Origin of the sequence: Streptomyces sp. NPDC058665 (assembly GCF_042714995.1) — a bacterium.
Classification (GTDB): domain Bacteria; phylum Actinomycetota; class Actinomycetes; order Streptomycetales; family Streptomycetaceae; genus Streptomyces.
The window spans coordinates 1-57269 of record NZ_JBHXRX010000008.1; the positions used below are offsets into that span (position 1 = coordinate 1).

Annotated in this window: 50 protein-coding genes (1 of these 50 running past the window's edge); 33 read left to right on the top strand and 17 right to left on the bottom strand. The window is 70.6% G+C overall.

All coding sequences use genetic code 11. The features are described 5' to 3' along the window. Window positions 1-45: 45 nt before the first annotated feature. The gene (locus ACFWV8_RS06910; RefSeq protein WP_384198677.1) at window positions 46-966 is read right to left on the bottom strand and encodes an SDR family NAD(P)-dependent oxidoreductase; all 921 of its coding nucleotides are present in this window, start codon (window positions 964-966) and stop codon (window positions 46-48) included. A gap of 210 nt (window positions 967-1176) precedes the next feature. Here ACFWV8_RS06910 and ACFWV8_RS06915 point away from each other — a divergent pair, with 210 nt between their 5' ends. From ACFWV8_RS06915 to ACFWV8_RS06935, 5 genes are read left to right on the top strand one after another with little or no spacing between them, the layout of a single operon-like run. Continuing rightward, window positions 1177-2793 (top strand): class I adenylate-forming enzyme family protein, encoded by a 1617-nt coding sequence (locus ACFWV8_RS06915; protein WP_384198679.1) that lies wholly within the window; start codon window positions 1177-1179, stop codon window positions 2791-2793. Between the two features lie 3 nt (window positions 2794-2796). Next, window positions 2797-3966: an acetyl-CoA acetyltransferase gene (locus ACFWV8_RS06920; RefSeq protein ID WP_384198681.1), complete on the top strand. Its 1170-nt coding sequence runs from the start codon at window positions 2797-2799 to the stop codon at window positions 3964-3966. Further along, window positions 3963-4442: a Zn-ribbon domain-containing OB-fold protein gene (locus ACFWV8_RS06925; RefSeq protein WP_384198682.1), complete on the top strand. Its 480-nt coding sequence runs from the start codon at window positions 3963-3965 to the stop codon at window positions 4440-4442. Before ACFWV8_RS06920 ends, ACFWV8_RS06925 begins: the two co-directional genes overlap by 4 nt. Before the next feature lie 28 nt (window positions 4443-4470). Then, a complete protein-coding gene (locus ACFWV8_RS06930; RefSeq protein WP_384198684.1) occupies window positions 4471-5673 on the top strand; it encodes an ABC transporter substrate-binding protein in 1203 nt (400 codons plus the stop codon). 11 nt (window positions 5674-5684) lie between these two features. Then, a complete protein-coding gene (locus tag ACFWV8_RS06935; RefSeq protein ID WP_384198685.1) occupies window positions 5685-6137 on the top strand; it encodes a MaoC family dehydratase in 453 nt (150 codons plus the stop codon). Here ACFWV8_RS06935 and ACFWV8_RS06940 read toward each other — a convergent pair. Further along, window positions 6125-6355, bottom strand: a complete 231-nt coding sequence (locus tag ACFWV8_RS06940) for a hypothetical protein (RefSeq protein WP_384198686.1) — start codon at window positions 6353-6355, stop codon at window positions 6125-6127. The two genes, ACFWV8_RS06935 and ACFWV8_RS06940, sit on opposite strands and share 13 nt — an antisense overlap. Between ACFWV8_RS06940 and ACFWV8_RS06945 the strand changes: the two genes are divergently transcribed. Continuing rightward, window positions 6329-6799 (top strand): SDR family NAD(P)-dependent oxidoreductase, encoded by a 471-nt coding sequence (locus ACFWV8_RS06945; protein WP_384198688.1) that lies wholly within the window; start codon window positions 6329-6331, stop codon window positions 6797-6799. The two genes, ACFWV8_RS06940 and ACFWV8_RS06945, sit on opposite strands and share 27 nt — an antisense overlap. Before the next feature lie 38 nt (window positions 6800-6837). On the opposite strand, the gene ACFWV8_RS06950 is transcribed toward ACFWV8_RS06945, so the two are convergent. After that, window positions 6838-8247, bottom strand: coding sequence for a choice-of-anchor Q domain-containing protein (locus ACFWV8_RS06950; RefSeq protein WP_384198690.1), 1410 nt, complete (start codon window positions 8245-8247; stop codon window positions 6838-6840). 244 nt (window positions 8248-8491) lie between these two features. On the opposite strand from ACFWV8_RS06950, the gene ACFWV8_RS06955 reads away from it, so the two are divergent. Beyond that, entirely contained in the window at window positions 8492-9628 is a 1137-nt protein-coding gene (locus tag ACFWV8_RS06955; RefSeq protein ID WP_384198692.1) for a GntR family transcriptional regulator, read from the top strand. A gap of 34 nt (window positions 9629-9662) precedes the next feature. On the opposite strand, the gene ACFWV8_RS06960 is transcribed toward ACFWV8_RS06955, so the two are convergent. Then, on the bottom strand, window positions 9663-10406 hold the full coding sequence (locus ACFWV8_RS06960; protein ID WP_384198693.1) for a flavodoxin family protein: 744 nt from the start codon (window positions 10404-10406) through the stop codon (window positions 9663-9665). A 276-nt stretch (window positions 10407-10682) separates the two neighbouring features. Here ACFWV8_RS06960 and ACFWV8_RS06965 point away from each other — a divergent pair, with 276 nt between their 5' ends. The 3 genes from ACFWV8_RS06965 (at window position 10683) to ACFWV8_RS06975 (ending at window position 13446) form a co-directional block, all read left to right on the top strand. Beyond that, a complete protein-coding gene (locus ACFWV8_RS06965; protein ID WP_384198860.1) occupies window positions 10683-11645 on the top strand; it encodes a DUF5996 family protein in 963 nt (320 codons plus the stop codon). 42 nt (window positions 11646-11687) lie between these two features. Further along, window positions 11688-12338 carry an RraA family protein gene (locus ACFWV8_RS06970; protein ID WP_384198695.1) on the top strand — a complete coding sequence of 217 codons (651 nt, stop codon included), beginning with the start codon at window positions 11688-11690 and terminating at the stop codon, window positions 12336-12338. Between the two features lie 73 nt (window positions 12339-12411). Beyond that, entirely contained in the window at window positions 12412-13446 is a 1035-nt protein-coding gene (locus ACFWV8_RS06975; RefSeq protein WP_384198697.1) for an MBL fold metallo-hydrolase, read from the top strand. Window positions 13447-13583: 137 nt separating this feature from the next. Here the strand turns inward: ACFWV8_RS06975 and ACFWV8_RS06980 are convergent, their stop codons facing one another. The 11 genes from ACFWV8_RS06980 to ACFWV8_RS07030 all read right to left on the bottom strand — a co-directional run bounded on the left by ACFWV8_RS06980 (window position 13584) and on the right by ACFWV8_RS07030 (window position 27130). After that, entirely contained in the window at window positions 13584-15614 is a 2031-nt protein-coding gene (locus ACFWV8_RS06980; RefSeq protein ID WP_384198699.1) for a peptidase M6, read from the bottom strand. A 13-nt stretch (window positions 15615-15627) separates the two neighbouring features. After that, window positions 15628-16629 carry a proline racemase family protein gene (locus ACFWV8_RS06985; RefSeq protein ID WP_329378751.1) on the bottom strand — a complete coding sequence of 334 codons (1002 nt, stop codon included), beginning with the start codon at window positions 16627-16629 and terminating at the stop codon, window positions 15628-15630. Continuing rightward, window positions 16629-17639, bottom strand: a complete 1011-nt coding sequence (locus ACFWV8_RS06990) for a dihydrodipicolinate synthase family protein (protein ID WP_384198701.1) — start codon at window positions 17637-17639, stop codon at window positions 16629-16631. Before ACFWV8_RS06990 ends, ACFWV8_RS06985 begins: the two co-directional genes overlap by 1 nt. Further along, a complete protein-coding gene (locus ACFWV8_RS06995; RefSeq protein ID WP_384198703.1) occupies window positions 17636-19102 on the bottom strand; it encodes an NAD(P)/FAD-dependent oxidoreductase in 1467 nt (488 codons plus the stop codon). The genes ACFWV8_RS06990 and ACFWV8_RS06995 overlap by 4 nt, the downstream gene beginning before the upstream one ends. Window positions 19103-19122: 20 nt before the next feature. Then, a complete protein-coding gene (locus ACFWV8_RS07000) occupies window positions 19123-19455 on the bottom strand; it encodes a (2Fe-2S)-binding protein (RefSeq protein ID WP_384198705.1) in 333 nt (110 codons plus the stop codon). Next, complete coding sequence (locus ACFWV8_RS07005) at window positions 19452-20669, bottom strand: NAD(P)/FAD-dependent oxidoreductase (protein WP_384198706.1); 1218 nt, start codon at window positions 20667-20669, stop codon at window positions 19452-19454. The genes ACFWV8_RS07000 and ACFWV8_RS07005 overlap by 4 nt, the downstream gene beginning before the upstream one ends. A gap of 139 nt (window positions 20670-20808) precedes the next feature. Next, window positions 20809-21402 carry a helix-turn-helix domain-containing protein gene (locus tag ACFWV8_RS07010; protein WP_384198708.1) on the bottom strand — a complete coding sequence of 198 codons (594 nt, stop codon included), beginning with the start codon at window positions 21400-21402 and terminating at the stop codon, window positions 20809-20811. Window positions 21403-21581: 179 nt separating this feature from the next. Next, the gene (locus ACFWV8_RS07015; protein WP_384198710.1) at window positions 21582-22835 is read right to left on the bottom strand and encodes a DUF1266 domain-containing protein; all 1254 of its coding nucleotides are present in this window, start codon (window positions 22833-22835) and stop codon (window positions 21582-21584) included. Between the two features lie 138 nt (window positions 22836-22973). Next, window positions 22974-23714 (bottom strand): class I SAM-dependent DNA methyltransferase, encoded by a 741-nt coding sequence (locus ACFWV8_RS07020; RefSeq protein WP_384198861.1) that lies wholly within the window; start codon window positions 23712-23714, stop codon window positions 22974-22976. A 101-nt stretch (window positions 23715-23815) separates the two neighbouring features. Then, the gene (locus tag ACFWV8_RS07025) at window positions 23816-24796 is read right to left on the bottom strand and encodes an acetylxylan esterase (RefSeq protein ID WP_384198712.1); all 981 of its coding nucleotides are present in this window, start codon (window positions 24794-24796) and stop codon (window positions 23816-23818) included. A 210-nt stretch (window positions 24797-25006) separates the two neighbouring features. Next, a complete protein-coding gene (locus ACFWV8_RS07030; RefSeq protein ID WP_384198714.1) occupies window positions 25007-27130 on the bottom strand; it encodes a glycogen debranching N-terminal domain-containing protein in 2124 nt (707 codons plus the stop codon). Window positions 27131-27271: 141 nt separating this feature from the next. Between ACFWV8_RS07030 and ACFWV8_RS07035 the strand changes: the two genes are divergently transcribed. From ACFWV8_RS07035 to ACFWV8_RS07070, 8 genes are all read left to right on the top strand, one after another. Beyond that, complete coding sequence (locus ACFWV8_RS07035; protein ID WP_384198716.1) at window positions 27272-28321, top strand: LacI family DNA-binding transcriptional regulator; 1050 nt, start codon at window positions 27272-27274, stop codon at window positions 28319-28321. 106 nt (window positions 28322-28427) lie between these two features. Further along, window positions 28428-29669, top strand: a complete 1242-nt coding sequence (locus ACFWV8_RS07040; RefSeq protein ID WP_384198718.1) for an extracellular solute-binding protein — start codon at window positions 28428-28430, stop codon at window positions 29667-29669. Between the two features lie 74 nt (window positions 29670-29743). Further along, window positions 29744-30919: a carbohydrate ABC transporter permease gene (locus ACFWV8_RS07045; RefSeq protein ID WP_384198720.1), complete on the top strand. Its 1176-nt coding sequence runs from the start codon at window positions 29744-29746 to the stop codon at window positions 30917-30919. Further along, complete coding sequence (locus tag ACFWV8_RS07050; RefSeq protein ID WP_384198722.1) at window positions 30916-31881, top strand: carbohydrate ABC transporter permease; 966 nt, start codon at window positions 30916-30918, stop codon at window positions 31879-31881. The genes ACFWV8_RS07045 and ACFWV8_RS07050 overlap by 4 nt, the downstream gene beginning before the upstream one ends. Before the next feature lie 73 nt (window positions 31882-31954). After that, window positions 31955-34597 carry a GTPase-associated protein 1-related protein gene (locus tag ACFWV8_RS07055; RefSeq protein WP_384198724.1) on the top strand — a complete coding sequence of 881 codons (2643 nt, stop codon included), beginning with the start codon at window positions 31955-31957 and terminating at the stop codon, window positions 34595-34597. Window positions 34598-34809: 212 nt separating this feature from the next. Further along, window positions 34810-35466, top strand: coding sequence for a tellurium resistance protein (locus ACFWV8_RS07060; RefSeq protein WP_384198862.1), 657 nt, complete (start codon window positions 34810-34812; stop codon window positions 35464-35466). Continuing rightward, entirely contained in the window at window positions 35463-36389 is a 927-nt protein-coding gene (locus ACFWV8_RS07065; RefSeq protein WP_384198726.1) for a protein phosphatase 2C domain-containing protein, read from the top strand. Before ACFWV8_RS07060 ends, ACFWV8_RS07065 begins: the two co-directional genes overlap by 4 nt. A gap of 16 nt (window positions 36390-36405) precedes the next feature. Next, window positions 36406-37755 (top strand): protein kinase, encoded by a 1350-nt coding sequence (locus ACFWV8_RS07070; protein WP_384198728.1) that lies wholly within the window; start codon window positions 36406-36408, stop codon window positions 37753-37755. A 27-nt stretch (window positions 37756-37782) separates the two neighbouring features. On the opposite strand, the gene eutC is transcribed toward ACFWV8_RS07070, so the two are convergent. Next, window positions 37783-38607, bottom strand: a complete 825-nt coding sequence (gene eutC / locus ACFWV8_RS07075) for an ethanolamine ammonia-lyase subunit EutC (RefSeq protein ID WP_384198730.1) — start codon at window positions 38605-38607, stop codon at window positions 37783-37785. Then, a complete protein-coding gene (locus ACFWV8_RS07080) occupies window positions 38604-40013 on the bottom strand; it encodes an ethanolamine ammonia-lyase subunit EutB (protein ID WP_384198732.1) in 1410 nt (469 codons plus the stop codon). Before ACFWV8_RS07080 ends, eutC begins: the two co-directional genes overlap by 4 nt. A gap of 384 nt (window positions 40014-40397) precedes the next feature. On the opposite strand from ACFWV8_RS07080, the gene ACFWV8_RS07085 reads away from it, so the two are divergent. The 15 genes from ACFWV8_RS07085 to ACFWV8_RS07155 form a co-directional block, all read left to right on the top strand. Then, entirely contained in the window at window positions 40398-41165 is a 768-nt protein-coding gene (locus ACFWV8_RS07085) for an SDR family NAD(P)-dependent oxidoreductase (protein WP_384198733.1), read from the top strand. A 102-nt stretch (window positions 41166-41267) separates the two neighbouring features. Further along, entirely contained in the window at window positions 41268-41987 is a 720-nt protein-coding gene (locus ACFWV8_RS07090; protein ID WP_384198735.1) for an SDR family NAD(P)-dependent oxidoreductase, read from the top strand. A gap of 55 nt (window positions 41988-42042) precedes the next feature. Then, window positions 42043-42930: a nitrilase-related carbon-nitrogen hydrolase gene (locus ACFWV8_RS07095; protein WP_384198737.1), complete on the top strand. Its 888-nt coding sequence runs from the start codon at window positions 42043-42045 to the stop codon at window positions 42928-42930. Between the two features lie 122 nt (window positions 42931-43052). Further along, on the top strand, window positions 43053-43901 hold the full coding sequence (locus tag ACFWV8_RS07100) for a polysaccharide deacetylase (RefSeq protein WP_329378711.1): 849 nt from the start codon (window positions 43053-43055) through the stop codon (window positions 43899-43901). 58 nt (window positions 43902-43959) lie between these two features. Further along, a complete protein-coding gene (locus tag ACFWV8_RS07105) occupies window positions 43960-45060 on the top strand; it encodes a sugar ABC transporter substrate-binding protein (protein WP_384198739.1) in 1101 nt (366 codons plus the stop codon). A gap of 34 nt (window positions 45061-45094) precedes the next feature. Beyond that, window positions 45095-46651: a sugar ABC transporter ATP-binding protein gene (locus tag ACFWV8_RS07110; protein WP_384198741.1), complete on the top strand. Its 1557-nt coding sequence runs from the start codon at window positions 45095-45097 to the stop codon at window positions 46649-46651. Between the two features lie 126 nt (window positions 46652-46777). Next, a complete protein-coding gene (locus ACFWV8_RS07115; RefSeq protein ID WP_384198743.1) occupies window positions 46778-47809 on the top strand; it encodes an ABC transporter permease in 1032 nt (343 codons plus the stop codon). Between the two features lie 249 nt (window positions 47810-48058). Then, window positions 48059-49948 (top strand): ABC transporter substrate-binding protein, encoded by a 1890-nt coding sequence (locus ACFWV8_RS07120; protein WP_384198745.1) that lies wholly within the window; start codon window positions 48059-48061, stop codon window positions 49946-49948. 475 nt (window positions 49949-50423) lie between these two features. Further along, window positions 50424-52457 (top strand): FAD-dependent oxidoreductase, encoded by a 2034-nt coding sequence (locus ACFWV8_RS07125; RefSeq protein ID WP_384198747.1) that lies wholly within the window; start codon window positions 50424-50426, stop codon window positions 52455-52457. 101 nt (window positions 52458-52558) lie between these two features. Continuing rightward, on the top strand, window positions 52559-53641 hold the full coding sequence (locus ACFWV8_RS07130; RefSeq protein WP_384198749.1) for a class I SAM-dependent methyltransferase: 1083 nt from the start codon (window positions 52559-52561) through the stop codon (window positions 53639-53641). After that, the gene (locus ACFWV8_RS07135) at window positions 53638-53949 is read left to right on the top strand and encodes a hypothetical protein (RefSeq protein WP_384198751.1); all 312 of its coding nucleotides are present in this window, start codon (window positions 53638-53640) and stop codon (window positions 53947-53949) included. Before ACFWV8_RS07130 ends, ACFWV8_RS07135 begins: the two co-directional genes overlap by 4 nt. Beyond that, window positions 53949-54398, top strand: a complete 450-nt coding sequence (locus ACFWV8_RS07140; RefSeq protein ID WP_384198753.1) for a nuclear transport factor 2 family protein — start codon at window positions 53949-53951, stop codon at window positions 54396-54398. Before ACFWV8_RS07135 ends, ACFWV8_RS07140 begins: the two co-directional genes overlap by 1 nt. Then, the gene (locus ACFWV8_RS07145) at window positions 54395-55516 is read left to right on the top strand and encodes an ABC transporter substrate-binding protein (RefSeq protein ID WP_384198755.1); all 1122 of its coding nucleotides are present in this window, start codon (window positions 54395-54397) and stop codon (window positions 55514-55516) included. Before ACFWV8_RS07140 ends, ACFWV8_RS07145 begins: the two co-directional genes overlap by 4 nt. A 48-nt stretch (window positions 55517-55564) precedes the next feature. Continuing rightward, a complete protein-coding gene (locus ACFWV8_RS07150; RefSeq protein ID WP_384198757.1) occupies window positions 55565-56395 on the top strand; it encodes an ABC transporter ATP-binding protein in 831 nt (276 codons plus the stop codon). 12 nt (window positions 56396-56407) lie between these two features. Then, window positions 56408-57269: the 5' portion of an ABC transporter permease gene (locus ACFWV8_RS07155; RefSeq protein WP_384198759.1), read on the top strand. 8 nt of this gene lie beyond the right edge of the window; the window shows 862 of its 870 coding nt (coding positions 1-862); its start codon is at window positions 56408-56410; its stop codon lies off the right edge, out of view.

A 57269-nucleotide genomic window follows, 5' to 3' on the forward strand; every position in this document is an offset into this window, starting at 1 on the left:
CCACTGGGGGTCCGGCCACCGTCTCGACCAGCAGCTGACGCCCGCTCAGGTCCGGGCCACACGCCCCGACTTCGCGGAAGCCTCGGCGAAGTCCACGATCATCGTGTCCTCGGCCGAGCCGAGAAGCTCGCGCCGGCTGATGAGGTCCTCCAGCCGAAGACTGCTGTCCCCCGTGATCTCGTCCGCGGGTGTCCACTCCCGCATACGGGACACGGTCGGGCCATGGACGACGAAGACCTGGCCGGTGATCCCCCGGGAGTGCCGCGAGCCGAGGAAGGTCGTGAGCGCGGCGACGCTCTCGGGGTCCCACTCGTCGGCCGCCCCCTCGACGGGCTCCATCCCCTCGACGACTCCTTCGGTCATACCTGTCCGGGCCCGGGGGCAGATCGAGTTGGCGCGTACGCCGTACCGTGCCAGCTCGCGCGCCGCGACCTGGGTCAGGGCGACGATGCCGGCCTTGGCAGCCGAGTAGTTGACCTGCCCGAAGTTGCCGTAGAGCCCGGCCTCCGACGAGGTCGTCACCACCGTCGCGTCGACCTGCTCACCGGACTTCTGGTACAGCGACTTCCAGTGGGCCGCCGCGAAGTGGAGCGGACCCGCGTGGCCCTTGAGATGGACGGCCATCACCGCGTCCCACTCGGCCTCGGAGATGTTGACGATGGTCCGGTCACGGATGATCCCGGCATTGCAGACGAGGAGATCGAGCTTGCCCCTGACGCCGACCGCCTGGCCGATCAGCCGCTCGGCGCCGTCCCAGGTGGAGATGTCGTCCCCGTTGGCCTCGGCGCTCCCACCGGCCCCACGGATCTCCTCCACGGCCTCTTCGGCGGCCGGGCGGCCCGATGCGCGGCCCACGTCATTCACGATCACATGGGCGCCCGCCCGCGCGAGTGCCTTCGCCTCGGCTCGTCCGATGCCCTGGCCGGCGCCGGTGACGACGGCGACCTTCCCCTTCAGTTCGTCCATTTCTCGCCCTTCTTCTGCGTGCTCGTGCGGCCCGGCCCGCGAGATCCCGCAGGTGATCGGCCGGTTCCGAAACAGGCTTGCTTAGCCAGGTAAAGAGATCGGCGCGATCCGTTGCGCCTGGATAAAGTCAATGTTACACATGGCTAACCACTTCACGTGAACGACGGCCTCGCACCGCCGTCCGCACAGTTCGCGACGAGAGGAATGGGCATGTCTGCTCCCGCGCCGACGACGAAGACCGACCGCGAGGCCTACTACCGCGAGCACGGATACTGGACCGCCGAACGCCTCGGATGGTGGGTGTTCGACGTCGCCGAGCGCACACCGGACCGGGAGTTCCTGGTGATCGGCGGCCTCCGGCTGACATACGGCGAGTTCGCCGCGTGGGCCGATGTACTGGCCGCGAACCTGGTCGAGGCGGGAGTCGTACGCGGCGACCGCGTCCTCATCCAGCTGCCGAACCTGGCCGAGGCGCTGCTGGGCCAGGTCGCGGCCTTCCGTATCGGTGCGGTCAACGTCCCCGTCGTGCCCATCTACCGCGAGCACGAGATGGCGCACATCGTGAACGACTGCAAGCCGCGAGCGGTGATCTCGATCGCCGAGAACCGCGGCCGGCGCCCCGCCGACGAGCTCGACGGCATACTCGACGGCGCGTCATGGGGACCGGTCGCCCGCTTCTGCGTCGACATGGACGGACCACGACCCGGTTGGCTCCCCTTCCCCCGGCGGGACGACCCACGCCCGTCCGTCTCCCTGCCGGACCCACTCGAACCCGAGAAGTGCTGCCTGATGCTGTACACGTCGGGGACCACATCGGCGCCGAAAGGGGTCGAACTCACCGGTCAGGGCTTCGTGTCGAACGCGCGCAGCATCCGCCACACCATGTCGCTCGGCGCGAGGGACGTCTTCTTCTGCGCGTCGCCCCTCTCGCATCTGGCGGGCTTCAACGCCGGCGTCGTCTGGCCCGCGTCCATGGGCGCCAAGATCGTCGTGATGCCGGCCTGGAACGGGGCGGAGGCCGCGCGGATCATCGAGCGCGAACGGTGCACCTTCACCACCGCCGCCTCGGTGTTCCTCCATGACCTGGTCGCCGCCCATCGCGCGGGCATCGGCACCGGGCACCCCATCACCGTCTTCATGTCCGGGGGCGCCTCGACCGCGCCCGACCTGATCCGAGAGGCCGGCGAGGTCGGGATCACGGCGCTGCGCGGTTACGGCATGACCGAGACCGGCGGGGGAGTCTCCTGGGTCGCCCCCACCGAACGGCTCGACATCAGGGCCGAGTACGACGGTGCCGTCGTTCCCGGCAGCGAGATCCAGGCGGTCGACCCCGAACGCCGCCCGCTCCCGCCGGGAGAGGAAGGCGAGCTGCGGATCCGGGGCCCGCAGGCCCTCATCGGCTACACCGATCCGGCCCTCACCCGGGAGCAGTTGGACGAGGAGGGCTGGTTCTACACCGGCGACCTCGGCCGGGTCGACGGACGGGGCCTCGTACGCATCACCGGCCGCACCAAGGACATCATCAATCGCGCGGGCGAGAAGTTCTCCGCGCGCGACATCGAGGAGCTCGTCCAGCGCCACCCCGCTGTCGGGATGGCGGCCGTCGTCGGACTGCCCGACGAACGGCTCGGCGAGGTCGTCGGCGCCTTCGTCACCCTGTCCGCCGGCCACGAGTGGCCGGGCGACGCCGAGATGGCGGCGTACCTGGACGAGGCCAAGCTCGCCAGACAGAAGATCCCCGCCTCGTGGCAGGTGCTCCCGGAGCTGCCCATGACCGCCTCCGGCAAGATCCAGAAGCATGAACTCCGTAACCGCAAGAGGAGTTGACCCGTGACACGTCCCGACCGGACTCCGGTCATCGCCGCCATCGGACTGTCCGACGGCCCCAAGGCACCCCACCTCGACGCACTCGGGCATCAGGCCCAGGCCATGCGACGCGCGCTGGCCGACTCGGGAATCAGCAAGGACGACATCGACGGATTCGGCTGCGCCGAGGCATGGATCCCCGGCGTCCCGGGCGTCGACCTCCCGGAGACGGCGGAGTACCTCGGCCTCGATCCGCGCTGGATCGAGGGCACCTACACGGGCGGATCGGCCTACGAGTTCCAGATGCAGCACGCCGAGGCCGCGATCCGGTCCGGCATGGCCCACACGATCCTCCTGACCTACGGCAGCGACCTGCTGACCCGGATGGGGCGAAGCCTCGGCACGGCGTACGGCAGGAAACCGGTGGGCGGTGCGGCGTACGAGGAGCCGTACGGCAAAACCACGGTCGCGGCCTACGCGATGGCCGCTCAGCGCCATATGTACGAGTACGGCACCACTCCGGAGCAGCTCGCGAGTGTCGCCGTCGCCGTCCGTGAGTACGCCGCCCACAATCCCCGGGCCATCTACCGCAAGCCGCTGACGGTCGACGACGTCCTCGGCTCACGCGTGATCGCCGATCCCCTGCGTCTGCTCGACTGCTGTGCGATCACCGACGGCGGCGGGGCGGTCATCGTGACCACCGAGGAACGCGCCCGCGACCTCAAGCAGCCGTACGTCTCGATCCTGGGGACAGCCGCCCGCCAGAACCACTGGAACATCTCGCAGGCGCCGGACGTGACCACGACGGCGGGGGCCCGGTCGGGGCCGGACGCGTTCGCGCGAGCGGGGCTGACCCCGGACGACGTGGACATGGCCATGCTCTACGACAGTTTCACCATCACGGTCATCCTGCTGCTGGAGAGCCTCGGCTTCTGCAAGCCGGGCGAGGGAGGTCCGTTCGCCGAGGAGGGCAACCTCCGCCTGGGCGGCAGGCTGCCCGTCAACACCGACGGCGGCGGCCTGTCGGCCTGCCATCCCGGGCTGCGCGGCATCTTCCTGCTGATCGAGGCTGTCCGGCAACTCCGCGGCCAGGCCGGCGAGGTGCAGGTCCCGGACTGCGACGTGGCGCTCGCCGCCGGATCCGGCGGCTGGTTCTCCACGATCGGCGTCACCATCCTCGGGAAGGGCCGATGAGTCAGATGACATCCCAGAACATCCGTGGCCGGCAGGGGACCCTGGAGATCGTCGACGTCACCGACACCTGGGTGAAGCCGGTCCCGGAGCTCGACCCCGTCAGCGCGACCTACTTCCGGGCGGCCCATGACGGGACGCTGTTGATCCAGCGCTGCCCTTCCTGCGGCGCCACGCAGCACTACCCCCGGCTCGTCTGCCGCACCTGTGCGGCGACACCCGAGTGGGAGGCGGCCTGCGGGCGCGGCACCATCTACACCTTCACCGTCGTCCGGCAGGCCGGCATGCCCGGGTTCGACGAGGACGCGCCGTACGTGATCGCGCTCGTCGACCTCGACGAGGGGCCCCGGATGATGGGGAACGTCACCGACTGCCCCGTGGACGAGGTCCATATCGGCCAGCGCGTCCAGGCCTACCAGTTGCGGATCGCCGACGGCATCGGCCTGCCCCAGTGGCGGCCCGAGGCCACTTCCGACTGAGCCCTTCATCACAGCCAAGGAGTCTCTCGTGCACTACAGATCTCTCATCGGCGTCGGCGCCTGCGCGCTCGCCGCCTCGATATCGCTCACCGCCTGCGGCTCCGACGGCGTCGGCAACGCCTCGAACGGCGGCGGCAAGACTCTGGTCATCGGCTTCGCCGCCCCGCTCACCAGCGGCAACGCGGCCGTGGCCAAGGAGATGGTCAACACGGCCAAGCTGGCCGTGAAGACGATCAACGCCGACGGCGGCGCGGGCGGCCGGAAGCTCTCGCTGAAGGTGTACGACGACAAGCTCACCGCCGACGAGTCGGCCAAGGTCGCCCAGCGGGCCATCACGGTCGACCGGGCCGGAGTCATGATGGGCGGCTACACCAGCATCGAAGGGCTGACGATCCGTCAGATCGTCGAGCCGCGGAAGATCGTCTTCATCAACTCCTCCACGATCTCGCCCGCCCTGATGGACGGCGCGAAGTTCACGTTCCGCACCACGGTCGACCAGAGCGACTACCCGGTTCAGATGATCGACCTGCTCAAGTCACTCGGCTACAAGCACCCCGTGGTGACCGCGGACGACGGTCCGACCGGGGCGACCCTGTGGCGGCCGATCACCGACCAGGCGAAGGAAGCGGGCATGGATCCGGGTGAGACCGTGCACTACACGCTCGGTGCCACGGATCTGACCTCGGCCGTGTCCAAGCTGAAGAAGGAGCGCCCGGACGCTGTGGTCCACATCGGGTCCGCGGCGGCCGATGCCGGCCTCATGCTCAAGACGATGGCCGAGGCCGGGGTCAACGTGCCGGTCGTCGGCTTCGGTTCGCTCATCGCCCCCGACGCCCTGAAGATCGGCGGCGACGCCTACACCAGCCTTCCGGCGATCTACACGCTGGCCAACCAGCAGCCGTCCAAGCCGGAGTACGAGGACTTCATCAAGGCCTACGCCGACGAGTACGGCGGGAGCGTGGACGAGCTCTCCCTCGGTCTGGCGGAGCAGGCGGGCGCCACCTGGGACGCCTTCACCGTCCTGAGGAAGGGACTTGAGGCCACCAACGGCGACACCGGGGGAGACAAGCTCGCCAAGGCGATCGACGAGATCACGCCCTTCGCCGGCGCCGCGGGCAAGGAGAAGTCACTGATCGACTTCGGGGACGGCCGCGACGGCTTCAGCAAGTCGCTGGTGGCCTTCCAGTTCGTCAACGGCAAGCCCAAGGAACTGGCCCGACAGCCCTCATGACGGAGTGTCACATGCGGATCTTCGACGGTCTGACCGACCTGGCCGGCTCCGAGGGAGAAGATCTCGGAGCCAGTGACTGGATCCTGGTGGACCAGAGGCGCATCGACGGATTCGCCGACGTGACCGGAGACCATCAGTGGATCCACGTCGACCCGGCCCGCGCCGCCTCGGGCCCCTTCGGGCGGACGATCGCACCCGGCTATCTGACCCTGTCGTTGCTCGCCGAACTCACGACCCGGCTGTACCGCGTCGACAACGTGTCCTTCGCGGTGAACTACGGACTGGACCGGGTGCGGTTCATCACCCCCGTCATCGAGGGCTCCCGCGTCCGCGCCACCGCGCGGCTCGCGGAGGTCGGCCGGGTCGACAGCGCCGTCCAGCTGAAGCTGGAGAGCGTGATCGAGATCGAGGGCTCGGCGCGTCCGGCCGCGGTCGTCACCTCACTCGCCCGCTACTTCGCCTGATCCTCGGGGGAGGTGATACCGGCGGCCCGGATCAGGGTGTCGGCCGTCGTGACGGCCAGGCCCCGCAGGTCGTCCGCGCCGATGCCCGCGCGGGTGCTCGCTCCGTCGTAGAGCGCCGTGAGCTGGCGGGTGAGGAAGCCGGGGTCCGTCGCGTTTCCGCGCTCTGCCTCGGTGCGGAAGAAGCCCTCCAGGTGCTGCCGTTTGAGGCGGGCCGCCACGCCCTCGACGCCTACCGCCGCGAGTACGAGACCAATGTGCTGGGGACCCTCGATGTGACCCGCGCGTTCGTACCGGCGCTCGCCCGCGACGGAGGCGGCGCGATCCTCAACGTCCTGTCCGTCCTTTCCTGGGCGTCGCTTCCGTCCGAGGCGGCGTACGGCGCTGCCAAGGCCGCCGAGTGGTCCGTGACCAACTCCCTGCGTCTGGAGCTGGCCGAGCAGAACATCCAGGTGACCGCGCTGCATGTCGGCCGCATGGACACCGACCTGATCGCCGGCAGGGGCATCGAGGGCGCGGCCGATCCGGCGGACATCGCCAGGATCGCTCTCGACGGCGTCGAGAGGGGGCAGCTGGAAGTGGTCGCCGACGACTTCACCCGGCAGGTCAAGGCGGGACTGTCGCTCGGCATCAAGGACCTCTACCCGCAGCTCGCCCAGGCCTGAGCCCGCGAAGCCGAGTCCTCGGCGACCGACGCTCCCGCTCAGAACTCGTACGCGCCCACGTCGAACGGCGCCGACCGTTGCCTGCGGTCGGCGTCGACAGTGGGCGCGTTCCTGTCGGTCCCGCCGTTCACCGCCGGGGACCCCTGCTTCAAGTGGAGGTCGCCGGCCTGGTGGTTGAGGAAGTACGTCGCGTACTCCGTGCCCACCGTGATGTTGTTGGAGTGCTGGGTGTTGACCGCGGCGCCGGTGTTGAAGGTGCGCGCCAGGTTGTTGCGGATGATGTCACCGCTCGACGGCGTCCCGTCCTTCTGGTTGGTGAGCCGGATCTCGCTGTCCGTGGCCGGGTGGCGGGGGACGACGGTGTTGTTGACGATCCTGCTGTCGTTCATGCCGTACAGGCCCATCGCGAGGCCGACTTCGACCTGGACGACATTGTTCTCGATGGTCCAGTTCCGGTACGGGCCGTCGAAGGCGCCGATGCCCTGGATCGTGTACTTGCTGTTGTGCTGGAAGGGGATCTTGGCGTAACGCGTGCCCTTGCGGCTGGTGAAGACGTTCCCGCGCAGAACGACGTCGTTGACCGGGGTGAAGCTGCCGTCGCCGCGGAAGCTCTGGAACATGTCGCGGTGCGGCGGGTCGTTCTCCGTGCCCGCCGGGACGACCGCGTAGCTGTTGACCGCCGAGTTGTACTCCAGCAGGCAGCCGCTGACCTTGCAGCGGTAGGCGTCCTCCCAGAAGTGGTCGACGCTGTTCCCCCGGACCACGGCTCCGGTGGCGCCCGCGCCGGCCTGTGAGGTGCGCTCAAGCATCACCCCGTTGCGGACGTTACGGATGCGGTTGTCGAGCACCTGGTTGTTCGCGCCGACGACCATGACGGCGGTACCGCTGCGGGCCACCCAGTCGTTGTTGTACCAGGTGTCGGCGGCGGCGTCGCCCGCCGCCCGGACCTGCGAGTTCTGGAGAACGTCATGGGTGGCGCCGGCGTCGAACTGCACCAGGTTGCCCGTGGTGTGGGTGCCGTCGGCCTCCTGGGGTGAGACGAGCACCCCGTCGACGGTCCAGCGTGTCGCGCCCGAAGCGAACCTCAGCGTCTTCATCCGCGGTGTCGCGCCGGGCGCCGCCTTGACGGTCCTGACGCCGGACGCGATGCCCCCGCTGATGACGGGGCTTCCGTGGTTGCCGTTACGGAGGTGGATGACGTCACCAGCCTCGAAGGTCCGCCCCGAGGCGAAGACCTCCTGAAGTGTCCGCCAAGGACGGTCCGCCGTACCCGGGTTGGCCGACGAACCGGTGGCCGGGTCCACGTAGTAGACGGCGGCCGCGGCTGCGGCGGGTGTCGCTTCCACTCCGAAGGCGCTCTGGTTGATCGGGAGCCCGACGGCGGAGAGGGAGACGACGAAGGCCAGGGCGTGTCTGCCCGTTCGACGCGCGGATGGGGTGGCGGCCATGGCTGAACCTCGGCTTCTTGTGGGGGAGGAGGCACCGACGGGAGCGGCGTCGGGTGAGGAGTGTGGGTGAAGTTATGCCATGCGTCAACGGATTCATTGGAATGAATAGGGAGTTGACGGTACGTCAGGGAGGTTGAGCCCGCGCGCCGTTCGCGTGCCGGGCGGGCGCGTAAGCTCGTCGTTCCGGGACCGGTGCCTGCCGGTGCCCGCCACTGCCTGGCCGTATGCGACGGAGGGGACCGCGATGAACGCCTCGTCATACCCTTCCCGGGCGGACCCTTCCCCGGCACCCGCGACCCCCGCGACCCCCGCGGCCACCGCCGCGCGCGGACAGAAAACACGGCATCTCGCGGACGAACTGCGCCGGGCCGTCGCCGAGTTGCGCTGGCCCGGCGGCCGACTGCCGACCGAGCAGCGGCTCGCCCGTGACCAGGGTGTGAGCGTCAACACCGTACGGCGCGCCGTCGACCTCCTGGTCCAGGAGGGGCTCGTCTACCGCAGACAGGGCTCCGGTACGTACGTCGCCACGCCTCCCGCCGCCGCCACCGGATACGCCGTGGGCGTCGTCGTACCCTCGCTGACCTACTACTATCCGCGCACCGTCGCGGGCATCGAGCGCGAACTCTCCCGCCACGGCTGCCGGATGCTGCTCCGCTGCACCGAGTGGGACTCCGCCCTGGAGCGAGAGGCCGTCGAGGAACTGGTCCGGTCGGGAACCGAGGGGCTGATACTCGTCCCCACCCTCGGCGAGGACGGGGCGGGGCACTGGCTCGGGGAGGCGGCGGAACTCGCCTTCCCCACCGTGCTTGTCGAGCGCGGCGCGGAACTGCCCGCCACCTCACACGAGTTCGTCTGCTCCCACCACGCGGCCGGTGCCCGTACGGCCGCCGAACACTTGCTCCGCCTTGGGCACACCCGGATCGCGTACGCCGAGAGAAGCAGCACACACACCGCCCCCCAGGTCCGGTCCGGCCTCGCCGCCGGACTGGAACGCGCCGGGCTCGATCCGGCCCCCGTCGTCGCCACCTCGCTGGACCGCTGGACCGCCGAGGACGCGGACCGCTTCCTCGGCGACCTGATACGGCACGGCGCGACGGCCGCGCTCTGTTTCGCGGACCACGAGGCCTCACTGCTGGTCGGCGCCGCCCGACGACAGGGGCTACGCGTGCCCACGGACCTCTCCGTCGTCGGATACGACGACGAGGTGGCCGACCTGTGCGAGGTGCCGCTGACCACGGTGTCCCCGGCCAAGACCGACATCGGACGGCGCGCCGCCGACATGATCAGGAACCGCATCGCCGACCCGGCGTCCCCGCGCCGCCAGGAGGCATTCGTGCCGCACCTCGTCGTACGGGACTCCACCGGGCCCGCCCCGCGCTGACACCCAGGACGGCCGACGGCCGCCCGGTCGGCGCTCAGCGGTAGTCGGGATTGGGGTACGCGCGGTCGCAGCCGGCGTCCCACTCCGTGCGCTGGTTGCCGTACGCGGGAATGCCGCCCCCGCGTTTGAGCATGGCCGCGACGTGCATCAGGTTCCAGGTCATGAAGGCCGTGTTGCGGTTGGTGAAGTCGTTCTCGGGGCCGCCCGAGCTGGGGTCCAGATACGACGGGCCCGGCCCCGCCGCGCCGATCCAGCCCGCGTCGGCCTGGGGCGGGATGGTGTAGCCGAGGTGTTGCAGGCTGTAGAGAACGTTCATCGCGCAGTGCTTCACGCCGTCCTCGTTGCCGGTGATGAGGCAGCCGCCGACGCGTCCGTAGTAGGCGTACTGGCCCTGGTCGTTGAGCAGGCTCGAACACCCGTAGAGGCGCTCGATCACCCGCTTGGTCACCGAGCTGTTGTCGCCGAGCCAGATCGGCCCGGCGAGCACCAGGATGTCCGCGGCCATCACCCGCTCGTACAGGGTCGGCCACTCGTCGGTGGCGAAGCCGTGCTCCGTCATGTCCGGGTAGATGCCCGTCGCGATGTCGTGGTCGACGGCCCGGAGCACGTCCGTGGAGCCGCCGCGCCCCTCCACGATCGCGCGGCTCCTGTCGATCAGCCCCTGGGTGTGGCTCTGCAGCGGAGACGGTTTGAGTGTGCAGTTGATGTAGAGGGCGGTCAGGTCGTCGAAGCGGTACGCGTCATCGGTCCGGTCGGCGGTGGGCGGCGGCGCTCCCATGATGGGCTCCTCGGACGAGACTCCTGGGCCGGCGGGCAGGCGGGGCCGGCCGGTCTCGGCGCAGCGTCTCCCACGGGCCGCGGTTTACGGCCGCGCAACGCCCCTTCCGCGCCCTTATTCACTTCTGTGGGCCAAGTCCCGGCCCCGCCCGAGGCCCCGCGCCGGCGTCGCGAGTGGCCGTAGTCGTCCTCCCGTTCCACGATGGAGAGTGCGACCTTGTCTCAACCCGGTGGGGGGCCTCTGGGAGGCGGAACAATGACACCGACCGATGTAGAAATGCAGCTGGGGTGGCCGCGGCTCCGTGTGGGCGAATGGGCCGAGACGCGCGACACCCTCCATATGTGGATGCAGATTGTGGGAAAGGTCAGGCTCGCGCACACACCCCTGATCAATCACTGGTGGGCGGTTGCCCTGTATCCCACGCCGCGCGGTCTCTCCACATCGGGAATTCCTTACGGACGGGGAATGTTCGACATCGAATTCGACTTTGTCGACCACCGACTTCTCATGCGCGAAAGCGGCGGTGGTGCGCGCGAATTCGCTCTCCGGTCCATGCCGGTGGCGGAGTTCTACGACCGGGTCATGGGCGGCCTGCGTGAGCTCGGTGTGACCAGCACCATCCAGAATCATCCGAACGAAGTCGAGGTGGCCGTCGATTTCACGGAGGACTTCGGGCACCGTGCCTACGATCCGAGCCCGGTCCACCGCTTCTGGCTTCAATTGCTTCAGGCGCATCGAGGGTTCACGGAATTCCGCTCCTATTTCGGCGGGAAAGTCAGCCCCGTGCACTTCTTCTGGGGTGCGATGGATCTCGCCTGCACCAGGTATTCGGGCCGTGCGGCGCCGACGCATCCCGGAGGCGCCCCCAACTGCGGGGACTGGGTGATGGTCGAGGGGTACTCCGGTGAGCTGAGCAGCTGCGGATTCTGGCCCGGGGGCGGCGAGGAGGGGGCGTTCTACTCGTACGCCTACCCGGAGCCGCTCGGCTACGCCGACGCGCCGGTGAGCCCGGAGGCCGCGTACTACAGCCACGAGGAGCACGAGTTCCTGCTGCCGTACGAGTCGGTACGGCGCTCCGCCGACCCCGACAGCACCCTGGCGGCCTTCCTGCACAGCACCTACGAGGCTGCGGCGGAACTCGGCGAATGGGACCGGGCTGCCCTGGAGGTCGATCCCCGGCGATGGGAGGCCCAACAGGACCGCGCCTGGCGGCACGCCCGCGGGCAGGGATCGCGGTAGGTGCCGCGGTCGCCACCGCCGGCGCATGAGAGGAAGGGAGCCATGATGGGGAACGATCCGGGGCCTCTGGACGACGGGCGGCTCGACCGCGTGGCGTGCGCGTCGCTGGTCGACGCCATGGGCCGTATCCATGGGCACCGCGCGCACATCCTCAGCCTGGTCAGCCCCGCGCCACGAAGACTGTTCGGCCCGGTCGCCACGATGGCCTATCTCCCTTACCGCGACGACGTGCCGCACCCCGAGTTCGGCGATCTCTATGCCCAGGCGATGAGCAACCGCCCGGCGGGCACGGTGCTCGTGCTGTCCAGCGGGGGATACCCCGACGCCTCCCACGGCGGTGGCACGAAGCTCTCCCGGCTCGAACACACCGGCGCGGCCGGGATCCTGACGGACGGCCGGCTGCGGGACTTCGACCAGCTGGCCGACTACAGGTTCGCGACCTGGTGCCGCGGAGAGGCGACGCGAGCGGGCGGCGAGACCGCGATGCCGCTCGCCGCGAACGTCCCCGTGGAGGTCGGTGGTGTGGGCGTGGTCCCCGGGGACTATGTGTACGCCGACGCCAGCGGAGCGGTCGTGATCCCGAACGGAAGCCTGGAGCGGGTCCTCGCCGAGGCCCTGAAGGTGGAGGCGGAGGACGCCGGTTTCGCCGCGGAGATCGCGGCCGAGGAGCGGGCGTCCACCCCGAAACCCTGATCCCCTGGGTCGCCGGTGCCGCCCGCGAGGATCCGCATATCGAGGATGTGCATATCGGGATAAAATAGAGCGCATGTGTACGGGTGGAGTACCCAGCGATCACGCGCCTCGGGTCCTGCACGACTTCGAGCCGCGCACCCACATGCCTCTGGAGCCGGTCGACTCGGTGACCGTGACCACGCTCATGGACAACGTCACCGATCAGATCCTGGCCGACCAGGGACCCGCACGGCGACTGAGACCGGGCAGCGGGATTCCGGCGTCGACCATGACGGAGGAGTCCGTTCCCGACCCTCTGGTCGCCGAGCACGGATTCTCCGCCCTCGTCACCGTCGTCAAGAACGGCCATGAGCACCGGTTCCTGTTCGACGCCGGCACCAGCCCCGACGGGGTCGTGGAGAACATGCGCCGGCTGCGCATCGATCCGGCCTCCATCGAGGCGATCATCTGCAGTCACGGGCACTTCGACCACACCACCGGGCTCGACGGGCTGATCCGCGCACTGGGCGGCCGGGTCAATCTGCCGGTGCTGATCCACCCGCACTTCTGGCGCAGCCGCCGGATGCTCCTGCCGGGTGCCGAACCCATGGACCTGCCCACGACGAGCCGTAGGGCTCTCGAAGGCGCCGGATTCACGGTGATCGAGGAGCAGCAGCCGAGCTTCCTCTTCGAGGGATCGGTCCTGGTCACCGGCGAAGTGCCACGGACCACCGGCTACGAGCCCGGCTTCCCGCCGCAGCAGGCGTGGCTGGGCGGGAAGTGGGAGCCCGATCCGCTCGTCCTCGACGACCAGGCGCTGATCATCGACGTACGGGACAAGGGGCTGATGGTCCTGACGGGGTGCGGGCACGCGGGCGTAGTGAACATCTGCCGTTACGCGCGACGCCTCACGTACGACCGGCCGTTGCACGCGGTCGTGGGCGGATTCCACCTCAACGGGCCGGTGTTCGAGTCCCTGATTCCCCAAGTGCTCGCGGATCTGGGCGAGATGACGCCGTCCGTCCTCATTCCCGCGCACTGCACCGGGTGGCGGGCCCAGCACGCGATGGCCGCGCGGTTCGGCGATGCCTTCGTCCCCAACACGGTGGGGACCGCGGTCACCCTCTGAGCGGTGTCAACCCGCACGAGCAGGACCGGCACACCGGCAACGGCTGATGCGTGACGAGACGGGCCGGACCCCATCAGGCCCGGCCCGTCCGGTGCGTCAGCCGCGATTCAGCCGCGTGTCACCCGCGAATCGGCGACTCAGCGACGTACCACGCACGTCGCCGTCGCCGTCCGCGACGGGTCGCTCTCCGAGCGCGCCGTCAGCGACACCTTCCCTGTCCTGGCGGCACCGTGGCCCGCCGCCACCGCGACCTTGACCTCCGTCGAACGGCCGGCCTCCGCCGTCGCCAGCTGGTTGGGCAGCGCCACCCGCCAGCTCTTGCCGTCCACCCGCGCCGTCAGCCGGTAGACGTCCGACTTCTGGTGCCGCGCCGCCGAACCGCTCGCGCCGCGCCCGGTGTTGGTGAGGTTGAACCGGCATGTGGTCCCGGCACCGTCCGGCTTCCCCTCGGGGCTGCCGTGGCCCAGCGCCACACCCCGCTTCTGCGGCCCCGACCCGTCGAGCGACCTGACACCGATGACGTACGACAGCTCGCCCTTCCAGGTCAGCCGCTTGTCGATGACATAGAAGTGCAGCCTGTTGGCCTGGTCGACATACTCGTACTCGCTGCCCGAGTTGGTACCGGCGTGGAACAGACCGTCGTTGAGCTGCCGGTAGTCGCCGATGGAGCGCATCACCGGCGTGCCGTCCGGCTTCTCGTAGTCGACCATGTCGATGTCCTGCGGATTGGCGTCGACCATCCAGCTGAAGCAGAGATATCCGCAGCTGCCGTTCTCGTTGTCGTAGGGCTTGTTCTTCGTCAGCAGCACCCCGTTGTCCGGCGTGAACGAGTCGGTGCCGATCCGCTGGACCGTCTCGATCGTGTAGTCCGTGAAGCCCGGCCCCGAGCACATCGGGTCCTTGGCCACGTCGCAGGACGGCGTCAGGTCCTTGCCCAGATTGATGCGGACCCCCTGGAGGGCGTTCTTCTGTACGGAGGCGGTACGGGCCCGCACCTCGAACACCGCGGGGCCGTTGGCCTTCAGGGACTCCGGGTCGAGAGTCAGGACCTGCTGGTCGTCGATGAAGCCGAGCTTCATCTTCGTACGCAGCGTATGGCCCGCGGGCATCGACGCACCCTGCGTCGCGGGCACCTGCCAGCGGTTGTGCGGGCCGCCCGGCCCGTTGAACGAGCCACGGTCCATGCCGTCGAAGGGGCCGGTGCCCGAGCGGTGGTACGGCCGCACATACGGGTTGTTGGCGTTGTCGCCGATGTCGAACGTGTGGGTGATCTCGTGAGTGATCGTGCCCGAGCTCTCACCCTGCCGGATACCGGAGTTGCCCCAGAGCTGCGAACCGGCCTTCCACGAGGTCCACTCCGTGTAGCGGCCCCGCACCCAGTTCGGCAGCGACGGGTCCGGCGGCCCCCACTCGTCGGGGATGTCCTCCTTGTTCTGGAACATCATCTCGCCGAACTCCTGCCAGACGGAGGTCTCGTCGTAGCCGGCGTAGAGACGGAAGACCCGGTCGTACGTCTTGGCCTCGGCCTCGCCGACGTCGTCGAGCCACATCGGGTCGATGTCCCTCTCGATCGAGCCGTTACAGCTGTGCCCGTCCGGACACCCCTCGCCCTCCTGGCCGATGTCGTTGATGCCGTACTCGTAGGACTCACGCGGGGCACGGTAGGGCGAGAAGGGGACGAACTCGACGCCGATCCGGCCGTCGGTCTGCTCCATCCAGTACTCGTTGACGGTGTGCCCGTGGTTGAGCTTGCTCGGCTTGTTCCAGAAGTCCGCGTAGAACTGGGATATCCGCTCGCGCGGCACCGGATCGATCTGGGGGTTCTTGAACAGGTCGCTGCCCTTGGGCAGGGTCATCACGAAGGGCTGGTCCGGGAAGTCGACGGCCAGCACGGCTATCTTCAGCTTCTTCTCGGTCGGTTCCCGCGTCGGATCGGCCCAGTCCGTACCGGGCACGGCCCGGTAGTCGCTCCAGGTCATGTCCTGCTGGTCCTGCCAGTTCTGCGGGTCGACAGGTGCGAACGGATCGCCGCGCTTCTCCTTCTCCGCGGAAGCGGAGTCGGGCGCCGCTGTCGCGGCACCCGCCCCCGCTTCGGCACCGGTGGCCAGCAGGGCGGCGGCCAGCGCGACCGCCACCGCCAGCCGTGTACGTCGTCGGGCTGAGCGCATGAGAACCCTCTCCTCAGAGAACGAACCCGTTCGGGAACGGATCCGCCGGATCCAGCAGGTAGTTGGCCGTGCCGGTGATCCACGCGCGGCCCGAGAACTCCGGCACCACCGCCGGTACTCCCGCCACCTCGCTCGTCCCCACCAGCCGACCCGTGAAGCGGGTCCCGATGAAGGACTCGTTGATGAACTCCGTGTCCAGCGCCAGCTCTCCCCGCGCGTGGAGCTGCGCCATCCGGGCACAGGTCCCCGTGCCGCAGGGGGACCGGTCGAACCAGCCGGGCTGGATGGCCATGGCGTTACGGGAGTGCCGCGCGTCCGAGCCGGGCGCCAGGAACTGCACATGCTTGCAGCCCCGGATCATCGGGTCCGCCGGGTGCACCGGCGGATTGTGCGCGTTGACGGCGTCCGAGATCGCCAGCCCCGCCGCCAGGATGTCGTCCTTGCGCGCCCGATCGAAGGGCAGCCCGAGGGACTCCAGGTCCACCACGGCGTAGAAGTTGCCCCCGTACGCCATGTCGTACCGGACCTCGCCGAGCCCCGGCACCGTCACCTTCGCGTCGAGCTCCAGCGCGAAGGCGTCCACGTTGCGCAGCGTGACCTTCTCGGCGACGCCGTCGCGCACCGTCACACGGGCCTCCACGAGCCCGGCCGGGGTGTCGAGACGTACGAGGGTCTCGGGCTCGGTGACCGTCACCATCCCGGTCTCCACCAGGACGGTCGCCACCCCGATCGTCCCGTGCCCGCACATCGGCAGGAAGCCGCTGACCTCGATGTAGAGGACACCCCAGTCCGCGTCCGGGCGGGTCGGCGGCTGGAGGATCGCGCCGCTCATCGCGGGATGCCCGCGAGGCTCGTCGACCAGGAAGCGGCGCAGCGGGTCCAGATGCTCGATGGCGTGGCGGCGGCGCTCGGCCATCGTGTCGCCGGGGACGGGCGCCACGCCGCCGGTCACCACACGGGTCGGCATGCCCTCCGTGTGGGAGTCGACCGCGCTGATCGTGCGCACGCTGCGCATCAGACCGCCTGCCGCGTGCTGTCCGCGACGGCCACCGTGGCTTCGGCGGCCTCCGTGGTCTCCGTCGTCTCCGTGGCGAGGAAGTCGATCGCCTGCCGCATCTCGGCGGTGACCAGCTCCCGGTGCTCGGGGATCAGCGGGCCGCGCGGCGGGCGGCAAGGGCCGCCGTAACGGCCGACCATCTCCATACCGAGCTTGATCGCCTGGACGAACTCGGTACGGGAGTCCCACCGGAACGCCGCGACCAGCGGCTCGTAGAGGGCGCGGGCCTCCGCCAGCCTGCCCGTCGTGGCGAGCCGGAACAGCCGCGCGGACTCGGCGGGGAAGACGTTGGGGAAGCCGGCGAACCAGCCGGTGGCGCCCATCAGCATGCTCTCCAGCGCCACGTCGTCGGCGCCGCTGATCACGTCGAGACTCGGCGCCTTCTCCTTGATCTCCAGAACGCGGCGCACATCGCCGGAGAATTCCTTCACGGCGAGCACGTTCTCGATCTGGGCGATCTCCCCGAGCAGTTCGGGCGTCAGGTCGACCTTCGTGTCCACGGGGTTGTTGTAGACCATGACCGGCAGTCCGACGGCGGCCACGGCCTCGAAGTGCGCCACGACCTCACCCGGGTTGGCCCGGTACATCGTCGGCGGCAGGCAGAGCACCCCGTCGGCGCCGTCCTCCGCCGCGTACTCCGCCCATCGCACGGCCTGGTGCGAACCGGGGCCGTGCACACCCACGATGACCTTGCCGCGTCCGCGTACCGCCTCGATGGCCGTACGGGCGACGGTGCGGCGCTCCTCGTCGGTCAGCGACGAGTACTCGCCCAGCGATCCGTTGGGGCCGACCCCGTCGCAGCCGTTGTCGACGAGCCAGCGGCAGTGGTCGGCGTACGCGTCGTAGTCGACGGCCAGGCCGGCGGGGGCCGCGGCGTCCTGCCGGTACGGCAGCGCGGTCGCGACGACGACCCCGGTCAGCGGGTTGGGCCGGTTCGGCTGCTTCGGCTCGTTCGTGGCGGTGCTCATGAAGTGCTCTCTTCCGTGGGGGAGTCGGGGTGCGTGGACGGAGTGGCCGGGCCCGGCGGTGGCTCCGGCGGGCGGGCCAGTTCGCCGAGCCTGATCGGCTCGGCGACAGGCCGGTGGTGCGGGCCGGGGCCCGTGTCGGTACTACGGCGCAGTTCGGCGACGGTCGGGCCGCAGACACGGGCCTGGCACGGTCCCAGCCCGGCCCGCGTCGCCAGCTTCGCCACCCGGGGCTCGGTACTGGTGGGATCGTCGGCCGACCGGCGCACCGCCGCGTACGTCGTCTCCTCGCAGCGGCAGATCACGGTGTCGGGACGCAGCCAGCCGGGCCAGGCACGGCCGACGGGGTGCGCGAGCGCGAGCCGGGCGGCGAACGCCCTGCCCTGGTCGCGGTTCCTGCGCAGGGTGGCCAGGGCGCGCGAGCCCGGGTCGCCGCCCGCCGCGATCCAGCCGGCCACACCGCCTTCGGCGCGCGCTGCGGGGGCACCGGCGACACCGGTGATCTCGCCCGCCGCGTACACGCCGGGCCGACTCGTACGCTGGTCGTCGTCCACCGCGACGAACGGGTCGGCGGGTGGTCCGGCGGCTGATCCGGCCGGCCCCCGGCGCAGCTCGCACCCGGCCGCGACCGGCAGTTCCAGCTGCGGGGTGAACCCGTGACCGACGCACAGCGCGTCCACGGTGATGACACGTTCGGTGCCGGGCACCACCGACCAGTCGGCCCGGACCCGGGCGCTGACGATCTCCTCCACCCGGCCGTCCCCCCGGGCCTCGACGACCGCGGTGCCCATCCGGTACGAGACCCGGTGACGCCCCAACGCCGCCGAGTACGAGAGGAGTTCGCCGGACTTGCCGAGTTGCGACGTGAGTTCCCACGGGCGGCGCAGCCAGCCGCGCGCGACGGACCCCGGCCGGCCCGCTTCGAGCACCGCGAGCACCCGCGATCCGGCATCCAGCAGTGATGTCGCCACCGGCAGCAGGAACGGCCCCGTACCGGCGACCACCACCCGGTCGCCGACGACCAGGCGCTCTCCCTTGGCCAGCGCCTGGGCCGCGCCCGCCGTGTAGACACCGGGCAGGTCCCAGCCGGGGAAGGGCAGCACCCGGTCATGGGCGCCCACGGCGAGCACCAGGGCGTCGGGCTCCAGCACATGGCGCCGCCGGTGTGTACCGCGCAGGACATGCACCAGCGGCGGCCCGTCCGCTTCGGCGTCCCGGCGCTCCAGCGCCCACACGGAACTCTCCGCCCACCAGGAACAGCGCGGATGCCCGAGCACCCGGCGGCTGCGCCGGTCGAAGGAGCGGTAGCCGTGCTGAAGGGCTCCGGGGTCGGTGGCCTCGTACGCCTCGGGCAGCATGCGGTGGTACTGGCCGCCGGGCCGCTCGGCCGAGTCGATCAGCGTCACTTCCGCGCCCGCCGCCAGTGCGGCGTCGGCGGCGGCGAGACCGGCGGGTCCGGCTCCCACCACAACGACATGACGGCCCGTCACCGCGCCGGCCGCCCGTCCTGCTCGTCGCCGGTGGCCCGTGACTGCGTGGTCACCGCGTCACCGTCGCGGGCGCGGCGGCGGCAGGCCCGTACGTCGCGCTCGTCGTTCACCGTCACCAGACAGTCGAAGCAGACACCGATGCCGCAGAAGACACCGCGCGGCGCTCCCGACGGGGCCCGGCGCCAGGCCGGGCGGCCGGCGGCGAGCAGCACCCCGGCGAGGGTCTGGCCCGCCACGCCGGTGAGCGGTTCACCGTCCACCGTGATGGTGAGCGGGCGGTCCCGGCGGCCGGCCGGGTCGGACCCGACGGGTACGAGACGTGGGCTCATGATCCCTCCTCGGTGGGCGTAGGAGTGTGGGTGGCGGTCGGCGCCTCGCCGAGCACGGCCGGCCGGTCGACCCGGAACGGGCTCGCGTCGATCGCCGGCGCCGTGTCCGTCAGCAGTTCGCGTACGAGCCGCGCGGTGCCGACGGACAGCCCGATCCCCGCCCCTTCGTGCCCGGTCGCGTGCCAGAGCCCTGGCAGCCGCGGGTCGGCGCCGATGACCGGCAGATGATCGGGGACGTACGGGCGGAAGCCCCCGTACGCCCGCATCACATGCACGCCCGCCAGCGAAGGGAAGAGCTTGAGCGCCTTGCCCGCTATCGCCGACAGCACCTCGGGGCGCATCCGTTCGTCGAAGCCGACGCGCCGCCTGGACGAGCCGAGCAGGACGCTGCCCGCCCGGGTGGACTCCACCACGGCGGACGTCTGGAGATCGCCCGCGCCACTGCCCACCGCGCCCACGTAGTCGGCGTCGTACACCTTGTGGAAGACGGTCGGCGGCAGGGGAGTGGTCACCAGGACCTCACCGCGGCGCGGGCGGATGTCCAGCGGCACCCCGAGCCGCCGGGCGACCTCGCCCGACCAGGGCCCGGCGGCGTTCACGAACACATCGGCCCCGACCGGTCCGTCCACCGTGCGCACCGCCGTGAGCCGGCCGCCGTGCGTCACTGCGCCGAGCACCTCCTGGCCGGTACGCAGCCGGGCCCCGGCCCGCAGCGCGTCGGCGAGCAGGGCGGTGGCCGCGCCCGCCGGCTGGACCTGCGCGTCTTCGGGGTAGTACACGGCGGCCGTGCGCCGTTCGGTGAGGAACGGTTCGGCCGAGGTCAGGGCGTCGGAGTCCATGCTCTCGGCCCGTACCCCGGCGGTGCGCTGGGCCGCGGCGAACGGCAGCAGTGCCTCGGCGCCCTCGGCGGTGGTGGCCACCACGATGCCGCCCTTGGGGTCCCACTCGACCGGGTCGGCCTCGTCCGGGGAGGTCCGCCCGGCGATGGCGGCCAGCACCTCGGGCCACAACCGCCGTGAAAGCTGCGCGAGTTGGAGCTCAGGACCGGGGCCCTTGTCGGAGACCAGGATGTTTCCCTCGCCGTGCGAGGTGGTCGCGGCGGCGGCCCCGGCGCGGTCCAGCACGAGAACGTCGAAGCCGGCGACCGCGAGCTCGCGGGCGCACGCGGCACCGATGATCCCGGCGCCGATGATGACGACTCGTGTTCGGTCCACCAGACCTCCGCGTTCTGCATAACGAACGAAGCTGAGGTTATGGCGACGTACCTGAGGTGTCAACGGCATCCGAGGGCCGAAGTCGCGTACCCGTGCCGACGGGCCCGCCCGTGCGTGTCCGCGCGTGCCCTTGGCGCCCTCAGTGGGGCATGCTCGGCCCCTCGTGCCTGGTGCTGCCGTCCGACCGGTAGTGCAGCAGCAGCACCGAACGGACCGGCCCCTCGTTCGCCGCGTAGCGGTGCGGCAGCGAGGCGTCGAAGGACACGTAGTCGCCGGGCCCCACCTCCACCTGGTGGCCGTCCACCTCGACGCTCAGCGTGCCGCTCTGCACCACGGTGTGCTCGGTGCCCGCGTGGCCGAGCGACGGCTGCTGGGCGCCTGCGCGTACCTGCTGGTCGTAGACCTCCATGATGACTCCGCCCGCCTCGATCCGGCGCAGCGGACGCAGGTCCACGCCCTCCCCGCTCAGGACGTCCACATCGGCGGCCCGCACCACGGTCACCGCCTCCGCGTGCCCGGTGTCCAGCAGATCGGAGATGGGCACCTCCAGTGCGCGGGAGAGGCTGAAGACCGTCTCGATCGTCGGGTTCCCGGTGGCCGACTCCAACTGCGACAGGGTCGCCTTGCCGATCTTGGAGAGCCGGGACAGCTCGGAGAGCGACAGGCCCCGACGGCCCCTCTCCCGGCGGAGATTGGCGGCCAGAGCGCTGCGGACCGGACTGCTGGGGGACATCGGGGGTCTCCTTCGACCGTCAGGTCTGTTCGCTTCAGTGGGCGGTGTGCGACGCTATGTTGTTCGATATCACGAACGAAGCGCTGTGCGCCACCGTCGGGAACGGGCATCGTATCGACACCGGCCGACCCGTCCCGGTCCCCGGTCCCCGGTCCCCGGCCCTCAACACCCGGCCGTCCTCAGCCCGTGCCGAAGGCCACAGTCCGCCACGGGCTGTCCGGCGTCGTCACCAGAGCCCGGTGGGCGTCGAGGACGGTCGTGTACCAGGGGCCGAACTCCTCCTCGTCGAAGTGCAGACACCGCCCCAGCACATACCCGGCGGAGAACTCCTCCCACGAGCCGTACGCCGCCCGCGCCGCCTGGGACGCGCGGGTCAGGCAGTCGAGCGTCTCCGACTCGGTGGCGTAGCGGGCGCCCAGTCCCCAGCGGGCCATCTTCGAGGCACGGCCGATGTCCCACGCGGCGACCGACCGTACGACACCGTCCGGCGGCAGCAGCCCGTCGGCGCGGAAGCGGGACTCGTAGCGCAGCAACTTGCCCACCAGCGCGCGCAGATGGGCCACGAACTCCTCGAACTCGCCGTCGTCCGTGGCGGTTCCGGTCCGTGCCGCCTGGTCGCGCAGTGTGTCCTCCACGCACGCGCGCCATCGCTCGGCATCGACCCGGCTGCCCTCTGCGGCGATCAGTGCCGTACGCGCTCCGAGCACGAAGTCCCAGTACCACGGGCTGACTTCGCGGTCGAGCAGCCGCTCCTCGATGGCCAGCCAGTCCTCGCGGTCACCCACCCCCCACGAGTCGGCGACGCGCTCCCGCTCGCCCCGGTAGCCCATGCCGTGCCAGTACGTGGTGTTCCACGCGTCCCCGTTGGTGAAGCACAGATGCGCGCCGCAGGCCAGTCCGTGCAGCAGGGGTCCCGTCGGCAGGACACCGGAGCGCCGCGTCACCACACGGTCCATCAACTCGTCGGAGGAGAAGAGCTCGTGGTGCAGGTCGAGCCAGACCTCCCGCTCGTCGTCGTCGGTGGGGAAGTACCGCTCGCAGGGCGTGGCCACGTTGACCGCGAGGATGTCCACGCCGGCGGGGAGTATCCCCGCGAGCGCGCCCAACGTCGCGTATTCGTACACCAGATGGGGATGCGGGCGGGGCAGCAGGCCCGCCGTGTAGACCTGCGCCACCGTGCGGCCGTCGGGGATCTCCATGGTCAGCATCGGGAACGTGCCCTCGCCGGCCTCCCGCGCCTCGTCGGTGGCGACCGGGTAGTACACACCCTCGATGGCCAGGGCCCGCAGATACGCGTAAGCGTTGTCGGTCCTGGCCAGCCTGTGAAGATGCTGCTCCAGATCGGCGGGCGCCGACCAGCGGCTGCCGTCCTCCGGAGCGGGGACGAAGGGAAAGAATTCGTCGTGGATCTCGTCCTCGGCCGCCGTCGGCACAGCTGTCTCCCCGTAACGATCGCGGCCTCGCTCGGGCCACAAGATCATGAACACGTTACCGGTGACGGCGGGCGCTCCCGTACGGTGGCCATGCGGTCAACTGCGCCTGGAAGAAGGGGAGATGGCGATGCGGTCCGGTCAGCCGGCGGGCTTCTCCCAGACCGAGACGTGCCGGGCGCTCTCGCCGGTGAACGGCTCGCCCCGCCAGCCCTCCCAGCGGTCGCGCAGGCGCATCCCGGCGAGCTGGGCCATCAGATCGAGTTCCGCAGGCCAGACGTAGCGGAACGGGACCGACCAGTACGAGCCACGACCGTCGACGACCTCCACGTAGTTGGAGCTCATCTCCTGCGTCGCGACGTCGTAGATGTCGAACGACCAGCGTGTGGGGCTCACATGGAACGGCACGACGTCCTGCCCAGCCGGGAGCTTGCGCAGCTCGGGCACCATGGTCTCGATGAGGAAGCGGCCACCGGGCGCGAGATGGTCCGCGACGTTGCGGAAGCAGGCCACCTGGGCCGCCTGCGTGGTGAGATTCATGATCGTGTTGAAGACGAGATACGCGACGGAGAACGTCCCGTCCACCCTCGTGGTGGCGAAGTCCCCGATGGTCACACCGATGGTGTCGCCGCCGGGCTTCTCACGCATGCGGGCGACCATGGCCCGCGACAGATCGATGCCGTGCACCGGGACCCCACGCTCCGCGAGGGGCAGCGCGACCCGGCCCGTACCGATGCCGAGTTCGAGCGCCCGGCCGCCATCGGCGAGATCCGCCAGCAGATCGGCCATCGGGTTGAGGGTGTCCGGACGGAACTCCACCGCCGACGGATCGTCGTACGTGGCCGCCACGCGCTCGCCGAAGTAACCGTCCTCGTCAGCCATGGAGTCCATGGAGTCAGACCGTAGGGCAGAGAGCGTCCGGGGCGCCCGCGATTTTCCGCGTGGCGCGGGCCCGTCGCGCCGGCCTGCGGCGCGGGCGTCCCTCAGCTCCCGCCGAGCCCCGGCAGCGCGCGCAGGAAGCGCAGTTGCTCCAGGTCCTGGAAGTGGCCGCCGCCCTCGTGGCGGTTCCACGGCCAGACGCGGATGTCCTTGGGGCCCGACCAGTGGTTGTGGGCCGCGAACACCGTCGACGGTGGGCAGATGTCATCCATCAGAGCCGCCGAGAACAGCGCGGGGGCGCTCGCGCGCGCCGCGAAGTTGACCCCGTCGAAGTAGGACAGCGTCCTGAACACCCGCTCGGCCGACTCCCGGTGGGTGCGCAGATACGTCCAGATCTCCCGGTACGCGTTGCCCTCCACCACCTGGAGCGCGCGCCGGTAGTGGCACAGCGACGGCTGGTTGACCAGGGCCGCGCTCACACCGTCGGTCAGCGCCGCCGCGGCCAGGGCGATGCCGCCGCCCTGGCTGCCGCCCGCGACGACGATCCGTGCCGGGTCGACCGACGGATGCGCGCGGGCGGCGTCCACGGCCCGGACCGCGTCGGTGAACACCCGGCGGTAGTAGTAGTCCGCCGGGTTCTCGATGCCCCGCGTGACCATCCCCGGCGACGACGCGCCGCCGCTGCCGTGCGGGTCGCCCGTCGCGCCCGGCTGGAGCGAACCGCCCTGGCCGCGCGTGTCCATCAGCAGGTGCGCGTATCCGGCGGACGGCCAGGTCAGCCACTCGTACGGGAAGCCGCGCCCGCCGCCGTACCCGAGGAAGCCCACCAGGCACGGCAGCGGTCCGGTGGCCGAGGCCGGCACCAGCAGCCAGCCGGCCACCGGGTCCCCGCCGAAGCCCGGGAAGCTGACGTCGTACACGTCCACCTCGGTCAGACAGGCGTCGTACGGCGTGAAGACGGGCGGGCGGTCGTGGCTCCGCGCCTCCGCGAGCGTGCCGGCCCAGAAGGCGTGGAAGTCCGACGGCTCGTCCCGATCGGGGAGGTAGCCGCGCAGCTCCTCCAGGGGCAGGTCCATCAGCGGCATGGCGGCGGGTCCTTCTGTCGGCGAAACGAGGGGAGTCCGGGCTCAGACGCGCTGGGCCGTGTCTTCGAAGTCCCGCCTGGCCCGTGGCGTCTGGCACGGCACCTCGCCGCGTTGTCGGAGTCGTGCGAGTACGTCCAGTACGAGCACGATCCTCCGCCTTGCGATGCACCGCACCAGATGCCGCGGGCCCCGCCTTGCAGGCGGACGGCGCTACTTCGAAGACGCGGCCCAGGCACCGTGCACCATCAGGGTGTCCGGGGCCTCCACCCGGACCCGGCCCGTCGTGTCGACCTCTACGGCCAGGGGCGCGCCCCCCACCCGCAGACCGGTCAGACGCAGCGGCCCGATGCCATCGGCGGCCCCCGGCGAGACACGCAGCGTGCCCGCCGGTACATCGGCCTCAAGACCGAGCGCGGCCGTGAGCAGCGCGACGGCGGACGCCGCCGACCAGGCCTGCGGTCGGCACGACGCCGGATACGGGGCGGGCACGCTGTCGGCGGCCGAGCCGTGACCGGCGAACAGTTCGGGCAGCCGGCCGTCGAACGCCGCGGACGCGGCGACCAGACCGTCGGCGAGCGAGGCTGCCTCCGCGGGGAAACCCGCCCGGACCAGGCCGTGCACGGCGATGGCGGTGTCGTGCGGCCAGATCGAACCGATGTGATAGCCGAAGGGGTTGAAACCGGTGGATTCCGTACTCAACGTACGCAGTCCGAAACCGGAGTTCAGCTCGGGCCCGGCCAGCCGCGCCGCCAGCAGCGCGCTCTCCTCCTCGTCCAGGAGGCCCGTGCCCAGCAGATGCCCGAAGCCCGAAGTGACCGAGTCCACCGGGCGTTTGGCGGCGTCGAGCGCCACGGCCGGATAACGGCCCGTCTCGTCCTCGACCCAGAAGCTCTCCCGGAAGCGGCGCTTGAGCCGGTCCGCCCACGCCTCCCAGCGCTCGGCGCCGGGCCGGCCGAACGCGCGCAGCAGAGCCGCGCCGCCCATCGCCGCCTCGTACCCGTACGCCTGGACCTCGCACAGCGAGATCGGGGCCTCGGCGAGCCGGCCGTCGCGCCAGCGGATGGAGTCGCCGGAGTCCTTCCAGCCCTGGTTGGCGAGCCCGAGACCGGAGACGTCGATGTACTCCAGCAGACCGTCGCCGTCCGCGTCGCCGTATGTCGCCAGCCACTCCAGGGCGGCCTCGGCGTGCGGCAGCAGATCGCGTACCTGCTCGGGGTCCATGCCCCAGCGCCAGGCGTCGTGCAGCAGGATCACCCAGAGCGGGGTCGCGTCGACCGTGCCGTAGTAGACCGGCGGCAGGGACGCGCCCTCGTTGAGCCGCTGCCCCTCGCGGCGTACCTCGTGCAGGATCTTGCCGGGCTGTTCGTCGGTGCGGGCGTCGGTGGTGGTGCCCTGGCGGCGGGCAAGAGTGCGGAGGGTGCCCGCCGCCAGGTCGCTGCCGAGCGGCAGCAGCATGCGCGCCGCCCACAGCGAGTCACGGCCGAACAGGGTCAGGAACCAGGGCGACCCCGCGGCCAGGAACTGGTCCTCCGGGTGTTCGGGATCGGACAGCAGCAGCCGCTCCAGATCGCCGACGGACCGGGCGAAGAAGTGGTCCATGCGGTGATCGGCGCTGCGCAGCCCGGCCGGTGACCACGGCACGGCGTCGCGCGCCACGGCCGGGAACCGGAGAGGTTCGTCGTCGGTGACGGTGCACTCCAGCGTCGTACGCCACGACTCACGTGCCGCAAGCGCCACTTCGAAGCGCAGTTCGCCCGCGTCCGCGTCGATCCGCGGGGAGCCGGACGAGGCGTGCAGCCGGACAGCGATCCCGTCCTCGCGCCACACCAGCGCGCCGTCATCGACACCGGCGGGCAGCGGATCCGAACGGCGGCCGGACTTCACGTCGTTCATGCTGACCAGGTCGCTGGCGGCGCCGACGACGACCTCCAGCCGTATCTCCCGCACCCCCGCGTTCGCGATCTCCAACTCCTCGCGCAGCACGCCCGGTTCGACCGTGCGCACGCGGTGCAGGGTGACCGCCGGGTCGGCGGTGTGCTCGCCGATACCGCGCAGTACGGAGCGGAAGGCCGTCCTGTCCGCGGCGGCCAGGGTGTTGCTCACGGACAGGACCGGCACTCCCTCCGCCCGGACGGAGAGTACGGAGAGCAGCCGTCGGTCGCCGTGGAAGAACCCGTCGGCCCCGCCGGCGATGTCGCCGGCCGGCCGGGACAGCACCAGGCTGGGCGCGTAGAGCGTGGTGCAGACGTCGTGCAGGAAGGGCTGCAGGCCCTCGGCGACGACGTCCCCGGGGGGCTGCTGACCGGCGGGGTTTCCCTGGACGACCGTGTTCACTGTGTGGCGCCTCTCGTGATTTGGATCGATCTAAAATCACCTTAACCCTTGCCAACCTGCCACGGGAAAGAGTTTTATCGATCCATTGCAGATGCGGCGCCGCATTTCGAGCGGTCGCCGTGCGTGGAACGGAGGCCGTAGGTGGCACGTACGACATCGGCAGGCGGGCGCAAGTCAGGGCCGGTCACCCTGGCCCTCGTGGCCCAGCGGGCCGGAGTGTCCACACAGACGGTCTCCAACGCGCTGAACTCGCCCGAACTCCTCGCGCCCGGCACCCTGAAACGGGTCCGCGAGGCGCTGGACGAGCTGGACTACCGGCCCCACCAGGCCGCCCGCTCACTGCGTACGCGCTCCAGCCGGCTGATCGGATACGGCGTCCAGCCCACGCCCCCCGGCCTGTCGACGCCCGTGTCCGACCACTTCCTGCACGCGCTGTCGGACTCGGCGGACCAGGCCGGGTACCGCATCCTGCTCTTCGCCGCGCTCCTCGGCGCCGACGACGAGGCCGAACGCTACGACGAGTTGCTGCGGGAGCACTCGGTCGACGGGTTCGTCCTCAACAACACCTACCGCGGCGACAAGCGGCCGGCCTGGCTGCACAAGAAAGGGGTCCCGTTCGTCGCGTTCGGCCGGTGGTCGGCGAAGGACACCGGCGACTGGGTCGACGTGGACGGCGCGCACGGCACCGCCGCCGCCGTCGACCAGCTCGTGGCGGCCGGACACCGGAAGATCGCCTTCCTGGGCTGGCCCCGCGGCTCGGGCGTCGGTGACGACCGAGCCGGCGGCTGGCGCGAGGCGATGCGCAGACACGACCTGCCCGTCCGTGACCTGCGGGTGTCGTCCGTGGACGAGGTGGACGCCGCCCGTACCGCGGTCGCCCGCGTCGTGGGCCGCGCCACCGCCGTGGTGGCGGCGAGCGACACCTTGGCGCTCGGCTGCTACCGCGCGCTGCGGGACGCCGGGCTCAGCCCGGGGCGTGACGTGGCGGTGGTCGGCTTCGACGACTCACCCGCCGCCCGTCTCCTCTCGCCGAGTCTCAGTAGCCTTCGCCAGCCGCTGGACGAGGTCGGCCGGGCCTGCACGCGGATCCTCATGGCCCGCATCAAGGACCCGGCCGCCGCGCCGGAGCGCGTGCTGCTGACACCCGAACTGATCGTCAGGGAGAGCTCGTCGACCGAGCACCGGCCCTGACCCCCTTTCGCCGCCCCCGCCTCCACCCCCCTCGCTCTGATCCGCCCCCCGTCCCCGAAGACCCCGACAGCACGTCCCCGACAGTGACAGCTGGAGAGAGAAGCAGATGAAGAAGAACAGAGCCGCGACCGCCGCCGCAGTGTGCGGCGCGCTCCTCATAGCCGGATGTTCGTCCGACTTCGGCAGCGACGGCGACGCCGAACAGGACAGCTCCGGCAAGCAGAAGCTGACCGTGATGATCGGCTCCTCCGGCGACGCCGAGACGAACGCCGTCAAGGCCGCGGCCGCCGCCTGGGCGAAGAAGACCGGCAACACCGTCACCGTGGTACCGGCGCAGAACCTGGACCAGCAGCTCGGCCAGGCGCTGGCCGGCGGCAAGCCGCCGGACGTCTTCTACGTCGGCTCGTCGGTCTTCGCCAACTACGCCAAGGGCAACTCCCTGTACGCGTACGGCGACAAGCTCAGCGACAAGGAGGACTTCTCCGCCACGCTGCGCAACTCCTTCAGCTACGAGGACAAGTTCGTCTGCGCGCCCAAGGACAGCTCCACCCTCGGCCTGGCGATCAACACCAAGATGTGGAAGGCCGCCGGACTCACCGAGGCCGACCACCCCAAGACCTGGGACGATCTGACGAAGGTCGCGAAGAAGCTCACCGGCGACAAGGTCAGCGGCCTCGTCGTCAACAGCTCGTACAACCAGCTCGGCCCCTTCCTCAAGCAGGCCGGCGGCTGGATCACCAACGCCGACCAGACCGAGATCACGGCCGACAGCCCCGAGAACGTCGAGGCGCTGACGTATGTGAAGAAGCTGCTCGACGACGGAGTGCTCACCTACCCCAAGCAGGTCGACGCGGGCTGGGGCGGCGAGGCGTTCGGCGCGCAGAAGGCCGCCATGACCATCGAGGGCAACTGGCTGACCGGCGCCATGACCAACGACTACCCGGACGTCGACTACCAGGTCGTCCCGCTGCCCGAGGGCCCGTCGGGCCAGGGCACGCTCTCCTTCAGCACCTGCTGGGGCATCGCCAGCAAGAGCGCCCACCGCGAAGCCGCCGTCTCGCTCGTCGAGTCCCTCACCACCGCCGAGCAGCAGGTCGAGTTCGCCGACGCGTACGGCGTGATGCCCTCGCGCACCAGCGCACTGGCGACGTACGAGAAGCAGCACCCGCAGGACAAGGCGTTCGTGGACGGCTCCGCCTACGCCCAGGGCCCGGTCACTCTGCCCGGCTTCACCAAGGTGCTCGACCAGTTCGACACGGACCTGGCCGGGCTGGCGAAGGCCGACCCCAAGAAGATCCTCGGCGATCTGCAGACCAACGGTGAGCAGGTCCTGAAGAGCAACGGCTGACGGGCCGGTCCCACCGTGTACGACACCCGCCGGGACGGACGGTCCCGGCGGGTGCAGGAGGAGAGAGAAAGACCATGAGTCAGTACGGCAGCGGCAGCGGTTCTGTCGCGGCGCCGCCCGCCACGGCAGGAGGCGGCGGCAGCGCCGGCGCCAAGGGCCGGCGTCCCGGCCGCGGGTCCGCGTCCGGCATCAAAGGCCGGCAAGGCCTGTGGGGCTGGCTCTTCGTCAGCCCGATGGTGCTGGTCCTCGGACTGTTCCTGCTGCTGCCCATCGGGATGGCCCTGTGGGTCAGCCTGCTCAACTGGGACGGGCAGTCCAACCCCTTCACCGGCGCCGCCGACTTCATCGGGACCGACAACTACTCCAACGTCCTGACCACCGACGGCCTCGACCGCACGCTGTTCATGACCTCGGTCCGCAACAACCTCTACTTCGTCCTGCTGGCCGTACCGCTCCAGACGATCCTCGCGCTCGCGCTCGCCGTGGCCGTCAACAGTCGCCGGGTCAAGGGCAAGAGCCTCTTCCGGACGATCTTCTACTTCCCCTCGGTGACCAGCTCCATCGCCATCTCCACCGTCTTCCTCTTCCTGTTCCAGGGCAGCGGCGCCGTCAACGCGCTGCTGAAGTGGGTCGGCATCAGCGGACCGAAGTGGTTCACCGACGCCAACGGCCTGGTGTGGACGGTGCTCGGCGGCCTCGGCATCGTCGACCCCGACAAGCCGGCGGCGGCGCTCGCGTCCAACGGGTTCCTCGGACTCTCCTGGTGGGACTGGCTGTCAGGCCCTTCCATCGCGATGTGCACCGTCATCGCGCTGATCGTATGGACATCGTCCGGCACCTACATGCTGATCTTCCTCGCCGCGCTGCAGGACGTGCCCGCCGAGCTGGAGGAGGCCGCCCTGCTGGACGGCGCCAACCGCTGGCAGTCGTTCCGCAACGTCACCATCCCCGCGCTCCGGCCGGTGATCTTCCTCGTGGTCACGCTCGGCCTGATCGGCAGCTGGCAGATCTTCGACGCCGTGTACGTGATGAGCCAGGGCGCCCCGGGCAACACCACCCTCACCCCCGCCTTCCTCTCCTACACCGCGGGCTTCCAGGACTCCGAATACGGCCGCGCCGCGGCCATCGCCTTCATCCTGCTGGCGATCATCATGGTGATGACCCTGATCCAGCGTGTGCTGCTGCGCGACCGCGACAAGCCGGTCCGGGCGGGCAGGCGCATCGGGGCCGTACGCCGGAGGGCTTCATGAGTACGCCGCCGACCACGCAGGACCCGATGAGCCGGGCGACGCCGAAGAACCCCGGGACCTGGGCGCCCCGGACAAGCCGCAGCTCCACCACGGGGCCGCGCGCACCGCGGAGCACCGGCAGCCGGATCCTGCTCGTCGTTCTCTATCTGCTGCTCACGGCGGTCGGGCTGCTGTATCTGCTGCCGTTCGCCATCCAGATCGTGACGTCGTTCAAGACCGATCCGGACGCGGCGGCCAACCCGCTGTCCCTGCTGCCGAACCCGTTCTCGCTGGAGTCCTACCGGCGGCTGTTCGGGCTCGGGGACGCCGGGGACGCCGTGCCGTTCAGCACCTGGCTGGGCAACTCCGTCCTCGTCACCCTGTTCATCACCGCGGGCCGGGTCTTCTTCGACTCCCTGGCCGGCTACGCGCTGGCCCGGCTCGACTTCCGCGGGCGCAACCTGCTCTTCAACGGGCTGCTGACGGTGATGTCGGTGCCCGGCGTGGTGCTGCTGATCCCGAAGTTCCTCGTCCTCAACCAGCTGGGCATCTTCGACACGTACGCCGGCATGATCGTCCCCCTGCTGGTGGACGCGGCCGGGGTGTTCATCATGCGGCAGTTCTTCCTCTCCATCCCCAGGGAGGTGGAGGAGGCGGCCCGGATCGACGGCGCCAGTGTCTTCCGCACCTTCTGGTCGGTGGTGCTGCCGATGGCCAAACCCGCCCTGATCACCCTGACGATCCTGTCGTTCCAGGGATCGTGGAACGAGTTCACGCACTTCCTGGTCGCGACCCAGTCTCCGCAGTACCAGACGCTGACGACCGGCCTCGCGTCCTTCGTCTCCGGCAGCCTCAGCAGCGGGACGCAGTATCCGCTCAAGCTGACGGCGGCGCTGCTGGCGACCATCCCGGTGGCGCTGCTCTTCTTCGCCTTCCAGCGGCACTTCGTACGGAGTGCGAACTCGGGGGCGGTCAAGCAGTAGGCCCCGGGACACCGGCTCGGGCGAACTTCGCGGACCGCCTGCGGCCGGACGACAGGGCTGGTCAGAATGTGGCATGCTCATCCGCCGTCTCAGCTACCTGCTCGACCGGGAGCCGGACACCGGCAGCGTCCGGTTCCGTCCGCTCCGGTCGCCCGAGCCGCCGCCGGAGGGTGAGGCCGGGGACTTCGACGATCTGCTCGCGCAGGTGGAGCAGATCCTCGCCCTCACCCATGGCCGCGCTCCGCACGGGGTCTTGAGTTGCAGCCGGCTCCCGGCCGGCGGCAGTCTCCTCTGCCACGGCCGTGCCGACGGTGAACACCCGGACGGGCAGGGGCAGTGCATCGAGGTCCTGCATCTCCCGGCGGGCGCCGCCGGGTTCGACCGGATGTGGCCGATCGACACCTGGCGCTCCCGGTCCTGGGACGCCCCGGGGCCGGCCGACGGGCACGGGGACCCGCTGCCCGTCCCGGAAGGGCACTTCGGACGCGAGATGCTCGTGCGCTTCGCCCAGGAACAGTCCTCGCGCGTGGCGCCGTTCCTCGCCGACGTACGACGCCTCTGGGCCGACCCCGCCGGCCGCCAGATCGTCATCGCCGAACAGGACCCGGAGACGATCGTCCGCTGGATCGCGCTCGCCTGCGCGTCCCTGCCCGAACACCGCGCCAGGGAGCTGACGTTCGTCACCGGCGCCGGCGAGCCGCACGAGGCGCCGCAGCAGATCATCGGCATCGGGCCCGACTCTTCCTTCGACCGGCACGATCCGCTGCTCGTCGGGCATCTGTACCGGGTCCACGACGGTCTCGGGGGACCGGGCAGTGAGTACGTCCCCGACCCCTGGGCCGAGTTGACGGCCGCGCTGTGGCAGGCGGGCACGCCGCCGACACCGGGGGCGGCCACCTTCCCGACGGCGCAGACGGCCCAGACAGCCCCGCCGGGACCGGCCACCGCACCCCCGGTGTCCGGCTCGTCGGCGCCCGTCACGGGGGAGGAGGCACCCGACCCGTTCGACCTCGCGGCGCTCGTGCCCCAACTCCTGCGGACGGGAAAGGGGTCGGGAACGGGGTCGGGGTTGGGGGACGGGTTCACCGCGCTCCAGGGCGAGTCCCTGCACGCCGTCGTCGCCTCGCTGGCCTCGGCGGCCCAGGACCAGGCCCAAGGAGCCCCGGCCGTCGAGGAGTTGACCCGGGTCTGCCAGGAGCTGGGCAAACACTGCCCCGAGAGCGTCACCGACCCGCTGGCGCTCGCCCTCGCCCGGCGGCGGCTCGCCGCCGCGCTGGACCAGGACGCCGCGCTCCGGCACGATCCGCTCGCCGGTCTGCCCCTCGGCGAGGCGGCGCAGCGCTCGCTGCGCTCGGAGTTCGGACCCCGCTTCGACAAGGGCCTCGGGCGCAGACTGCGCGGCCCGGTCTCCGCCTGGGGGGGACCACTGCATCTCGCGCTCGTCCTGCACGGTCCCCAGGGCGCCGGTGTCGAGGACGCGGTGAACAGGTTCGTCCGCGTTCTGCTCCAGCCCCGGATGCCCGAATGCGGGGACGCGGTCGCCGTCCTGAAGAGCGTGGGCCACCAAGGGCTGAACCGGCGTGTCCTCGCGAAGATCGCCGTCGAGACCGCGGGCCGACGGAGCCATCTCCTGCGGGAGTTGCTGCTGTCGCCGCACGGCGAGTGGGTACGGTCCCATCTCGACATCGCCCCGCCCTCCGTGCGCATGGTCGAGCTGGCCGTACGGTGGGGCGGGCCGCCGCACCGCCTGCGCGGTGTCGAACTGTTCGCGAAACTCGCCGAACCGGCCCCGGGCGCCGCCGTGTCGGCCGCGACCGACCCGCCGACGCTGGAGACCCTGTGGGGCCTCGTCTGGGGCGCCGGCCAGCCGGAGCGGCCCGACTTCCCGCGTATCCTCCGCATCTGCGGCGCGGAGGCGGTTCTCGCCGCCAATCTCGGCACCCGGTTCCTGGCCTGGCTCACAGCGCCCGGACGGTTCGACCGGGAGCTGGTCGACTTCGCCCACGCGGTCCACCGCCGGCCGGAGCTGACGGGCCGGGAGCGCGCCACCGCCCAACTGCTCGTCATCGCCGACAACTTCGCGCGGACGAGCCGCGCGCCCAGGGACGTCGTGGACAGCCTGGGCGACCTGCGGCGGGCCGCCTCGCCCGTGGACGGGCCGCTGTGGGACGGCGTGCAGTACCTGCTGGCGCGCGGGTTCGCCGCCCTCCCGCCGCACGAGCTCTACCAGTCGGGCGCGCTGTCGTATCTCGCCACCGGTGAACCGGTGTTGCAGCAGCACTACCGGGCCGCCGTTCAGGCGGACTTCGCCGACGACGCCAAGATCGGCCGGATGGCGGCTCAGCCGGAGTTCATCGCCGATCTCTTCTACGTCTGGCGCAGGGACCTGACCAGATCCTCCCGCGAATGGCACGCCATGGTCGACGAACTGCTCCGGCAGACCATCGGTGTGGTGCTGCGCCGGATGACCGACGAGCAGCGCGGTGCCGTCGCCACCCGGCTGGTGGGACGGTCGAACAACTGGCTCCAGAGCTGGCTGCGTTGGTCGCACCGCATGGCCGGCGGCGGCAGCCACGACACACAGATCCCGGGACAGCCGGGCCGTCCGCCCACCCCCCATGCTCCGGGACAGCCACCGCCACCGAGGTCCGGCGAGTTGCCGCCGGTGCCACCCACATACCCGCCCGGGTACTCGCCGTCGCATCCACCGCGGTGACCGGACGCGCTGACGGGAGCGCCCAGTATCCCTGCTCAACACACGTACCCGCGCGCCCTCAACTAGGCTTTCGGGCCTAGGCTTTCAGCGCCACCACCACACCACACATCACCACCGGACGCACCACACAGGCAGAACCAGGCGTGCGCGAACGGGACGCCTCGGGGGAGAGGACCAGCGTGACCATCATTCTCGACGTGCCCGGCGGCAGCATGGCCAGCCGCCCGGCACACTTCATCTGGATGCTCGACTGCTCGGGGTCCATGGGAGTGAACGGCAAGATCGGCGAACTGAACTTCGCCATCCGTGAGGCCATTCCGGAGATGCAGCAGGCCGCCCAGTCCAACCCGGCCGCCTCGCTGGTCGTCCGCGCCATCTCCTTCGCGAGCGGGGCGAGTTGGCACATCGAGGAGCCCACCCCGGTGGACCGGTTCACCTGGGACGACGTGCACACCTACGGCGCCACGGACATGGGCGCCGCCTTCCGGATGGCCGCCGCCGCGCTCCAGACCCCGCCGATGCCGCAGCGCGCGCTGCCGCCCGTCCTGGCCCTCGTGTCGGACGGCCAGCCGACCGACGACTGGCGCTCGGGACTGCGGGCCATCGACGACACGCCGTGGGGCAAGCGCGCCGTGCGTGTCGCCGTCGCGATCGGCGACGACGCGGACAAGAGCATGCTCAAGGAGTTCCTCGGCAATCCCGAACTGGAACCGCTGCTCGCCAAGAACCCGCGCCAGCTGGCCGCCGCGATCCGCTGGATGTCCACGGCGGTCGTCAAGGAGGCGTCGGCGCCGAAGATCGAGGACGCCACACCCGCGAACGTCTCGCCCGTCGTGCCGCTGACCAAGGACGAGACCGACATCTGGTGAGCGGCACCGGGACACCCACCGTGGCGTGGGAGCTCCTCGACGGGGGAGTCAAAGGGGTCGCCAAGAAGTTCAGCCAGGACCGGGGCCGGGCCCTCGTCACGGCGGGCGGCCGTGCCGTCGTGCTGGCCGTCGCCGACGGTCACGGGTCGCGCGCGCACTTCCGCAGTGAGATGGGCGCGCGCTGGGCCGTGGAGACGTTCACCTCCTGTGCCCAGGTGTACGCGCGGGAGGCCGTACGGCGCGGGGAGGACGCGGCGAACCTGCCCCGGCTGCTCGCCGAGGCCCGCACGCTACCGCAACAGGTCGTGCACGCCTGGCGCCGTCGTGTCCTGATCCAGGAGGCCAACTCCCCGGCACACGGCGGAAACACCACCGCGAGCACCACGCCGAGCACCGCGTCGAGCGGTACGGCCGGCTCCGCCGCCGGAACCGTGCCGGAGCCCGACCCCGCCGTCTACGGCAGCACGCTGATAGGCGTCGTCCTCACCGAACGGCTTCTGGTCTGCTGGCAGTTGGGAGACGGTGACATCGTCCTCGTCGACGAGGACGGCACGACCAGGATGCCGCTCCACACCGGCCCCGACATGGGCGACGAGACCGAATCGCTCTGCGAGTCCGAGGCCTGGCGCAAGGCGCGGCTGCACTGGCAGCCGCTGACCGGCGGCGGCCCGCCGCCGGGTGTGCTCATCTCCACCGACGGACTCTCCAAGAGTTTCGCCGACCATGAGGGGTTCCTGGCCTTCGCGAGCGGGGTGCGCTCGGGCGCCGCTTCGCACGGCGTCGCGGCCGTCCAGGCCCAACTCGCCGACTGGCTGGGCCACGCGGCCAAGTACTCCGGGGACGACGCGACGCTGGCGGGCGCCTTCCCGGCGATCGGCCGCGGCCCCGCCCGCCCCGGCCCCGACAACGACGACACGCACTGAAGCAGAGAGGTACAGCATGGCGAACGGCATGCTCGCAGCCGGACAGACCCTGGTCACCGAATCCGGGGAGCAGGTCACCGTCGCCGAGCTCTTCGGCTCGGGCGGCCAGGGCGAGGTCTACCGGGTTCGGACGCCGCACGGCGACCGGGCCGTGAAGTGGTACTACCCGCAACTGGCCGACGCCAGACAGCGGCAGATCCTCGAAGGGCTCATCCACCACGGCTGGGGCGACGACCGGTTCCTGTGGCCGCAGACGATCGTGATGGACCCCTCGGCCTCGTACCCGGGCTTCGGCTATCTGATGGACGTACGGCCGCGGCGCTTCCACGACCTGCCCGCGCTCTTCCGCCGTGACGCCTCGGTGGCGGCGACCACGCTGCGTACGCTCGTCGCCGCGGCGCTGCACACCGTCGAGGCGTACTTCACCCTGCACTCCAAGGGCATCGCCTACCGCGACATCAACTGGGGCAACATCTTCTTCGACCCGGCCACCGGCGATGTGCTGGTGTGCGACAACGACAACGCCGTGGTGGACGGAGAGGCCGCCGCCGTCGCCGGGACGATGGACTTCATGGCCCCCGAGCTGGTGCGCGGTGACAAGGGCGCGCAGCCCGGCATCCAGTCCGACTTGCACTCACTCGCCGTCCTGCTCTTCCTCCTCCTGATGAACCATCACCCGCTCGACGGCGCACAGGCGTTGAAGATCCGCTGCATGGACGAGGCGGCCAAGCGCAAGATGTACGGCACCCATCCGCTGTTCATCTACGACCCGGCCGACACCGCCAACAGGCCCGTGCCGGGCGAGCACCCGACCGTCATCGCGACCTGGGGCGCGCTGCCGAAGATCCTGCGTGACCTGTTCGTGCAGACCTTCACCCGGGGGCTCAACACGCCGTCGACGCGGGTCCGTGAGTCGCAGTGGCGGGACGCGCTGAGCCGGGTGCTCGACGCGATCACCGTCTGCGCGTCCTGCGGCCGGCAGAACATGACCCAGCCCGAAGGACCGGCCCCCGACTGCTGGAAGTGCGGCAACGCGGTCCTGCTGCCCCCGAAGCTCGAAGTCGTCACGGGCCGGGGCGCGCTGCGTACCCGCCGTGGCATCCGGCTCGATCCGCAGGCGCGGGTGTACGCACACCATCTGGTGGACGACCCGGAGCGGCACGACTTCACCGCCGTGGTGGGTGAGATGACCGAACACCCCCAGCAGCGCGGGCGGTTCGGCCTGACCAACCGTTCGGCGCTCCAGTGGACGGTCCGCCGTGACGACGGCACGGTCCAGGAAGTCGGCCCCGGCCGCACGGTGGCACTGCGCCCCGGCCTGCTGCTGGAGTTCGGCGGCGGCACCGAGGCGGAGGTGCACGCCTAGGTTGCTGCGAAAGCCGCGCGGCCGAGTTCAGTCGCGCTCCACGTGACGCGGGTCGCGCGTGGTGTCCTTCAGGTGTACTCCGGACTTTCCCAGTGTGCGGGCGCCCCGGACGACGGCGGCGGCGATCCGGGCGGCTCGCGCGTAGCCGAGGCCTTCGGGCGGGTGGATGTTGGAGACACAGTTGCGCTCCGCGTCGCTGCGCCCGGGGCTGGGGCGGTGGGTCACGTAGATGCCCAGGCTCTCGGGGACGGACAGGCCGGGGCGTTCGCCGATGAGGACCACTGTCGTGGTCACTCGCTGCCAGGCTCCGATGTGGTCCGCGAGCGCCACGCGGGCCTGGGTCGCGATGACCGGCTGCGCCCAGGACAGTCCCTGGTCCATCTCCTGGCGCAGGGCCTCCAGGAGCGGGGGGCCGTGCCGTTCGAGCGCGCCGGGTGACAGGCCGTCGCACAGTACGACGCCGATGTCGGCGGCCTCGCGGGGGATCCTGGTCAAGTCACCGGGGAGACGGCCCAGGTCGGGGCGGCTCAGGTAGGTGGCGCGGTCACCGGCGCACGAGGTCACGTGGACGGGTGTGCCTGCTCCCGTGGCCTCCGTCCGGCGTCGCAGTGCCTCGACGTCGAGCGGGTGGTGAACGGCATCACGGGCCAGGGCGTGCGCCGTGCGCAGTTCGAGGAAGGAGAGGGTGCGCATCGCGTTCCCCACCCGGCCGAGCCCGATGCGCGCGCTTGTGTGGGCGCGCAGAGCGAGCCAAGGATCGGTGGTGTCGGGGAGGCGGGCCCTGCCCGACGGGCGGGTCTGTCCCGTCCGATCGTTGTCGTGACCGGAAGAATCCGGAGGCGAGGTGCTCATGCGTTCAGCAGGGGGTGAAAGAGGCCGGCCGCGGGGTCGGCGGGCAGAAGGCGGCCCGTACGGTCCGCGAGACCGGTGCTGGTCAGCCAGGCGGCGAACTCCGGTGCGGGGGCCAGGCCGAGGACCTGGCGGGCGGTGAGCACGTCGTGGAAGGAGAGGCTCTGGTAGCCGAGCATCACATCGTCCGCTCCGGGGACCGTGATGACGAAGGCGCAGCCCGCCGCGCCGAGCAACAGGAGCAGGGTGTCCGTGTCGTCGTGGTCGGCTTCGGCGTGGTTGGTGTAACAGATGTCGACCCCCATGGGGAGCCCGAGGAGTCTGCCGCAGAAGTGGTCCTCCAGCCCGGCGCGAATGATCTGGCGTCCGTCACGGAGGTACTCGGGGCCGATGAAGCCGACGACGGTGTTCACCAGGAAGGGGGCGAGTTCCCGGGCGAGCCCGTAGGCGCGGGCTTCCAGGGTCTGCTGGTCCACAGGACGGCCGTCGGTACCGAGATGGGCCGCGGCGGAGAGGGCGGAGCCCTGACCGGTCTCCAGGTACATCACGTTGTCGCCGACGGTGCCGCGGCTCATCGCGCGGGCTGCCTCGTCGGCCTCGAACAGCATCGGCAGGGTGATGCCGAAGCTCTCGTTCGCGCCCTGGGTACCGGCGATCGACTGGAACACCAGGTCCACGGGCGCGCCGCGCTCCATCAGTTCGATCGTGGTGGTGACGTGGGAGAGCACGCATGACTGCGTGGGGATGGCGTACCGCTGCCGGACGTCGTCGAGCAGGTGCAGCAGGTCCGCAGCCGCCTGTGGGGAGTCGCTGGCGGGGTTGACGCCGATGACGGCGTCACCGCAGCCGAGCAGCAGACCGTCGACGGTGGCCGCCGCGATGCCTCGCGGGTCGTCCGTGGGGTGGTTGGGCTGGAGCCGGGTGGCGAGAGTGCCGGGTGTGCCGATCGTGGTGCGGAAGGCGGACGTCACCCGGGTCGCCCTGGCGACCGCGACCAGGTCCTGGTTGCGCATGGTCTTCGAGACGGCGGCAACCATCTCGGGTGTCAGCCCGCGGGAGACCCTGGAAAGCAGGTCCGCCGCGTCGGGTGCCGCCGCGGTGCTCAGGAGCCAGTCCCGCAGGCCGCCGACGGTCAGAGCGGAGAGCGTGGCGAACGACTGTCGGTCATGACGGTCGAGAATGAGTCGTGTCACGTCGTCGCTGTCGTAGGGGACGACCGGTTCCTCCAGGAACCGGTCGAGAGGGACGTCGGCCAGGACCCACAGGGCAGCCGCGCGCTCGGCGTCGGACTGCGCGGCGCAACCGGCGAGTTCGTCGCCCGACCGCCGAGGTCCGGCCTTCGCCAGGACCTCCACGAGCCCGTGGAAGGTGTAGGTGGTGCCTGCCACCTGCTGGTGGTATGTCGTCATGAGTCCTCGTCGTGGACAGGGCAGCGGTCAGCTCTGTTGGGGCCGGCGCGTTGCCGCGTGGTGGTCGTCCGGCGGTGTCGGCGGTCCAGCACGGATCTGTCCGCGACGCCTTGGCCGGTGCCCCGGGCGTCACCGCCGGCCGGTGGCGCCGGACGATCGGGCCGTGGGAGGACTGTAGGAGCGGGACGCGACTCCTCACGTCCGTAGAAATACCTACGGTTCGCGCGCGACGCCCAACGGCCTCCGGCGCGGCGCCGCGCGGAGTCCGGCCGCAAAGTAGGCAATTTTACGGACGTGGCCGTCCTGCCCCCGCTCCTACTGTCCTGCCACGAGCTACTCGGTCGGCGCCGCCGGACCCGGACGGGCTCAGGACGGAGGGCACGCATGCAACGCCTGTCGGGCAAGGTCGCGCTGGTCACCGGTGGTGTGCGGGGCATCGGACGGGGAATCGCCGAACTGTTCGCGGCCGAAGGTGCCGCGGTGACGGCGGTCGATGTCCTCGACCCCGCCGGGTCCGCCGGGTCCACCGGAGGCGTCGGCCAGGCCGACGCGGACGGGACGGCCGCCGGCAGCCTGGAGTTCGGCCGTCTCGACGTCACCGACGAGGCGGGCTGGGCCCGTACCGTCGCGGCGGTCGAGGAACGCCACGGCGGGCTGGACATCCTGGTCAACAACGCGGGCGTCGGCTCCTACGAGGCGATCCACGAGCTGGCCCAGGACGAGTGGAACCGGGTGCTGGGAGTCAACCAGACCGGGGTCTTCCTCGGGATGCGGGCCGCGATCCCCGCCCTGCGCCGGTCCGGCGGCGGCTCTGTCATCAATATCTCCTCCATCTACGGCGCTGCCGCGGTCCCCGGATCTCTGGCCTATCAGGCCACCAAGGGGGCTGTGCTGAGCATGACCCGCAACGCGGCCATCACCTACGCCGGTGAGAACATCCGCGCCAATGCCGTGCTGCCGGGCTGGATCCGCACGCCCATGACCGAGGCGCAGACCCGCGAGTTCAACGACACCGTCATCGCCTCCACCCCGATGGGCCGCGGCGCCGACCCCCGGGACATCGCCTACGGCTGTGTGTACCTGGCCTCGGACGAGTCGTCGTACGTCACCGGCACCGACCTCGTCATCGACGGCGGGTTCCTGGCCCGCTGACCCGGGCCCCGTCGTCCCGCGAGGCGGCTGGGCCCGCAACACCCACCCGCACACCCATCGGCCATGCCCCTCGGGGCGGCTGTAGCAAAAGGAGTACCCGGCATGGGGCGTCTGACAGGCAAGGTGGCGCTGGTCACCGGAGGTTCCCGCGGGATCGGGCGGGGCATCGTGGAGGCGTTCGCCCGGGAGGGGGCCGTCGTGATCTCCGCCGACCTCGACACGGACAGTCCACAGCCCGCGGGCATCGAGGAAATCCGCCTTGACGTCACGGACGAGGACGCTTGGGCCGCCGCCCTCGACGGGGTGGAGAAGCGGCACGGACGGCTCGACGTGCTGGTCAACAACGCGGGCCTGATCTCCTACGAGCCGATCGAGACGCTCACGCTCGCCGAGTGGGACCGGGTCGTCGGCGTCGACCAGACCGGGGTCTTCCTCGGGATGCGGGCCGCGATCCCCGCCCTGCGCCGGTCCGGCGGCGGCTCCATCATCAACATCTCCTCGGCCTGGGGTGTGGTCGGCGGGGTGGGCACACACGCCTACCACGCCAGCAAGGGCGCGGTCCGCAGCATGACCCGCAACGCGGCCATCACCTACGCGGGCGAGAAGATCCGCGCCAACGCGGTGATCCCCGGCTGGATCGCCACCCCGCTGACCGACGCGCAGCCCGCCGACCTCAACGCGGCCGTACTGGCAGGCACTCCGATGCGGCGCGGCGGCACACCCGCCGAGATCGCCCACGGCTGTGTGTACCTGGCCTCGGACGAGTCGTCGTACGTCACCGGCACCGACCTGGTCATCGACGGCGGCCTGCTCGCGCAGTGAACGGCCGCGCGAAGCGTCCCGCCACAACCTCGCCATCTGAGAGGAAAAGCAGTCCATGGGTACTTCCCTGACCGTGTCCGCGGTCCAGTTCGAGTTGCGGGAGGTGGACGGCTTCGACGCCTTCGCCCGCCAGGTCCGCACGCTCGTCGACCGCACGGACGGATCCGAACTGGTCGTCCTGCCCGAGCTGTTCACCGCCTCGCTGTTCACCGCCCGCCCCGGGTGGCGGGACGAACCGGTCTCCGCGCTGGGCCGGATCGCCGACTACACCGACGACTACGCGGCCCTGTTCACCGAACTGGCCCGGGTCCGCGGCCAGGTGATCGTGGCCGGCAGCCATCTGGTGCGCGATCCGGACGGCGAGGGTGTCCTGAACACCGCGTTCGTGTTCTTCCCCGACGGCTCGGTCACTCATCACGTCAAGACGCACATCTTTCCCGCCGAGGCCGGCTGGGGCACGCGGGAGGGCGACAAGCTCACCCCGTTCACGGTGAGCGGGGTCAGCGTCGGCGTCTCGATCTGCTACGAGACCGAGATACCGGAGATCTCGACCGTACTGGCGCGCCAGGGCGCCGAGTTGATCGTTAGCCCGTCGTACACGTTCACCGAGGCCGGCTTCTGGCGGGTACGGCACTGCGCCCAGGCGCGGGCCATCGAGAACCAGGTGTACGTCGTGCACTGCCCAACCACCGGCGACCCCGGCGCGCCCCTCTCCCCCGGCTGGGCCCGCGCGTCGGTGCTGTCACCGTGCGACACCGGCTTCGCACCCGACGGGATCCTGGCCGAGACCGGTACCAACGTCGAGGACGTCATCACCGCTCGGCTCGACCTCGACCTCCTCCGCGAGAACCGCCGCACCGGCGCGGCGACCACACACACCGACCGCCGGCGCCGCTGCGGCCTGTACCGCCGGTACGCCGACGAACTGCTCAGCGGCGCCTGAGCGGTTGCCGGGCCGGGGCCGTGCCGCCTCCGCGCGGTGGATGAGACGCCGCCCGTCGCCCGCTCCCGTACCTCACCGCCGCCTTTCCCCCGTCACCGTCATACTCCGCAGGGAGATCACCCATGCCTCTGAACCTGCCCGAGGGCAAGAAGCTCGCGGTCAACATCGGCGCCGACTTCGACGCGCACAGCGTCTGGATGGGCACCTTCAACCTCAGCAGCCCCAGCTATCTGTCCCGGGGAGAGTTCTGCGCGGAGGTCGGTGTGCCGCGGCTGATCAGCCTGTTCGAGCGGCACGATGTGCGCGCCACCTGGTGCACCCCGGGCCACACCATGGTCACCTTCCCCGAACGCGTCCGGCAGATCGTGGACGCCGGGCACGAGATCGCCGCGCACGGCTGCTACCACGAGGGTGTACCGAAGCTGGACTCCGACACCGAGCGGCGGCTGATGGAGGCCCAGCTCAAGCAGCACGACAAGTACATCGGCACCCGTCCGCGCGGATACCGCTCGCCCGCCTGGGACTTCACCGACCAGACGATGAGCGTGCTGGAGGAGAACGGCTTCGCATGGGACTCCTCCCTGATGGGCCGTGACTTCGAGCCCTACCACCCGCGTCCGGTCCAGGTCGGCTGGGAGGAGGGCAGCAGTTTCGGTCCGGCCAGCCCGCTGCTGGAGTTCCCCGTCTCGTGGTTCCTCGACGACTTCCCGGCCGCCGAGTACATCCCCGGTGTCAACCAGGGGCTGGGCTCCAGCGAGGTGATGTTCCAGCGCTGGAAGGACCATTTCGACTACGCCTACCGCAACGTCCCCGGTGGCGTGCTCACGCTGACCGTCCACCCGCAGACCATCGCCCGCGCCCACTACCTGATGGGCTTCGAGCGGCTCATCGAGTACATGGCGGGCCACTCCGGCACCTGGTTCGCCCCGCTCAGCGACATCTACGACACCTGGACCGAGGACGCGTCCTGACCCACGGTCCGGCCCGTCCCGCCCGCAGTACCGCCCCCGAACAGGGAGAACCACCGCCATGAACCACCTCACACCCACCCCGTCCGTCACCGCCCGCAGACGCGGCACGGTCCGCCGCTCCGCCCGCACCCTCGGTGCCGCCGCTGCCACCCTGTCGGTGCTGCTCGCCGCAGGCGCCTGTTCCGTGCCGGCCGACCAGTCCGCAGGTTCGTCCGCCGAGGTCGGCGCGGAGAAGGGGCCAAAGAAGGTCGCCGACCTGAAGATCGCCTACTTCTCGGCCGGCACCAGCAACGCCTACCTCCAGGCCGCGATCGCCGCCGGCAAGAAGAAGGCGTCGGACCTCGGCGTCAAGCTCGACGTGTTCGACGGGCAGTTCGACGCCCAGAAACAGTTCGACCAGATCCAGACGGCCCTCACCAGCGGCAAGTACAACGCCTTCGCCGTGGAGCCCAACGACGGCAACCTCGTCTGCAAGCTGCTCACCAAGCAGGCCCCGCAGAAGGGCATCCTCGTCTCCGTCTTCAACCTGCCGATCTGCGGCCGCGCCACCAAGCTCGGGGAGGAGACCTGGGAGCCCGGCACGGTCACCTACGTCGGCGGACAGACCCTCGACGTGTACGAGAAGTGGGTGGGCCAGGTCGTCAAGGACAACCCCGACGGCGCGAAGGTCGCGCTCATCTCGGGCCCGGACCTCAACGCCAACACCATCTGCTTCCAGCAGGCGGCCAAGGCGTTCGCCCAGCACAAGGGCTTCGAGGTCGTGGCCAGGCAGAGCACCGACTACACCACGCCCAAGGGCAACTCCGCCGCACAGACCATCCTCCAGGCCAACCCCGACCTGGATGTGATCATGTCCAACTTCTCCGGGATGAGCCGGGGCATCGTCCAGGCCGTCAACGGCGCGGGCCGCAAGGGCAAGGTCAAGATCTACGACTTCGGCGGCGACCAGTGGGCGCTGGATTCGGTGCGCAGGGGCGATCTCCAGCAGAGCGTGATGATGCTCCCGGCCCAGGAGACCGAGGAGGCCATCCAGGCGCTCGCCGACCAGGTGTCGGGCAAGACCGTGCCGCACTTCATCAATCTGACCGAGTCCTCGGAGCTGCCCGGCACCCCGTTCGCGACCGCCGCGACCGTCGACGAGTTCAAGCCCGAGTACTGACCGGCCCGCGTCACGGCAGGAAAGGAGCCTCCTCATGCCCGACACATCCTCCGCGTCACCCCCAGTGGCAGCCGCCGCCGACCCCACCGCGCCCGTCGGTCCGGCCGTCGTCTGCCGGGGCGTGTCCAAGGTCTTCGGCCGGACCTACGCGGTCCGTGACGTCGATCTGGAGATCCCGGCGGGCACGGTCCACGCGCTCGTCGGTGAGAACGGAGCCGGGAAGTCCACCCTCCTCGGCATGATCAGCGGCCGGCTGGCCGCCGACATCGGCACCGTGGACGTGTTCAGCACCCCGCTGGACGCGGGCGGCCCCCGCAAGGCCCGTGGGCTGGGACTGGTCACCGTCTACCAGGAACTCACCATGATCCCGGCGCTCAGCGCCGAGGCCAACGTGTTCCTCGGCGGCAACCTCAGCCGTCGCGGTCTGCTCTCGCACCGAGAGATGCGCCGCCGCTACCTGCGGATGTGCGAGGACTTCGAGGTGGACATCCCGCCCGAGGCCCTGGCTCGCACCCTGTCGGTCTCCCAGCAGCAGATCCTGGAGATCATGCGCGGTGTCCAGGCCGACGGCAGGATCCTGCTGTTGGACGAGCCCAGCGCCGCGCTCGCCGAGCACGAGCGGGACATCCTCTACCGCGTCCTGGACCGGCTGCGCTCCCAGGGCACCACGATCGTGTTCGTCAGCCACAACCTGGAGGAGGTGCTGCGGCTCAGCGACAGCATCTCGGTGCTGCGCAACGGTCAGCTCGTGGAGAGCGCGCCCCGTGAACGCTGGAACCGGCAGGCACTGATCCGGGCCATGGTCGGCCGCGAGATAGAGGTGACCGCCCGGGGCGGCACGCACGAGCCCGGCGGACCGGCGCTGGAAGCCTCCGGGGTGGATCTGCCCGGGGTCCTGTCCGGCATCGACATGCGCGTCCACGAGGGCGAGATCGTCGGCCTGTGGGGCCTGGTCGGCTCGGGACGCACCACCTTCCTGCGGTCCCTGGCCGGTCTGGAACGGTCCTCCACCGGTGAACTGCGCCTGGGCGGACGGCCGGTGCCCTGGCCGCGCTCGGCCCGGCAGTCCATCGCCGCCGGAGTGGTCATGGTCCCCGAGGACCGCAGGAACGGTCTGATCCCCGCGATGGACGGCACCGACAACGTCAGTGTCGGCGTCACCAGCTTCACCCGGGCCGGCCGGATCGATCACGGCGACGAACGCGACCGTGCCGAGCGATACACCCGGTACTTCGGGTTCGACCCGGCCCGGCTCGGCGCCCCGGTGCGCCATCTGTCCGGCGGCAACCAGCAGAAGGTGCTCCTCGCCAAGTGGGCCGCCCGCACCCCGCGGGTCTTCCTCATCGACGAACCCACCCGGGGCATCGACGTCGGCGCCAAGTCGGAGGTGCTGGCCTCCCTGGTGCGACTGGCTGAGGACGGCGCCGCCGTCGTCGTCACCTCCTCGGAGCTGGAGGAGGTCCTCGCCATCGCCAACCGGCTGCTGGTCTTCGCCGGCGGCCGGGTGGTGCGCGAGATCCCCGCCGACTCCCCGGAATTCCGGGTGCGGGACATCGTCAAGCTCGGCTTCCACGACAAGGCCGCCGAGTGAGCGGGCGCGGCGGCCCGGACCGCCCGCGCACCCCCGGCCGGGCCGCGCCCGGCCCGCCGACCCGTCGCACCACCGTCCCGAGCTCCGACACCAGCACCGACACGACCACCCGCGAGGTGAGCTGAAGTGACCCCCTCCACCGTCTCCCAACCGTCCGCTCCGGCGGGCGACCCCGCCGTGGCACCGCCCCGGAGCGCCCCTCCCGGCGGCGAGGACCGCGCGGCCCGGCTGCGGGCCTACGCCCTGCGGTTCAGCATGCTCTGGGTGCTGCTCCTGCTGATCGCCGCCGCGACCGTGCTCTACCCGGGCTTCCTGAAGCCCGCCAACCTCCAGGACATCCTGACCCAGAACGCCGCCGTCGGGATCATCGCCGTCGCGATGACCTTCGTCATCATCTCCGGCGGGTTCGACCTGTCGGTGGGCGCCACCTACGCGCTCGGCTCCACGGTGTTCGCCGGTGTCACCAAGAGCACGGGCTCGGTTCTGCTGGCCGCGGTCTGCGCGATCCTGGCGGGCCTCGCCGTGGGAGCCGCCAACGGCACGATCATCGCCCGCTGGAAGGTCAACCCGTTCGTCACCACCCTGGGCATGTCCTCGGTGATCGCGGGCCTGGCGTACGTGTACTCGAACTCGGCGCCGTTCATCGTCGACGATGTCTCCTTCCAGTACCTGGCGCTGACCGCCGTCGCGGGAGTGCCGCTGCCGATCTGGATCTTGATCGGCATCTTCGTGGTGGGCTCGCTGCTGCTCTCGCAGACCGGTTACGGCCGGAACATCTTCGCCATCGGCGGCAACGAGGAAGCCGCCCGGCTGTCCGGGCTGCGTGTTCCGTGGCTGGTCGGCAGCGCTTACGTGATGACCGGTGTGACGGCCGCGCTGGCCGGCATGATCGACGCCTCCCGGCTCGGGGTGGGGCAGGCCGATGTCGGAGCCACCGTGGCCCTGGACACGATCGCCATCGTGGTGGTCGGCGGGACCTCGCTGCGCGGCGGCGAGGGCGCGGTGTGGCGTTCGGCGGTGGGCCTGCTGATCCTGGCCACGCTGACGAACGTCTTCTACAGCCTCAACATCAGCCAGCACTGGCAGCTCATCGCCAAGGGCGTCATCGTCGTGACGGCCGTGGCCCTGGACTCGCTGCTGCGCAACCGCCGTACCTGAGCGGGGGTGGACCGGGCCCGCCCGGATCCCCGCGTCACACATGTCGCCGGACCGGGCGGGCACCGGTCCGGCTTCACGCCTGCCCCGCAGGCCCCGGAAACCCTGACAGTGAACACAAATGATTCCTTACTCGTTCGTTACACGTAACTCTGTCGTATCCGCAGGTACCTGGGCATGATGGGCCCGGTCAGCGGTGGCCGCCCGAACTCACGCGGCGGGCCGCGTACCAAGGGACAGGAGATGACGCCTGTGTCCGCTCGGAAACGAACCGCACCCTCTTGGCCCGCCAAAGACGCGCTCCCGCTTCCCGCCTCCGCGATCATGCTCGCCGACGGCACCGTGGAGGCGGCCGAGGACAGCCGGCCAGGCGCGGCACCCGGCCCCGGCCCGGCGGTGGCCTTCCTGCGTGAGCATCCCGAACTCGCCGGTCTCGTCGTGGCCTGTCTGCGCACCGAAGCTGGGCGCAGCGGCTTCATGTGGACGGACGGCACGGCCCGTACCCTCGTCAGGGTCTGGGTCGACCCGTTCACCGACCCTCGCGGCAATCCGATGGGCCGGGTCCTGGTGGAGCCGTGCCACCCGTCGCCGTACGGACTGACCCTGCGCGAGCTGGACGTGCTCACCCTCATCGTCGCCGGGCTCACCAACAACGAGATAGCGGAGCGGCTCTTCACCAGCCCACGAACCGTCACTACCCATGTGGACCGGCTGCTGACGAAGCTCCATCTGTCGGGGCGGGCCGCCGCGGCGGCGCTCGCTCTCGACCAAGGGCTGGTACGGCTGCCCTTCCCCGGCGGGGACACGGCGTTCGAGCGGCTCGGGCTCGGCAGGATCGCCACCGCGGCCCGGGGCGGCGCGCCCGTCCCCTCTCCCGTGCCGGGTCCCACGCGCTCGCTGCGCCGCCGTCCGCTGATGCTGGGCGCGGCCCTGCCATTGACCGGCCCGGCCGCCGCCGACGGGCGCGAGATGCTGCTCGCCACCCGACTGGCCCTGGAGGAGATCAACGACCAGGGGGGCATCTCGGGCCGCCGTATCGAACTGGTGACCGCCGACTTCGACGTGACCGTGCCGTCGGCCGTGCAGGCGGCGTTCACTGAACTCGTCGAGCAGGAGGTGGACGCGCTCACCTCCGGCTACATCGGTCCGCAGGACGTGGCCCACGAGATCGCCGCCGACTACGGCCGCCCGTATCTGCACGCGGCGGCGCTGGACTCGATGGTCTCCCGGGTGGCCGAGGACCCCGAGCGCTACGGCGGAATCTTCCAGGTCTGTCCCAGCGACACCCGCTACGGGCCCGGTTTCGTGCGCTTCCTCACCTCGCTGCGGGACAGCGGTGGCTGGTCTCCGGAATCGAACCGGCTGATGGTGGTCCAGGGCATGTGGCCGCTGGGGGATCTGGGCCGCAGCGAGATGTCGGCGGCCGTGGAGGCGGGCGGCTGGACCTTGGAGACGGTGTCCGAGGTGGGCATGTCCGACGCGGCCTGGCAGCAGATCGCCCGCCAGGTACGGGCCGCCGCACCTGCTGCCGTCCTGGTCGGGCACTACTTCATGCCGGGCAGTCTGGCCTTCTTGCGAGAGCTGCTGTACGACGGTCCGCCGATCCTCCCCTATCTCCTCTACACGCCCTCCATCCCGAGCTTCCGCCAAGAGCTCGGCCCGCTCTCCGAGGGCCTGCTGTGGGCCACGGTCACGGGCACCTACTCCGACCACCTGGGCCGGTCCTTCGCGGCCCGCTACCGCTCCCTGCACGGCGTTTCCCCCGGCCGCTCGCACGCCGGCATCGCCTACGACAGGGCCCGGATGATCGCCGGCGCGTGGTCCCAGGTCGACGACCCACGTGACCACCGCCGCGTGGCCAAGGCCATCCGTGCGACGATCCACCGGGGCGTCAACGGCGCCTACTACCTGGCGGACCCGGGCCAGGCCGCGCTGGCCTACCCGGAGATGACTCCCGATCCGTCCATCGGGCAGGCCCACCTCGTCTACCAGATCCAGGACGGCCGTCAGCGCATCCTCTCGCCGACCCCGTACTGCGACGGCCGTTTCCAGCTTCCGCCGTGGTACGCCACGGGTGCGGGTGCCCGCACCGGGACACCGCCGGGTGCCTACGTCAGGGGAGTCCGGGCCCGCACCAGGTGACGGCTCGGAGGGCCCGGGAAACCGAGGAGACCCTCTGGTCCGGCACCCGCACGGCACAGCTGTGACGGCCGGGGAAGAGCGTGCTCCGGCGGCGGCCCCGGTCCAACCGGCGTCGATCGTCGCGTCGTTGTGGAAAAGGGCCGGTCGCCGACCGTACCGCGCCGCTGCGGGTTCATCGTCAGCGCGACCTCGGCGCGTTCGCCGTTCGCGTGCGGTACTGGGCACACCCGCAGCGTGAACTCCCGCTGCCGTACCGGGCATTGCTCCCCGAACCTCGGTGTACCGCGCCCCGGCTCGTGCATCCGGCACAGCCATGTCCAAAAACTTTCTTGTCATCCATTGACTCGCTCCGCGCCCGACTCCTATTGTTCCGGCCAAAGCAACAGCGTTTCGCTCACTGGAACGTCTTCCGGCTTGGCTGTGTGGAACCACCCGAGGAGTCGTGGTGAAGAACGCAGGCATAGAGCAACTAATCATGCCATTCCGTATAGGTGGCCTCGACGTACGCAATCGTGTGTTCGTTCCGGGGCACACGACGAACTTCGGCCACGCGAATCATCCGACCCGGCGCCATGCGCACTACCACGCCGAACGGGCGCGGGGTGGTGTCGGGTTGATCATCACCGAAGCGGTACGGGTCCACCCCACCAGCGCGGGGCGCCACATCAGCCTCGGCTGTTTCGACGACACCTCGGTGCCCGCCTACGCGGCGGTCGCCGAAGCCGTCCACGCACACGGCGCCCTGGTCTTCGCGCAGCTCATGCACGCGGGCCGGCAGGCGAACGGCGACGCCACCCGCACGGCCGCATGGGCACCGATGGACGTGCCCTGGGCGGCGGGCGCCGCGATACCCCACGCCATGGGACCCAGCGACATAGCGGTGGTCGTCGAAGCCTTCGGTGAGGCGGCCCGCCGGATGGGCGAGGCCGGATTCGACGGTGTCGAGATCCACCTCGGCCACGGTCATCTGCTCCAGCAGTTCCTCTCTCCCTTCACCAACCGGCGCACCGACCGCTACGGCGGCAGCGAGGAGAACCGGCTCCGGCTCGTCCGGGAGGTTCTGGAGCGGGTACGTGAGCGCGCCCCGGACCTGCCGCTGGGCATCAGGGTGAGCGCCGACGAATTCCTGCCGGGCGGCCTGGGACCGGCCGAGGTCATGGCCGCCGTCGGCGAACTGCGCGCCGAACACCCGCTCGCGTACGTCCATGTGAGCCACTCCGCGTACCACGGCAGTACCTCACTGGCCACGCAGATGGCCGACATGAGCTTCGGGCACGCGCCGTTCCGGCACCACGCGGCCCTGTTCAAGGAGGCGTTTCCGGGTCTGCCCGTGCTCGCCGTCTGCCGGCTGGACAGCCTGGCCGAGGCGGCGGTGCTGGTCGAGGAGGGTGCGGCCGACCTCGTGGGGCTCGCCCGGCCGCATATCGCCGACCCCCATCTGGTCCGCAAGACACTGGACGGCCGCGCGCACGAGATCCGGTCCTGCCTCGCCTGCAACCAGGGGTGCGTGGGACGGCTGGAGGCGAGCCTGCCGATCTCCTGCGTGGTGAATCCCGAGGTCGGGGCGGAGCACGAGTGGAACGCCGTACGCCTCGCCGGACCGGCCCCCGCCCGGCGGGTCATGGTCGTCGGCGGGGGACCGGCGGGGATGGAGGCCGCCCTGTCCGCCCGGCGGGCCGGTCACGAGGTGACCCTGATCGAGGCCGCCGACCACCTCGGCGGCCAGATCGTCCGCGCCGGATCCGTACCGGGCCGGGAGCGGCTGACCCTGATGACCGACGAACTCGCCCGGGACCTCACCCGCGCCGGAGTGACCGTACGGACCGGCGAACGCGTCGTCGCGGCCGACCTGCTGCCCGGGGGACGGCACGAGGGCTGCGACGGGGTGATCCTGGCAACCGGATCGCTGCCCCGAAGGCGCGAACTCCCCCTGGGACCCGAGGTGTTCGACCTCTGGCAGGCGGTAGCCGCACTCTCCGCCAAGCGCTCTGACATACCGTCAGCTCTGCGCGGCACGGTGGTGATCCGCGACGACGGCGGCGACTGGCCGGCCGCGTCGCTCACCGAGTGCCTGGCGCGCGAGGGGGCCGCCGTACACCTGGTGACCCCGTCGGCTGCGCTCTTCCCGCGTATCACCACCTACTCCAGGCTCGGCCTCACCGGGCGGCTGGGCGCCCTGGGGGTGAAGGCCCGCCCCCTGCGTACGGTCGTGGACGCCGTCGGCCACCGGGTCACTCTGCGGGACACCCTGAACGGCGACACCGAGGAGCTCCACGGCGTCACCGCCGTTGTCGACGCGGGCCTGCCGACCGCGGCCGACGACCTCTACCGCGCGCTCGACGGACACCCCGACGCGCCACCTGTGCTGGTCGTGGGAGACGCCAACGCGCCACGCACCGCGCTCGAAGCCATCTACGAGGGACGCATCGCAGGAACGTTTCTCTCCAGTGCGGCGAGCGGCGCCGGAACCCTGGCCGCCGCCGGCGCCGCCGCCGTCCCCGCCCACTGAACAGCACCACCACCGCACCCCCGCAGCAGCTATCACCGCACCACTCCACCCGTTCCGCGTACCGCGAAGCTCCGCCGCACACGTACCGAGAAGGAGTCGTCATGATCGATATCGAGGACCGGCTGACGCTCGACGAGCGCTCCCGTGTCGACTACATCCTGGCCCTGCGCAAGCAGTGGGCCAACACCGTCTATCCCGCGCTGACGCGGGAGTACGCCGCGGACGGGGAGCCGCCGGCGGACACCGTCGAGCGGGCGGCGAACCGGCTCCACGAGCTCAGCCTCTACCCGTGGTTCAGCCATCTTGAGCGGGTCCAGCAGAAGATGCTGTGGAAGGCGGCCGGCGAGGCGGTGCTCAGCCGCCGCGCACAGCTCACCGAGCAACTGGCCGAGGCCACGGCGGACGGCGCGGGCACCCTCACCCTCAACTCGTCCGTCGAACTGCCCTCCTGGTACACGGACTTCGACATCCACATCCAGCCCGGCGGCTTCTACTCCGACGACATGTCCGCCTACGTCTACGAGTTCGGCGCCCGCATCGTGATGCTGCGCGACAACGACGGCTACAAGTTCCACAAGCTGTTCGCGCAGACGGCACTCCCCGAACTCCCCTCCGCCGAACGGGTCGTGGACATCGGCTGCGGCTTCGGCAAGAGCACCCGGCCGCTCGCGGGCAAGTACCCCGGCGCGGAGATCATCGGGGTCGACCTCGCGGCACCGGGCCTGCGCCTGGCACACGCCGAGGCAGCCGCCGAGGGCCTCACCCTCAGCTACCGCCAGGCCGACGGCCGCGCGACCGGACTGGAGTCCGGGTCCTGCGACGTCGTCACCGGGACGATGGTGCTGCACGAGATGCCGTCCGACGCGGTCCGCGAGACCATCCAGGAGGCCGTGCGGCTCCTGAAGCCCGGCGGGGCGCTCCGCTTCCTGGAGTTCCAGCCGACCGGCGACCCGTTCCGCGACGCCACCGTCTTCGAGCACGCCGAACGGAACAACGAGCCCTTCTTCCACGACCTCTTCGGGTCCGACCTGCTCGCGATGTGCCGGGAGGCCGGGCTGACCGGCGCCTCCTGGGCCCCCTTCGACGAGCGCAACGACGGCGTCCGCGAGGACGGCTGGGGCGACCGTCGCGAATGGCACTTTCCCTGGGCCGTACTGGCGGCGAACAAGCCGGAGGAACGATGAGTGACGAGTTCGACTACTTCAAGGACCCGCGCATCGGCAAACTGCTCGACCTGGTCCTGCAACTCAGCACCGACGTCCATGTCACCGCCCAGCGGACCATCGCCCTGGAGGCGCTGCTGGTCAGGAACGGCACGCTGAAACAAGGGGAGTTGGACTCCTTCCTCCCCGAGCCCGCCGAGCAGCAACTCCTCGACCGCGGACGGGAGGAGATGCTGGGCCGTCTCGTCAGCATCCTCTCCGAGGCGGGACCCGCCGAGCACCCGCTGCGCGACCAGTGGGAAGAGCTCCTGACAAGACGGGCCGGCTGATGGACGCCCGGCCCGAGCAGCCCACCGCCCTGGTGGACCGCTATCTGCGGCTGTGCGAGGACCGGGACCTGGAGGCCGCGGCGGATCTGCTGGCCCCGGGCGTGGTCCTGGTCTTCCCCGGCGGCCGGCGGCACGCCTCGCTCGCCGCGATGGCGGCCAGCGCCCGCGGCGACTACCGCTGGGTGCGCAAACGGCGCGAGCGGTACTTCGCCGCCCCGCTGCCCGACGGCTCGGGTGCCACCGCCGTCACCTCCCTCGGCACGCTCTACGGGGAAGACCTCGCGGGCAGCCCTTTCGAAGGCATCCGCTACGCGGACGTCTTCGTCGTCCAGGACGGCCTCATCGCCGAACAGCACGTCTACAACGATCTCGCTCTCACCGGAACATCCCGCTCCACCGCCATCGGCGCACCCTCAGACCCACCGATCCGAACGAGGTGTCGGACATGAAGCGTTCCCTACGAATCGGCTGCGCGGCGCTCGCCGTCGCCGCACTCTCTGCCACCGCCGCCTGCGGTGGCGGATCGGCCTCCTCCAGCAAGGAGAAGAACGGCACGGCGACGATCGAGTTCTCCATCGCATCGGCCGTGATCGGTCCCAAGGAAGAGGTCGCCACCTATGCCGTCGGCAAGGAGGAGGGCTTCCTCGACAAGGAGCGGATCAAGGTCAAGACCTCCAACGCGGACGGCTCGGTGGCCGCGCTCCAGGCCGTCGCGTCCGGCAGCGCCGACATCACCGCGGCCGACGTCGGCGCGATCCTCGCGGCCCGGGAGAAGGGCGTACCGGTCAAGGCGATCGGCGGACTGGTGCAGAACTGGCCCTGGGTGATGGCCGTTCCGCCCGGCAGCGACATCAAGACCGCGGCCGACCTCAAGGGCAAGAAGATCGGCGTGATCTCCCTCGCCTCGGGATCGGCGATCTACGCGAGGGCGTACGCGGCGAACGCAGGACTGGACGAGAAGGACGTCGAACTGCTCCCGGTGGGCGTGGGCGCGCAGGCCGCCTCAACCCTCAAGGACGGCAAGGTCGACGTGCTCGCCCTCTACACCCAGGCGTACACCACGATCGAGAACACCGGCACGACCTACCGCTACCTCGACAACCCGGACATGTTCCAGGGCATCCGCTCCATCACCTTCGCGGTGCGCGACGACACGCTCGACAAACGCCGGGACGAACTCGTCCGGTTCCTGCGGGCCTCGTACCAGTCGATGCTCTTCTCGGCGGTCAACCCGGAGGCGGCGATGAGGGACGGATACAAGGTCTTCCCCCAGGTCCTCGCCGGCAAGTCGGCCGACGACCGCATCGCCGGCGACACCAAGATCTTCGAAACCTGGATGAAGTCGGCCACCCCCAGCAGCGGGAACCCCGAGGACTTCGCCGACTGGGGTGCCATCAGCGACCAGGAGTGGCTGAAGACCGAAACGTACACCAAGGAGTCCGGACAGATCACCAAGGACGTCCAGATGGACGACGTCTGGGACGACAGCCTCCTCAAGGACGCGAACGACTTCGACTCCGCGGCCGTCGTCGCCCGCGCGCAGAAGGCCGGGACGGCCACCGAGTAGCACCGACCAGCACCGACCGGAAACGGACCGAGAGTTAAGGACGCCAGCATGGCCATCAGAACACTCGGCCGCCGACAGGCGGCCGCACCGGCCCCCACGGCTGACGAGACGGCCTGGATCGAGGTGGCCGGACTGGAGAAGCTGTACCGCCCCCGCAGGTCGGAACCGACCCGGGCCCTGTCGGACATCGATTTCCAGGTACGGCGGGGGGAGTTCGTCTCCGTCGTCGGCCCCTCCGGCTGCGGCAAGACCACGATGCTCAAGATCCTCGCCGGCCTCATTCCCAAGACCGCGGGCACGGTGCGCGTGGCGGGGCGCGAGGTGACGGGGCCGCTGCCGGAGATCGGCATGGTCTTCCAGGCGGCGACGCTGCTGCCCTGGCGCACCATCCTGGAGAACGTGATGGTGCCCGTGGAGGTCCAGCGGCTGGACCGGGCGCGCTACCGAGAACAGGCCCGCCGGCTGCTGAACATGGTCGGCCTCGACGGATTCGAGGGCAAGTACCCGCACGAGCTGAGCGGCGGCATGCAGCAACGAGCCGGTATCTGCCGGGCGTTGGTGCACGATCCGGCGGTACTGCTCATGGACGAGCCGTTCGGTGCCCTCGACGCCATGACCCGCGAGTACATGAACGTCGAACTCCTGCGCATCTGGCGGGAGAGCGGCCAGACCATCGTCTTCGTCACCCACTCCATTCCCGAGGCGGTCTTCCTCTCGGACCGGGTCATCGTGCTCACCCCCCGGCCCGGACGGATCGCCGAGGTCGTGGACATCGATCTGGAACGGCCGCGCGACCTCGGCGTGATGGCCTCCGACCGGGCCGGGGTGTACGTGGACCGCATCCGCCGCCATTTCCACGCCACCGGCGTGATGGGCTGAGGAGGCCCTCCGATGACGATCACCAAGACCGGCACCGCCGGCACCTCACCGTCGGACACCGACCCGGGTCCGCCGAAACGCGGACGCCGCCTGCCGCGCCTGCCCGATCTGCGCGAGCGTCCCGAATTCATCCTGGTCCCCGGCGTGTTCGTGCTGGTCGTCCTGGTGTGGGAGTACGCCATCAGGCCGCTCGGGATCGACGAGTACGTCCTGCCGCGCCCCTCGCAGATCGCGGACGCGCTGTGGACACAGCTCAACGACCCACTGTTCTGGTCCCACTTCAGGGTCACGCTCCAGGAGTCCGTGCTCGGCTTCCTGCTCGGTGTGAGCGCCGCGATGATCCTCGGTACCGCGATCAGCCAGGTACGGATCATCGAACGCACCTTCATGCCCTACATCGTGGCGTTCCAGACCGTGCCGAAGGTGGCACTCGCCCCGCTGTTCGTCGTCTGGTTCGGCTTCGGCATGACCAGCAAAGTCGTGATGGCCGCGGTCATCTCGTTCTTCCCGGTGCTCGTCAACGTGATCGAGGGGCTGCGGTCGGCGGACGCCGACCGGATCCAGATGCTGACCGTGTTCGGCGCGAGCCGGGCCCAGGTGTTCCGGATGGTCCAGCTCCCCAACGCGCTGCCGTTCATCTTCGCCGGGCTCGACATCGGGATCGTGTTCGCGATCCTCGGCGCCGTCGTCGGCGAGTTCATCGGTGCCAAGGAGGGCCTCGGCTATCTGCTGCTCCAGACGAACTACAACTTCGACATCGCCGGCATGTTCGCGGTGCTGCTCGTCCTGTCGGTGCTCGGCCTGCTGGCGCACTTCGTCATCCGCTTCGCCCAGCGCCGGCTCGCCTTCTGGTCCGAGGAGAACCGGGTGATCG

Excerpts from the sequence above, each read along its gene's own strand:
- ACFWV8_RS06910 (WP_384198677.1), bottom strand. The coding sequence starts at position 966 with ATGGACGAACTGAAGGGGAAGGTCGCCGTCGTCACCGGCGCCGGCCAG.
- ACFWV8_RS06915 (WP_384198679.1), top strand. The coding sequence starts at position 1,177 with ATGTCTGCTCCCGCGCCGACGACGAAGACCGACCGCGAGGCCTACTAC.
- ACFWV8_RS06925 (WP_384198682.1), top strand. The coding sequence starts at position 3,963 with ATGAGTCAGATGACATCCCAGAACATCCGTGGCCGGCAGGGGACCCTG.
- ACFWV8_RS06935 (WP_384198685.1), top strand. The coding sequence starts at position 5,685 with ATGCGGATCTTCGACGGTCTGACCGACCTGGCCGGCTCCGAGGGAGAA.
- ACFWV8_RS06950 (WP_384198690.1), bottom strand. The coding sequence starts at position 8,247 with ATGGCCGCCACCCCATCCGCGCGTCGAACGGGCAGACACGCCCTGGCC.
- ACFWV8_RS06955 (WP_384198692.1), top strand. The coding sequence starts at position 8,492 with ATGAACGCCTCGTCATACCCTTCCCGGGCGGACCCTTCCCCGGCACCC.
- ACFWV8_RS06960 (WP_384198693.1), bottom strand. The coding sequence starts at position 10,406 with ATGGGAGCGCCGCCGCCCACCGCCGACCGGACCGATGACGCGTACCGC.
- ACFWV8_RS06965 (WP_384198860.1), top strand. The coding sequence starts at position 10,683 with ATGCAGCTGGGGTGGCCGCGGCTCCGTGTGGGCGAATGGGCCGAGACG.
- ACFWV8_RS06970 (WP_384198695.1), top strand. The coding sequence starts at position 11,688 with ATGATGGGGAACGATCCGGGGCCTCTGGACGACGGGCGGCTCGACCGC.
- ACFWV8_RS06975 (WP_384198697.1), top strand. The coding sequence starts at position 12,412 with ATGTGTACGGGTGGAGTACCCAGCGATCACGCGCCTCGGGTCCTGCAC.
- ACFWV8_RS06980 (WP_384198699.1), bottom strand. The coding sequence starts at position 15,614 with ATGCGCTCAGCCCGACGACGTACACGGCTGGCGGTGGCGGTCGCGCTG.
- ACFWV8_RS06985 (WP_329378751.1), bottom strand. The coding sequence starts at position 16,629 with ATGCGCAGCGTGCGCACGATCAGCGCGGTCGACTCCCACACGGAGGGC.
- ACFWV8_RS06990 (WP_384198701.1), bottom strand. The coding sequence starts at position 17,639 with ATGAGCACCGCCACGAACGAGCCGAAGCAGCCGAACCGGCCCAACCCG.
- ACFWV8_RS07000 (WP_384198705.1), bottom strand. The coding sequence starts at position 19,455 with ATGAGCCCACGTCTCGTACCCGTCGGGTCCGACCCGGCCGGCCGCCGG.
- ACFWV8_RS07010 (WP_384198708.1), bottom strand. The coding sequence starts at position 21,402 with ATGTCCCCCAGCAGTCCGGTCCGCAGCGCTCTGGCCGCCAATCTCCGC.
- ACFWV8_RS07020 (WP_384198861.1), bottom strand. The coding sequence starts at position 23,714 with ATGGCTGACGAGGACGGTTACTTCGGCGAGCGCGTGGCGGCCACGTAC.
- ACFWV8_RS07025 (WP_384198712.1), bottom strand. The coding sequence starts at position 24,796 with ATGCCGCTGATGGACCTGCCCCTGGAGGAGCTGCGCGGCTACCTCCCC.
- ACFWV8_RS07040 (WP_384198718.1), top strand. The coding sequence starts at position 28,428 with ATGAAGAAGAACAGAGCCGCGACCGCCGCCGCAGTGTGCGGCGCGCTC.
- ACFWV8_RS07045 (WP_384198720.1), top strand. The coding sequence starts at position 29,744 with ATGAGTCAGTACGGCAGCGGCAGCGGTTCTGTCGCGGCGCCGCCCGCC.
- ACFWV8_RS07050 (WP_384198722.1), top strand. The coding sequence starts at position 30,916 with ATGAGTACGCCGCCGACCACGCAGGACCCGATGAGCCGGGCGACGCCG.
- ACFWV8_RS07055 (WP_384198724.1), top strand. The coding sequence starts at position 31,955 with ATGCTCATCCGCCGTCTCAGCTACCTGCTCGACCGGGAGCCGGACACC.
- ACFWV8_RS07060 (WP_384198862.1), top strand. The coding sequence starts at position 34,810 with ATGGCCAGCCGCCCGGCACACTTCATCTGGATGCTCGACTGCTCGGGG.
- ACFWV8_RS07070 (WP_384198728.1), top strand. The coding sequence starts at position 36,406 with ATGGCGAACGGCATGCTCGCAGCCGGACAGACCCTGGTCACCGAATCC.
- eutC (WP_384198730.1), bottom strand. The coding sequence starts at position 38,607 with ATGAGCACCTCGCCTCCGGATTCTTCCGGTCACGACAACGATCGGACG.
- ACFWV8_RS07080 (WP_384198732.1), bottom strand. The coding sequence starts at position 40,013 with ATGACGACATACCACCAGCAGGTGGCAGGCACCACCTACACCTTCCAC.
- ACFWV8_RS07085 (WP_384198733.1), top strand. The coding sequence starts at position 40,398 with ATGCAACGCCTGTCGGGCAAGGTCGCGCTGGTCACCGGTGGTGTGCGG.
- ACFWV8_RS07090 (WP_384198735.1), top strand. The coding sequence starts at position 41,268 with ATGGGGCGTCTGACAGGCAAGGTGGCGCTGGTCACCGGAGGTTCCCGC.
- ACFWV8_RS07095 (WP_384198737.1), top strand. The coding sequence starts at position 42,043 with ATGGGTACTTCCCTGACCGTGTCCGCGGTCCAGTTCGAGTTGCGGGAG.
- ACFWV8_RS07100 (WP_329378711.1), top strand. The coding sequence starts at position 43,053 with ATGCCTCTGAACCTGCCCGAGGGCAAGAAGCTCGCGGTCAACATCGGC.
- ACFWV8_RS07105 (WP_384198739.1), top strand. The coding sequence starts at position 43,960 with ATGAACCACCTCACACCCACCCCGTCCGTCACCGCCCGCAGACGCGGC.
- ACFWV8_RS07110 (WP_384198741.1), top strand. The coding sequence starts at position 45,095 with ATGCCCGACACATCCTCCGCGTCACCCCCAGTGGCAGCCGCCGCCGAC.
- ACFWV8_RS07125 (WP_384198747.1), top strand. The coding sequence starts at position 50,424 with ATGCCATTCCGTATAGGTGGCCTCGACGTACGCAATCGTGTGTTCGTT.
- ACFWV8_RS07130 (WP_384198749.1), top strand. The coding sequence starts at position 52,559 with ATGATCGATATCGAGGACCGGCTGACGCTCGACGAGCGCTCCCGTGTC.
- ACFWV8_RS07135 (WP_384198751.1), top strand. The coding sequence starts at position 53,638 with ATGAGTGACGAGTTCGACTACTTCAAGGACCCGCGCATCGGCAAACTG.
- ACFWV8_RS07140 (WP_384198753.1), top strand. The coding sequence starts at position 53,949 with ATGGACGCCCGGCCCGAGCAGCCCACCGCCCTGGTGGACCGCTATCTG.
- ACFWV8_RS07145 (WP_384198755.1), top strand. The coding sequence starts at position 54,395 with ATGAAGCGTTCCCTACGAATCGGCTGCGCGGCGCTCGCCGTCGCCGCA.
- ACFWV8_RS07150 (WP_384198757.1), top strand. The coding sequence starts at position 55,565 with ATGGCCATCAGAACACTCGGCCGCCGACAGGCGGCCGCACCGGCCCCC.